Below are 57,671 nucleotides of genomic sequence, written 5' to 3'. Positions count from 1 at the left end.
GTTAAAGGAAACCAGTTTAAAAGTTTTAATTTCGATAAAGTTGTTATCAATTTAATGAGAACTATGATAAACGATCAGAAAAATAAAGAAACTAAAAATAGAGCTAGAAACACCGAAATTATTAAAGAAGCAATGGCAAAGTTGTTGTAGATTTATTTTTGAATATTCGCTAACGGTCTCTTTTTAATGTGCAGTAAATGACTTTATACGGTTACTATTCATTTTATATTATACTTAAAAAATAGTAGCGGTTTGGGTACTTACTCAAACCGCTATTGCTTATACAGATTATTGTAAAAACGTTTTTTAATTTTTATTTTAAATCACATAATATTCCGTAATCGTCTAAGAATTTTTTGATTTCATCACCTCTAAAAGGAAAATAATTTCCATCTTCTATTTTTTTAACAATCTCTGGACAATGTGATAGATTTCTTCCAGCGGTTCGTTTAAAGGGTTTCTGCTCATGCACAGATATAGAATAGATTTCACCTTCATATATATTATCTTTTTTTGATTGAATATAATATAGATGTTTTAAAAAAGGATTAACAGCCCTAAATAATCTAGCCTGCTCGTTTTCGTAAATCAATTCATACATCATATTATTTTTCAATAATATGTTTGGATTTTTTTTGATTACAAAAATTTTAAACGTATCAAGAACTTTATTTAATTTATCTGTTTGTTCATATAATCGTGTTGAATCTAACATTTTTCTTTTCTCAAGAAGTTCTTTCAGCTTAGTGATTGTGTTTTTATCATAAATCTCAACATATCTAAATTTTTCTACAGTCCAATCTTTAGTTGTTTCTTCTACTGGTTTTTCTTTTAAAAAAACAATTGATGAATAATCAACGGGATTAACAAAACCAAATCCTGTACCTATACTATCGTTAGAAGTTCTGTACATAAGTGGTTTAAAGTCCTTGGAATTTTGTTTTACATTTAAAACTCGATACCCAATTTGTGCTTGGGTATAAGAATTAAATAATAAAAAAAACATGATGAATGAATAATGGAATCTTTTCATTTTCTTATAATTATTTGTTTGAAAACACATACGAGAACGATAATCCTAGAGAATTTGCCGAGATTTTTTGGCCCATCTCCGATTTATAATCTAATATGGTGTAAGTAACAGCTACCCACTTGTAACCAATCTCAAATCTCGTTCCAAGTGTACCTTTAAAATCGATATCATCTACAAATCCATCTCCCTTTAATCTTACATTTTGATGAGACGTGATTCCAACACCTAATCTAAAGTCCTCCTTTATTACCCAATATGGCATTAGATGAATAGGTATTCTTGTCAAACGAATATTTGCATTGTCTGCAGCAGTTGTTGTGTATTTTATACCAATAGAGGCACGTAGCATAAAATTTTTCGTTTCTCGAAACTCAAACTGTCCTCCAAGGGTAAGAAATCCACCTTGACCAGCTCTCATCTTTTGATTATCACCATCTTCAAAAAAAACAGTTAAAATCTCGTCTCCTCCAAATTCTCCACCACCTTCAATCAGGAATTTAGCTATCAAAGGATTTTTGGTTTGTTGTGAATGAGCCTCTGAATAAATTAGCATTAGGCCCAAATTAAATAATAATAGTATTTTTTTCATTTAAGAATCATCTTTTTTATTTGATTTATATTCTAAACAAATTTAGATTATTTACTTATAGCTTTTACATAATTGTAGTAGTTAAATAAAATATTTTTTTGTTAAAATTTACACTTAAAACCATATTAATCAGTAAGTTAAATTTACATGTATTTTATTATATTTTTAATAAATTACTTATTGTTTTATAAATAAAAAATCAAAATTATTTGCGCAATAAGGTCTTTTTTTAAGAATTCGTCAGATTATATATTATGATGTTAGAAATAGTCTCTAAATTTTAAATAAAACAATTAAGATTAATAGGTTTATGACGACAAGAAATTCTTCTAGCGGAGGTACTTTTATCGTTAAATAATGAAAGAAAACTATTGAAGTGAGCTAATTTAAAGTTTCAGTTTAAAGGGTCCTGAATTTGACGTTGTAGGCTTTGTATTATTTTATATACAATCTAAAATTAATGAGTTCTTTATTCAAGATTTGTTATAATGTTTTTCAACATTTTCATGTTCACGTTTATTCAACTTTCTAATGTTTTATATAAGTAGTTAACTAAATTATTTTTTTAAGGAGAAAATCAACCGTTAAAATACCAATTAAAAAACACAAGTTAATTACTTCTTATACTCATCAAAAGTTCCATCAGAGTAAAAAACAACAATACGTTGTATTTTTTTTCCATCGGTTTCAGAATTCATATTTAATAATGATGGAGTAGAAGTAAAGTTCGTTTCTTCATTTTTAGGAAAACTTCCTGTTCCATTTAATAACCATTTAATATCTACGTTTGAAAATTCTGTAGTTACTTTTAAAATAAAATCTAAACTCGGTTTATTTCTTCCAGACAAAATATGAGAAATACTAGAACGTTGCACACCAACTTTATCTGCAAAAGTAGAGGCAGATAATTGCTCATATTCCATCACTTTTTTCAATCTATTTGTAAACTCATCACTGTTTATCATTGTAATCTTTTTATTTGTTACAAATGTAAAACAACTGTTTTAATGTACAATGTTAAAATTTATTTTCTTTAGAAAGAAACAAAAGATAATTAAACTAAAACTTTAAATAACAATTGTAAGTAACTTAAATTAAACTATTTAAATTATATTTATAAATAATATTGATATAATTTATTCTAGTTATCGTGTTTTATCAATCAGTAAAATTAATTTGTTTACAAAAGTAATATTTTTATCACAACTCAGAGTTTACATTTGTAACATGTAACCAATTTACAATTGTAACATTTTAGTTTGTTAACAAATGTGAATGCTGTATTTTTGACAAATATTATCAGCATAAAAAAAATGAAAATACTCACGCAAGAATTTTTAGAAAGCATTTTTAAGAAACAAACAGAAACTTCTCTTTTTGGAAAATGGATAACTTTTAACGACTTAAAAGATTTGTTTTCTAAATACGAAACTGTTTTTCAAGTTTCAGAAATTGGAACTTCCGAAGAAAATAGATCGATAATGCAATTAAAAATTGGTTCAGGAAAAAAGAAAATCTTGATTTGGTCTCAGATGCATGGAAATGAAAGTACAGGTACAAAAGCGGTTTTCGATTTATTTAATTGTTTTCTAAATGCTGATAAAAAGGAATTTACTAACATTTTAAAAGAATGCACATTGGTTTTTATACCAATGTTAAACCCTGATGGTTCTCAAGCATACACACGAGTGAACGCTAATAATATTGATTTAAACAGAGATGCTGTAGATAGAGTTGCCAAGGAAAGCAAACTATTAAGAAGCGTTTTAGAAAATTTTAATCCGCAATTTTGTTTCAATTTACATGATCAAAGAACAATATTTGGAGTAGAAGGGACTAAAAACCCAGCAACTATTTCTTTTTTAGCGCCTTCAGAAGAAGAAACTAGAGAAATTACTGAAGGCAGAAAGCAAACAATGAATGTAATAGTTGCTATGAATAAAATGTTACAGAACATTATTCCAAATTATGTTGGAAGATATACTGACGAATTTTACCCAACTGCAACAGGAGATAACTTTCAGAAATTGGGTTACAATACTATTTTAATAGAATCTGGCCATTATCCAAATGATTATAATAGAGAAGAATCTAGAAAATACACGTTCTATTCTTTGTTGCAAGGTATTCACCATATTGCAGAGTCAACAAATTTTAGTGATTTTGAAGAATATTTTACTATTCCTAATAATGATAAAATTTTCTACGATGTTATTCACAGATATAAAGATTCAAAAAACGCTAAAGCCTATCAATATGAAGACAAAATTATTGATAATCAGTTGGTTTCAAATTTAGTAGAAATTGAAGAAAATGACTTAAATTCCAAAATCGGACACAACGAAATCGTTTTCGATAGCAATAATTATTAGATATTTCTCACTTTTCATCTTGTTTAATTAAATTAAATTCATAAATTTGCATTGTTAAATGAATAATACGCAAAAAATGAAAAAATTTATTTTAGATGAAATCGATCATCAAATTCTAGACATTTTAATAGAGAATGCAAGAACTCCATTTACAGACATTGCAAAGCAACTTTTAGTATCTGCTGGAACAATTCACGTTCGTGTTAAAAAAATGGAAGATGAAGGTATTATTCAAGGTTCTACACTTACATTAAATTACGAAAAAATGGGTTATTCTTTTATAGCGCATGTTGGTGTATTTTTAGAAAAAACTTCTATGACACAAGCTGTTATTGAGAATTTAAGAAAAATACCAAACGTAACTGTTGCTTATGTAACTGCTGGTAAATACAATATTTTCTGTAAAGTAAGAGCAAAAGGAACTAATGATGCAAAAGACATTATCTATGCAATTGATGAAGTTCCTGGAGTAAATAGAACAGAAACAATGATTGCTTTAGAAGAAAGTATCAACGATAAAAAGAGAATGATGCACGCAATTTTTAAAGAATTGTAGTATTTATTGCCTTAATAAAATAGTTAAAAATCCTTATCATTAAAATGATAAGGATTTTTTTATGGATTATACTTCTTTATGATTATGTTTGTTAAGATTCCGAAATTAACAATATATGTCATCAAAAATTGAATTTAATGTAAATTCTATCTCAAATGAAACGTTGTTTCAATTATATAAAAGCATGTTAAAACCTCGTTTAATCGAGGAAAAAATGCTAATTCTATTAAGACAAGGAAAAATTTCTAAATGGTTTTCTGGTATTGGACAAGAAGCAATTGCAGTTGGTGTAACTTCTGTATTAGAAAAAGACGAATATATTTTGCCAATGCATAGAAATCTTGGTGTTTTTACTACTAGAGAAATTCCTTTACATAGACTGTTTTCTCAATGGCAAGGAAAAATGAACGGCTTTACAAAAGGTAGAGATAGAAGTTTTCATTTTGGTACGCAAGAATACAATATTGTTGGAATGATTTCTCATTTAGGCCCACAAATGGGAATTGCAGACGGAATTGCATTAGCCAACAAGCTCAAAAATAACAATAAAATTTGCGCAGTTTTTACTGGAGAAGGAGGGACAAGTGAAGGTGATTTTCATGAAGCTTTAAATGTGGCTTCTGTTTGGAGTTTACCTGTTTTATTTTGTGTAGAAAATAATGGCTATGGTTTATCTACACCAAGTTCAGAGCAATTTAATTGTAAAAACATTGCAGATAAAGGAGCTGGTTACGGAATGGAAAGCCATATTATAGATGGCAATAATATTCTAGAAGTATACTCTAAAGTAGATGAAATTGCAAAAAGTGTTCGTAAAAACCCAAGACCTGTTTTAATTGAGTTTAAAACCTTTAGAATGCGTGGCCATGAAGAAGCTAGTGGCACAAAATATGTTCCACAAGATTTATTAGATTATTGGGGCGCAAAAGATCCTTTAGAAAATTATCAAGCATTTTTAAAGTCAGAAGGAATACTAACTGAAGAAATAGAAGTTTCTTTAAAAGAAGAAATTATACAAGAAATAAACGAGCATTTACAACTGGCTTATGATGAAGAGAAAATTACACCGAATTTAGAAACAGAATTGAATGATGTATACAAAAACCATCAATACAAAGCAATTTTACCAGCTACAGAAAAGAAGAATATTCGTTTAATTGATGCCGTTTCAGAAGGATTAAGACAATCCATGGAAAAATATGATGATTTGGTAATCATGGGACAAGATGTTGCTGAATATGGTGGTGTTTTTAAAATAACTGATGGTTTTGTAGAAAAGTTCGGAAAAGAACGTGTTAGAAATACACCAATTTGTGAATCTGCAATTGTTTCTGCAGCGTATGGTTTATCAGTAAACGGAATGAAAGCTGTTGTAGAAATGCAATTTGCAGATTTTGTTTCATCTGGTTTTAACCCGATTGTAAACTTATTAGCAAAATCTCATTATAGATGGAATGAAAATGCAGATGTTGTGGTACGAATGCCTTGTGGAGCAGGAGTTGGCGCAGGACCTTTTCATAGCCAAACAAATGAAGCTTGGTTTACAAAAACCCCAGGTTTAAAAGTGGTGTACCCAGCATTTCCACAAGATGCAAAAGGTTTGTTGATTGAAGCGATTAATGACCCAAATCCGGTTTTATTTTTCGAACATAAAGCTCTGTACAGATCAGTGTATCAAGATGTTTCTGAAAACTATTTTACAACAGAAATAGGAAAAGCTACACTTTTAAAAGAAGGAAATGAAGTTACAATAATTAGTTACGGAGCAGGAATTCACTGGGCTTTAGAATCTTTAGAGAAAAACGCTGCTATTTCTGCCGATTTAATCGATTTAAGAACCTTACAACCTTTAGATGCAGAAACTATTTATAAATCAGTAAAAAAGACAGGAAGGGCAATTATTGTACAAGAAGATTCGTTATTTGGTGGAATTGCAAGCGATATTTCTGCATTAATAACAGAGAATTGTTTCGAGTTTTTAGACGCACCAGTAAAAAGATTGGCAAGTATAGAAACGCCAATTCCTTTTGAACCTAATCTAGAAAAACAATATTTAGCAAAAAATAAGTTAGAAAAGTCTATTTTAGAATTGATTGCTTATTAAAAAAATACTATTTTTAGTCCTTTAAAATATAAAAATGAACAACAAACAGATCATCTTCAAAAAAAGACCACAAGGAACTCCAGATTCAGATACTTGGCAATTAGAAAACAATCCTGTTCCAGCCTTAGAAGAAGGAGAAATTTTAATTGAACAACATTATATTTCTTTAGACCCAGCAATGCGTGGTTGGATGAATGACACAAAATCTTACATTCCACCAATTGCAATAGATGCTGTCATGAGATCTGGTTCTATTGGTAAAGTAATTCAAAATAATGGAAACCCTAAATTCGAGATTGGAGACTGTGTTACAAGTTGGGGTGGTGTGCAGCAGTATGCAATTACTAATGGAGATGGTTGGTATAAAGTTGACGAAAAATTAGCGCCAATGCCAATGTATTTAGGTACTTTAGGTATGCCAGGTATGACAGCCTATTTCGGAATTAAAGAAGTTGGTAAAATTAAAGAAGGAGATATTGTGTTGGTTTCTGGTGCAGCAGGAGCAGTAGGTTCTATTGTTGGACAAATTGCCAAAATAAAAGGCTGTACTGTAATTGGTATTGCTGGTGGAAAAGAAAAGTGCGATTATATTAAAAACGAATTAGGTTTCGATGATGCAATCGACTATAAATCAGAAAATATTTATTCAGCACTAAAAAAGAAATGTCCTAAAGGAGTTGATGTTTATTTTGATAATGTTGGTGGTGTAATTTTAGATGCAGCTTTAAGCAAATTAAGAATGCATGCAAGAGTCGTTATTTGTGGTGCAATATCTCAATATAACAAAAAAGCTAAAATTGATGGACCAAGCAATTATTTATCGCTTTTAGTAACACGTTCTACCATGCAAGGAATGGTTGTTATGGATTATACCAAAGATTTTGCGACAGCCGCAAAACAAATGGGTGAGTGGTTGCAACAAGGAAAACTAAAGTCTAGAGAAGACGTCTATGAAGGAATTGAAAACTTCCAAGAAACCTACAACAGATTATTTTCTGGAGACAAAAACGGAAAATTAGTTCTAAAGGTAATAGAATAGTGGAATTAGAGCATTTTTTTCAATGTCCACATTGTTGGGAAGAAATTTCTATGATTTTAGATGCGAGCGTACGTCAACAAACTTATATAGAAGATTGTGAGGTTTGCTGTAATCCTATTGAAGTAAGACCTGCTTTTGAAGATGGAGAATTGGTTTCTTTCGATTCCCAATCTATAGAGCAGTAGTTTTTTTTGAAGCTATTTCCTGCTTTCCACTATATCTTTTCCTCATACTTCAGAAAAGGATGCCGTTTCAATCAGGGCTAAACTTGTTTGTAAGCTTTAGTTATTCATAAAACTAATGATTTATATATATGAGAAATGACAAATTAACATTTAAGCCAAGTATTAAGTCAGTAACTTTTGGAATTGTTGGAATCATATTTTTTGGAGCATTTACTTTTATAATGTTGTCTAATAAATGGACAGTTAATGAGGAAACAAATGAAATAGTTGGCTCTATTATTATGTGGATTATAACTCTAATTTTTCTTTTCTTTACTTTAAGTAATTTAGTTTGGCTACTCAATACTAAAATTATTAAACTCAATTCTAGAGAGTTACAAATAATTAAACCTTTGATTTTTTTATATAAGTCAATCTACATTAAAGATATTAAAAAGGTTTATCAAAAAAAATATAAAATTAAATCATCGTTTAAAGGTCAATCTTTAAATGTTTATGATGGACTAAAAACAATTGTTGTTCTTAAAAATGAAAAAGAAATCTATATAAACTCTTTTGATACAATTGATTATAATAAATTTAATAGAGCCATAAAACAACTAATTTCATCAAAAAGCAATAATGAATTCGAACCTGAAGACATTTCTACATTAAATAAATGGAACGGCGTTGGTTGGTTGGTATTTGCAATTTTTACAGCTTTAATAATTATTTGGGCTTTTATAATAAAACCAAGAACCTAAATAAACCTTATACACATAGTAAAATTAGTAAAAATGGAGCATTTTCCATTGCTATTTAATCTAAAGGATTTTCCCAAGAAAACTCTTCAAACAAAGTAACCCAGTCTTTTGGAAAAGAAGCTTTTAAAACTAGTTTTTCAGCTGAAAAAGGATGAGTAAATTCGAGTTTTCCAGCATGTAAAAACATCTTTTCACAACCAAAATTTTCTTCGAACATGATATTGTGATTCTTATCTCCATATTTTGGATCGCCAATTAAAGGATGACTAATTTTATTAGCATGCACTCTTAATTGATGCATTCTTCCTGTTTTTGGTAACAATTCTACCAAACTATAACGTGAAGAATCATAAGGTTTTACAGGAATTTCTAACGTAACTTTTGCTAACGTTTTTAAATGCGTTTCTGCTTCTTTATGCACATTTGCATCTCTTCCTTTTACTGGTGAATCTATAATTTTAGATTCTGGAGAATGGCCACGTACAATTCCATAATAGGTTTTCTGAATCTCTTGTGCAGTAAATAATTCTTGAAATTTAGAAACGTATTCTTTTTCTTTTGCTAATAAGATAATTCCAGATGTTTTTCTATCCAATCTATGAATAGGATATACTTTTATACCTTTTTCCTCAAAAATTGATTGTAGAAGAGAAGTTTCATCTGCAACATTTCTAGAATGATGTGCATGATGTACCAACATATTATTTGGCTTACTAACGCATAAGATATATTCATCTTCAAAAACTACAGTTACACTCATTTTTGTTTTTTAGGATTCAAAAATACTGTTTAATTTGTGATAAGTTTATATATTTTTTAAAACGAATTTTGTAAATTTAGTAAGTTATTAATCAGTAAAATACCATATTATGAGAATAGCAATTTTATCTCTTTTAGTAGTTTTTATGAGTTGTGGAACTTCTAAAAGCACAGCAACAGCATCAGAAATTAATAATTTAAAGCAAATGGTAGCTAATAAAAGAATAGAAGCTTCTTTTGATTGGGCAAGACCTTTGGGAATTAATAATGTAAGAGGTTTAGAGAATTTAATACCACCAGGAAGCACTATAAATAATATAAACTTATCAGGTAATGCTAACTTTTTTAGAATTAAAGGAGATAGTATTCATATGGATTTACCTTATTATGGAACCCAGCAATTATCTACTGGCTATAATTCTGATGGGGGAGTTAAGTTTGAAGGAAAAATTAAGAAAGAAGAATCCTTTTACGATGCAAACAAAGGAGCTTATATTTTAAAATATTCTTTAGATGCTAAAAAAGAAAATTACGGAGTTACCCTAACACTGTATGCTAATAATAAAAGCATTTTAGACTTAAATAGCAGTCATAGAACTAATATAAATTATACTGGAAACTGGAAAGAATTAAAGGAAACTTCTAAATAATGTTTTAGTGTAATTAATTATGCTGTTTTCTTTTCATTTACAAAGTTTAAATATTGAATTAGTAGTAATGAAATCAATCCGCAAACAAAAAAACCAATAAATAGTGGCAGAGCAGTAGTCTCTAAAAAACCACCAATATAAGTTGCAATGGGTACTGCCATAATTGTAGAGACAAAACCATTAATAGCTGCTCCAATACCAGCAATATGTCCAATAGGTTGCATAGCTAATGCTCTTGTATTACCAAACAAAAAGCCAATTGCAAAAAATTGTATCCAAAAGAAAGCTACTAAAACATAAATACTAGGGTTACTTTCTCCGGTATACAATGCTATATAAACAATAGGAACTAATGTAAAAACAATGGTAAAAATTTTTACTAATTTAAACATGCCAAATTTTACAACTAAAGTTCCGTTTAAAAAAGTTGCAAAACCAACACCAATTGCTAAACCTGCAAAAATAAATGGAAACTCTTCTTTTAAGCTATATTGTTGTTCAAAAATTAATTGACTTGCACTTAAATACACCATAAAAGAACCTGTAATAAAACCAGAAAATAACGTAAATATGATAGCGTCTTTGTGTTTTACAAATTCTTTAATGCCATTTACAAAAAGTGTGAACTTAAATTTCTTTTTATTTTCTGGTTTTAATGTTTCTGGCTGTCTTTTCCAAAGCCAAATCATGACAAAAAAACCAAATAACAACTGACTGTAAAAGATAGATTTCCAGCCATATAAGTCTAACATTATTTTACCAATTGCTGGTGCAACAACGGGTACCAAAATAAAAATAGCCACTACAAAAGACATTACTTTTGCCATGTAATTTCCACTAAAACGATCTCTAACCATTGCTATACTTATGGTTCTTGGTGCAGAAAGACCAATACCTTGTAAAATTCTACCAACAATCATCATTTCTAAATTGGTGGCAAAAACACAAACCAAACTAGCAAGGGTAAAAATTATAAAACCTACATAAATAACAGGTTTTCTACCAAAACTATCAGATAAAGGTCCAGAGATAAGTTGTCCAAAGCCCAAGCCTAAAAAAATCATAGTTATTAACAACTGATTATTCTGTGGATCAATAACATTCATGGAAGCACTAATGTCTGTAATTGCAGGTAATAAAGCATCAATAGACAAGGCAACTAAAGACATTAAAGATGCCATTATTATTATAAATTCTAACTCCGATTTTTGTTTAATTTCCATGGGAACAAAAGTAGGTTTTTAGGGAGTATCCTTGTTGTAGTTTCTAAACTATTTACAAAAAAAAAGAGTTGCAAAATGCAACTCTTTTTATATAAGTTATATAGGTAAAATTATTCTCTACCTATTTGATCAATTACAAGATCATTTCCTTCTCCTTTCGGGTTTGGCCCCCATTTGTTCTCTCCATTCTCACTATCTGTACATAAAAGAACTAATAACCAAATAGTACCAATTAATGGTATTATAGCAATTAAATACCACCAACCACTTTTACCAATATCATGTAATCTTCTAACAGCAACTGCCAAACCAGGAATAAATGTTGCTAAACCAAATAAAACATAAATCCATCCATAAGGAATTTCTGGTGAGAAAGATAATCCTAACACAGAATCAAGAATCATCGCTACAATTGCAAAAATCATTTGAAATAAGACAAACATCCAATATTCTTTCCTTCTTGCTCTTCCTTTAAAATCTGCGTAATGTTCTTTTACTACTTTTAAATACCAATTCATTTTTTTTAATTTAGTTAGTTAATATTGATGCGAAAATAATTAAATTATCTAGAAAAGTCCTCTTGATTTTAATTCTAAATATTTATTAATTGTAGCTCCTGTTAAATCTTCTGGTTTTGTAAGAACAGATTGTATGCCGTATTTCTTTAGCTCGTTTACAATTCTTTTCTTTTCATACATAAACTTTTCTGCAATAATTGTATCATAAACATCTTCAATATTTTCTACTTTTAAGTTTGTTAAGGCATCTAATTCAGTGTTTTTAAAGAAAACTACCAGTACTAAATGATTCTTTGCCAAAGCGCGTAAATAGGGTAGTTGTCTATTTAAACCATCCATTGTTTCGAAATTTGTATAGAGTATTAATAAACTTCTGTGTGTAATTTTTCTTTTTACAACTGCATATAAAGTACTAAAATCAGATTCGGAAAAGTCGGTTTTTATATTGTGTAATGCTTCAGAAATTAAGCTCATTTGCGAATTTCTTTTCTCTGCAACTACCCAATCTTCTAATTTGGTAGAAAAAGACAACATACCTGCTTTATCTTGCTTTCTTAACACCACATTACTAATTGCCAATGTTGCATTTACAGCATAATCTAACAAGGTTAAATCGTTGAATTGCATTTGCATTGCTCTTCCTTTATCAATAATAGCATAAACTGGTTGCGATTTTTCTTCTACGTATTGATTGATCATTAATTGATTTCTCTTTGCTGTAGCTTTCCAATTTAGTGTTCGAATATCATCTCCTGAAACATATTCTTTAATCTGTTCGAATTCTAACGAATGTCCGATTCTTCTAATTTTCTTGGTTCCGTGAGAAACTGAATTATTGGTAAAAGCTTTAAAATCGAATTCTCTTAATTTTAAAAAAGAAGGATAACATTTTATTTCTTTTGCTTCGCCTAAAACATATTTTTTAGTTGCCAATTGTAGGGGAGAACTTGCATATACATTGATGTTACCAAAGTTATAAACACCTCTTTCTGTTGGTTTTAAATTGTAATGTATGGTTTTCTTTTCTTTTGATGGCAGCGTAATATCATACTTAAAATCTCTTTTTTGAAACTGATAAGGAAACTCCTCTATAATTGATAAGTGTGCATTAAATCCGTATGAATTTGATAATAATAACGTTATTTTATTGGCATCACCATTAGACAACCTTTCTGGCAATATACGTTCTACTTCAATAGCTTCTTTAGCATTGTAAAGAATAAAAATGTCTACAAATACTAAAGTAACCAAGATAAATAACAACACTTTAGAAACCTCAAAAAAGATGGGCACAAAAAAACCTACTACAAATAATAGCGCAATTATGGCTAAAATGTAGAAGAATCTGTTATTTAAGAATAAGGTGTTGTATAAATGTTTCAAGAAAAATAATTATTTGTGTAATTGTGTAACTGTTTAATTGTTTAAATGTCTGACTGCAAACTGCGACCGTAACTGTTGACTTATTTTACAGTATAATTGTTTAATTGTTTGAGTGTATGACTGTTTATCTGAAAGTGAGATTGCTTCGTGCCTCGCAATGACACACAGACTGTAAACCGCTGACTGAACACTGCCAACTAATTTTACCTAGGGATCTCCACAGCTTCAATAATTTGTTCAATAATTTGTTTGCTGGTTAAACCTTCCATTTCTCTTTCTGGTGTTACAATTACTCTGTGTTGTAAAACAGGGATTGTTGCTCTTTTAATATCTTCTGGAGTCACAAAATCTCTTCCTTCAATTGCTGCAAAGGCTTTAGAAGCGCTTAAAATGGCAATACTTGCTCTTGGTGAAGCGCCTAAATATAAAAAGGAATTAGAACGTGTGTTTACTACAATATTTGCAATGTATTTTAGCAAGTTTTGTTCGATGCTTATTTTCTTTATCAAACTTCTAAATTCGATAATTTTAGATCCTTTTATTACTTGTTCAATCTTACCTATTTTGGTAGTATCTTCTAATGCTTGTTCTCGCATTATAATTTCTAATTCTTCTTCAGCATTCGGATAATCGATATTTATTTTGAATAGAAAACGATCTAATTGTGCTTCTGGCAATCTGTAAGTTCCTTCTTGCTCAATTGGGTTTTGTGTTGCTAAAACTACAAATGGTTCTTCCATTTTATAGGTATTACCATCTATAGTAACCTGTTTTTCTTCCATAACTTCAAACATGGCAGCTTGTGTTTTTGCTGGCGCTCTGTTAATTTCATCAATAAGGATCATGTTCGAGAAAATAGGGCCTTTCTTAAACTCAAATTCCGATGTTTGTAAATTATAAACAGAGGTTCCCAAAATATCTGAAGGCATTAAATCTGGCGTAAACTGAATTCTACTAAAATCGACATCAATAGTTCTAGACAGTAATTTTGCTGTAATTGTTTTTGCGACTCCAGGAACTCCCTCAATTAAAACATGTCCGTTTGCTAAAAGCGATACAATTAACAAATCCATCATGTCTTTTTGTCCTACAATTACCTTTTGTAACTGTTGTTTTATTTTAAAAACACTTTCTTGTAATTCAGACAAATCTATTCTGTTTGTAAACTCAATATTTTCTGATGTTTGTTCGTTGTTTTCTGTTTCCATATCTATTTGTTAAAGAAATTATCTATCATTTTATGCAATACAATTAGCTCTTCTTCAGAACAATCGTCTTTCTTATTTAAAGCAATAATTGTATGTATTAAGTACTTTGTTTTTTGCAGTTCATTTCCAGATTTTGCTGCTAATTTTTCTATAAAACTGCTATTTAAACTAGCTGTATTAATTAAATATTTTGTTCTTACTTTTTCTAGGAAAAAGGCTATTTTCTTATCCACTAAATTCTTATGATCTTGCTCTTTTAAATACAAATTGGCAATGGTTTGTGTAAATGCCACGGTTGTATTTTTTAAAGGTTCTTTTATAGGAATAGGACGTTGTTTTCTTCTTGCATTAAAAAGCATAAAAAGCAATACTCCCGCTAATGAAACAAATAAAAACCAAGTAAGTGTTTTGTGTTCTAAAAAGAATTTAAAAACGGAATTATTATCGTCTTTTTTATTGGCAAACTTGCTCGATTTTATATGTGGGTCCCATAAAATACTTTTATTAGACACGTAAGAAAGTACATTTGCTGCATAGGCCTCCTTGCCATTTAGCATATTATAATTGGTAAAAACAACAGGGTTGGTGTGTAAATACAGAGCTCCTTTACCATGATAAACTTTAATAAAATTAGGTACTTGTTCGCCATCTATTTTTGTGGTTCCTAATACAATTGTGCTGTTTTCATTATACTCTAGAAAATAATGTCTGCGAATATTCCTATCAAAATTATACGTTTTATTTGCAAATTGGTTGTTTTCTAAAGTAAATTCTCCTTTTAGTTCTCTTAATTCTGCAACTGTAGATGCGTTTTTGTCTAAGTTGTTTGTAGTAAAACCAAGCTTTTCTTTTAAAGAATCGCTAAAATAATTTACTGCTATAAATGCATCATTTCCATTGTGTATAAACCTTAACAGATTGTCAATTCCATCATCTGTAAGTTTGTAGGCACTATTTTTTATACAGATATAGCTTCCATAATCTGCTCTTTCATTATAATTATGAAATAAGTAGTCGTATATATTTTCGTTTAATAAAACTACTTTTTCGGTTTCTAACAGCGTTGTTGCTTCGTTATAGATTATATAATTACCAAACGGACTTTTCTCTTTCTCTTTGTAGTTTTCATTCCAATTGGTTTCATTACAGCTCACCAACTGCAATAGAACCAATAAAAAGGCAAGTGTTTTTATGTTTATAAATCTTTTCAAATATTCGATTTTAAAAAGGATTTGTACTTGTGTTCTACCGCATGAAATTTACTTGCGTCCACAGGAAATTCTCCATACCAAACATAAGAATAGACGTATGACAGATAAGAAAACTGTTTTCTAGTCTCTGTATTTTCAATCTCGAAAAGGTATTCTGAATTGGTTTTGTCTTTATGATAATCAATCAACTTTTTAGTAGAAAGCGCTTTTAAAACGGACAAATAATAGTAACGTATTGCCAACCTATATTCTTGTTTGGCAATGGCATCTTTTAATAAAGCCTCTAAATCTACTTCGTGAATGTCTTCATCTTCAAAAACTAGTTTTTCTGAAGTAATTTTCTTGTTTTTCTTAAAGTTCCAAAAGCCAACTTCGGTTCCTAAAAAGGTTTTTAGAATGATAAAGATGATGATTCCTCCTAACAAATAAGGAAAAACATTGGTCATAAAAGCCATAAAAGCTAACAGTAAAGCACTGTCATTAGGAGAAGTCTTTTTTTCTTCTACACTTTCTGTATACGTAAACTCTTTATCTGTGTACTTTTCCTTTAAATTGTCTTTAAATGTTCTTTTAGCAACAAAATCGGTGTTTTTATTATAAACAATGGTATCGCTAGCTATTTCAATAATTTCTGTCTTTTCTTCTTGAGAAAATATGGTGAGGGTAGCAAACATCAGAAAAAAACAAAAGAATAGGTTTCTCATTATCTTAATTGATGTTTTCTTGCCACTTTAAATGGCAGAATTAAATAATAATAACTAATAGATATTAAACTAACACCAATAATTAAAAAACAGAGTATGGTAGGCATTATATTAGAATAACGCGTAATGTAGCCTTCTAAAATTGCAGCCACTAAGGTAAACGGAATGGTACTAATAAAGATATAAAAAGCTTCTCTAATGCCTATTTTAAATGACTGAATTCGTTTTAACGTTCCTGGAAATAAAATACTAGCACCAATAATATAACCCGCAGCTGCTTCTATAATCATGCTAAAGATTTCGTAGGTTCCGTGAATCCAGATTCCTTTAATACTATCAAAAAAGCTATTATGCTGATAAAAGAATGCTTGAAAAACGGCTACCATAATGGCATTGTAAATAATATAGAAAGCAGTTCCTATTCCCAAAAAAAGTCCTGATAAAAACATGTTTAAACCCACTCTTTGGTTGTTATCGTAAATTCCTATAAAGGTTCCCCAGTTACTTCCGCCTTTGTAAATTGCCATAGCATCGCCACTTTCTATGTTTTCTAAAGTAGTGTCTACATAATTGTTTCCTAAAATCTGACGCGCAAAAGCATCATCATTAAAAGTAGAGAGCAGTCCTATAAAAAAACAACAAAAGAAAACAATAAACGAGAGGTAAATGTATTTTTTGTATTTGTAGCAGAGTAGTGGTACTTGGTCAAAAAAGAAGTAGAGTAGTGGGTTCTTGTCTTTTCTTTTAGAATGATATACCTTATCAAAACTCGTCTTGGCAAGCTTATTTAGGTATACTGTAACTTTACTTTTTGGGTAATACGTTTGTGCATATACAAGGTCGTTCATGATCTTGATATGCAGATTGGCGATGTCATCTGGACTTTTTTTCTCTTTATTTGTAAATCCTTGTTCGAATTCGAGCCATTTTTCTTTATTTTGCTTTATAAAAGCGACCTCTCTCATTAAGAGCGAATTTAAACATTGTATGAAAAGACTGCAAATTAAAACTGCACAAAATGTAAACATTAATTTTGCCCTTGCAAACGTTGGGCAAAGACTGCTAGCATTTATAATAGACAACATCTTAAAATTTGCATATCTGTATTTTGTAATTAAAGTTTTCAACTTTACACTTATTCAGGCTGCCTTTGGTGATGATAATTGGACGCTAAAAGCCATCGATATTCTAATCTTTTTACCCATAACGTTCTATTCTTTGTATTCAGAGATTTTAATGAACGGACAAACCATTGGTAAGAAGTTCATGAAAATAAAAGTTATTAATGTAGATGGTTTTAAACCTTCTATTACAGATTATGTAATGCGTTGGTTTCTGCGTATTGTAGACTTTAACCTCTTTATGCTCATCTTTGTTTATGTGGCATCTTTAGGTTTAGATGGTAGAGAAGAATTGTTGTGGCTTTTATTTTTATTTGGCAAATTATTAGGGTTCCTGTTAATTGTTTTCACCAATAAAAACCAACGTTTTGGAGATATTATAGCAAATACCGTTGTTATTTATTTAAAAGACGAAGTTAAGTTCTCTGAAACCATATTAGAAAATCTTTCTAATGAATATGTACCTACGTATCCAAATGTTATCAAATTGTCTGATAACGATGCACGAATTATTAAAGAAACCTTTAAAAACGCTGCCAAATTTGATGATTATAAGACACTTATAAAACTGCGCACTAAAATATTAGAAGTTACAGGTATTATTTCTAAACACAACAGCGATAAAGATTTTATAGATACAGTGTTAAAGGATTATAACTTTTATACACAAAATATGTAATCCGATTTTAGAAATACCTTTATTTGAGTATATCACATTTTAAGGCTTTATAAATCCTATATTCATAAATATTAGCATTTTATGGGGTTTATTTTTATTTTATTTAAACAGACTTTTTCTAACAAGCATAGTATATTTAAAAAACTTAAAATAGCATTAAAATATACGTATGTTTTCAACAATTTCAACCCAAACAGTAACACAACCAGAACTTATTAGCGCCATAGATACCATTTGGGTAGCGCTCTGTGCAGCCATTATCTTTTTTATGGAAGGTGGTTTTGCCTTATTAGAAGCAGGTTTTGTAAGATCTAAAAATGCCATGAGTATTATTGCCAAAGTAATTATAGATGTGGTCTTTGGTGGACTTGCATTTTATGCTGTTGGCTTTGGTATTGCTTACGGAAATTCAAACGGATGGTTTGCTTTTGATGTTGGTATTACTACAGAAGATTTAGGGTTAGGATTAACCGTTTCTAATAAATTATTTTGGTTCATTCAATTAGGTTTTGCCATTGCATCTATTTCTATTGTATCTGGTGCCGTTGCAGAAAGAATGAAAATGTGGAGTTATGCCATCTTTGTGGTGGTGTTTTGTACCATAATGTACCCACTTGTTGCCAACTGGGTTTGGAACCCTAATGGATGGTTAGCTGTAAGAGGTTTTAACGATTTTGCAGGTTCTGCAGCCGTACATGCCATGGGAGGTTTTGCAGCGTTAGCAGCAGCCATTGTATTAGGCCCAAGAATAGGTAAGTACCAAGCCAATGGAGAAGCAAATGCGATTCCTGGTCATAATTTACCTTTAGCGGCCGTTGGTGCCTTTATTTTATGGTTTGGTTGGTTTGCCTTTAATCCAGGTTCCACTTTAGGTGCCGTTGGTAATTGGGAACTGATTGGAACCGTTGCTACCAATACCTTTTTAGCATCTGCAGCAGGAGGGATGGCTACCATGTTTTATACGTATTTTAGATACGGACAAATAGATATTACCATGACCATTAATGGTGTTTTGGCTGGTTTGGTTGCCATAACAGCAGGTTGTAATGTAGTAGATGCCAATGCTGCCATTATTATTGGTTTAATTGCAGGTGTTTTGGTAGATGTTGCCGTTTTATATATTGATAAATTAAAGATTGATGATCCTGTGGGAGCTATTGCTGTACATGGTGTTAACGGTTTATTTGGTGCTTTGGCTGTTGGTTTATTTGCCACAGAAGGAGGTTTATTCTTTGGAGGTGGAGCAGCCATGCTAGGTACACAAGCCTTGGGTGTATTTGTAATTGGCGCTTTTTCTTTTACGGTTACGTTTATTTTGATGAAAATCTTACAGAAAACAATCGGAATTAGAATCTCTAAACAGGAAGAATCTGCAGGAATAGATGCCGTTTCATTTGGTGTTGAAGCATATTCAACTTTTGAGTAATTTTTTAATTAATTTAGACAAACGAACAACATGAAAAAAATAGAAGCAATTATAAGACCCTCAAAATTAAAAGCAGTTCAATTAGGTTTAAAAGCTGCAGGAATTCCTTGTAACACAGTAATTCCTGTAAAGGGAACTGGTTTGCAAAAAACGTATACAGAACGTTATCGTGGTACAGAACAATCGATGATCATGAAAACACGAATCATGATTATTTGTGTGGTTAGTGACGCTAATTTAGAAACTTGTTTAGATGTTATTCTAGATAACGCATCTGAAGGCTTGGTTGGCGATGGTAAGATTTTTGTTTACCATGTAGAAGACGCTATAAGAATAAGAACAAGAACTAGAGGTATAGAAGCTATTAAATAAGAGGTTACCATATTAAAAAGAGTGTATATTTTATATACTCTTAAAAACTCTATTTAACATAATATAAATTATAGTACAGTTGTAATTATCTGATTTAAATTTATTTAAAGCACCTGATTAACATATTAAATTTAATTGTAATATATAAAACTATCATTCTTTCCTGTAATAAAAATGTTCCAAGTCATCGCGAGGAACGAAGCAATCCCACGCAACAGTACGGAACATAAGAGTAAACAGTCATAAGAGCGTAAAAAGATCCGTAAACAAGTTTAAATAAACAGCAGAAAACCCAACAAACAGATTGCTTCGTGCCTCGCAATGACGCGTTTTAAAAAGCTACCCAGCCATTAAAATTACAAGTCATTGCGAGGAACAAAGCAATCCCACGCAACGCATGAGCTAAATAATAGTTTCTCTTTCGAAAAGACAGATTATTCTAAATGCTTTTTTAAATGATTGAATACACTGATGGTTAATGGAATAAAAAGAAACCCACCAATTATAAATACGATAAACGCTTTTTGCAAACCAAAATACGCCGCTAAATAGCCAATTAAAGGTGGCCCTAAAAACATGCCCACTGTAGAATAAGTTCCTATGATGGAAATAACGATTCCTGTTGAATATTTTTTTGCTTTTCCTGCCAATATAAAGGTCATAGGAAACAGCCCAGAAACTCCTATACCTACCAAACAAAACCCTATTAATGCAGGCCAGAATTCAGGAATTAATATCGCTATTGAAACTCCAGTCATTATTAAAATGGAACTTAAAAAATATAATTTTTTCATTCCGAAATAATCAATTAGGCTGTCTATTGTTAATCTATACATAGACATGCAAATCATAAAAAGTAAATATCCGTAGGTAAAAACTTCTTCTTTTACCACATCTTTAAAGTAAACGCCATTCCAATCGTACATACCACCTTCACAAATGGCCGCAAGAAATACCATAAAGCCTAATAGCATAATGTATTTGTTTGGCTTTTCTAACTTAAATTTATTGCCTCCTTTGGCCTTGTCGTTTTTTATTAAATACGGGTATGCAATAAAAATAGTAAGCAATGTAAATACAGCAACTATTAAAAAATGGACTTGTATAGAAATGTTTAGTTTCAGCATTAAGGTGGTAAATAAAACACCTACTACTCCACCAATACTCCATAAACCATGAAAAGCACCAACAATCCGTTTTTCAAATTTTTCTTGTAAAGAAATAGATTGTGTGTTTATAGAAATGTTTAAGATTCTTAAACTTACCGCAAATAGAAACAAGGCAAAAATAAGTAAGGGCAAACTTGTTGCAAAACCAATTAATAAAAGCGATATGGCAAAAAACACATAGGCAAATTGTTGTGGTAATCTACTATCGTATTTTGACACCAACCAACCAGAAAGCGGAATACCAATAACTGCACTTGCTGGCAGTATCATGAGCATGTTTCCTAATTGCTCTTCACTAAAATTAAAATTGTCTTTTATAGTAGGTATTCTAGATGCCCAAGAAGAAAAACAAATACCAGACAGTAAAAAATAAGTGGAAAGTGAAATTCGTTGTAAACTTCTTTCTTGCATTCGTAATTATATTTGAAGGCAAAAATAATTCTTTTGTTGTTTTAGAAGGTCTTTTAGTTGAATTATTACAATAAAAAACTTTCTTTAAATCATGGGTGTATTGTTGGTTGTTTGCATTTAACATCAGATATCATATCGATAGCTATTATGTTAAAAGATATTACGGTAATTTAACTTTAACTTTTTAATAAAAATAAAATCAATTAATTTTTCGATGTCTTTTATATCTGTAATTCTCACATAATAATCTCCAAATTCTTCTTGCTGATTAGGTTTGTTAAAATCAAGACGTAAAGTTTCTATACCTTTGGTAATATATTCTTGATTTGCTCTAAAATAAAGGGTTATTGAGGACTTACCAAGATATACCGAAAATGGTTGTTTTACTTTAGCACCAAAAATAGGTTCTAAACTATTGTCTTTTAGATATAAACGAACAACGTTTTTATTGTTTTTCAATTTAAATTTAATATCCAACCAATTATTGTTGTCAATAATTTTCAATAATTCAAAAGCTAATGCTAGTGATGTTATTTCTTTTTCCATTAATGCTAATGTTATGTAAGTATAATTACCCAGTTATTTCTTTGCAAACTTTCTTGTAGATATTAAAGAACTATGTACCTGCAAAAAATGCTGCCAAGTTCTCACTCTGCGCCAACACCTTGTCTGCTTCCATTTTTGCGACATCTGGTGGATACCCATATCGCATTAAAATCTTCTTAACTGTTAGTCTTAATTTTGCCCTTACATCGTCACGCTTACTCCAATCTACAGTGGCATTGTTTCTAACTACCTCAACAATGGTATGGATTAAGTCTTTCATTTTATCATCGTCTAAAAAGCTAGTCGATTCATTTTGTGATAACACACTGTAAAAAGCATATTCTTCAGGAGTTAAGCCTAAATCCACACTTTTTTGGTCCTCTAATCGCATATCTTTAGCAATAGCAGACAATTCTGCTAATACTTGCGCCGAATCTATTTGATTGTTGTGATAACGCTTTACAACCGATGCTAACATATCTGAAAAGCGTTTCCCTTGTGCTATGTTCTTTGTTTTTCGAACACGCACCTCATCTGCTAACAACTTTTTAAGTAACTCAAAGGCTACGTTTTTTTGTTGCATATTTTTTACTTCTAACAAAAACTCATCAGATAAAATGCCAACTGAAGGTGCTTTTATACCTGCAGCTTCAAAAACATCTATAACACCTTCACTTGATAACGCATCGTCTACAATTTGCTTAATTGCCGATTCTACTTCATAATCGGACTTTGTAGTATTGCCTGTAAACTTATTTATTCTTGCTTTTACAGCTTGAAAAAACGCCACTTCATCTTTAATGTTATCTGCTTGCGGACTAGGAATAGACATAGCAAACAACTTAGATAATATGGTTACTTCTTTTATAAATCTATTTTTTAAGTCTTCTGTTTGCAACACAAAGTTTTGTGCTCCTAATAAAATTTGTAGTTTTCTATTTGTTTCTGCTTTAAAATATGATATATAATCGTAGCCATGTAAAATTTGTGCTACCACTTCAAACTTTTCTAACATGCCTGCAATGGCTTCTTTAATATCTACAATTGGGGTACCTTCTCCTCCACTTTGTAAATACGTAACCATAGCGTTTCGTAAATCTTGACCAATACCAATATAATCTACAATTAATCCTCCTGGTTTATCTTTATACACTCTATTTACTCGTGCAATGGCTTGCATTAAGTTGGCACCTTGCATTTTTTTATCAATATACATGGTATGTAAATTGGGTGCATCAAAACCTGTTAGCCACATGTCTCTAACAATTACCATTTGTAATGGGTCGTTTGGGTCTTTTATACGTGCTGCTAATACTTTACGTTGAGACTTTGTAGTGTGATGCGGTTGCAAAATCGCTTCATCATCACTGGTACTTGTCATAATCACTTTTATTGCGCCTTTGTCTAAATCTTCATGATGCCAATCTGGACGTAAAGCAATAATCTCATTATAGAGTTTTGCACAAATTTTACGACTCATGCTTACAATCATCGCCTTGCCTTCAAAGACTTCTTGTCTTGCTTCAAAGTGTGTGACTAAATCGGCTGCGATATCTTTTAATCTATCGTCTTTACCAACTATTTTTTCTATGGCTGCACTCTTGGTTTTGGCTTTTTCTATTTGTTCTTCGGTAGCACCTTCTATTTCATCTATTTGTGCATCTATAGATTTGGTAACTTCTTCGTTGAGTTTAATTTTTACTAAACGCGACTCGTAACTAATGGGTACTGTTGCGCCATCATCTACTGCTTGTTTTATATCATATACATCTATGTATTCCCCAAAAACGGCTGGTGTAGATTTATCTTCTTTTTCAATAGGTGTTCCTGTAAAACCAATATAAGAAGCTTTTGGCAACGCATCGCGTAAATACTTAGCGTTACCATATCTAATTTCCGAACCCTCTTCTACTTCTACCACACGTGCTTTAAAACCATATTGACTTCTGTGTGCTTCGTCTGCAACCACAACAATATTGGTTCTTTCTGATAATGTATCAAATACATTGCCTTCTTCTGGTGAAAACTTTTGAATGGTTGTAAAAATAACACCACCTCCAGACACATTTAATAACTCTTTTATATGATTTCTATTTTGCGCTTGTACAGGCGTTTGACGTAACAACTCTTTACAATTGCCAAACGTACCAAACAATTGGTCGTCTAAATCGTTTCTATCTGTTAAAACCACAATAGTAGGATTCTCCATTTGTGGATGCGTTACTATTTGTCCTGAGTAAAATACCATAGATAATGATTTACCAGAACCTTGCGTATGCCAAACCACACCAACTTTACGGTCGCCTTCTTTAGCGTCTGTTGCTCTTATGGTTTGTGTTACTGCTTTTTGTACTGCGTAATATTGATGATAAGTTGCCACCTTTTTAATTTTTACCTGAAAAATTAATCCTGTTTTATCATCCTTTTTTTCTTCTTGCTCAAAAACCGTACAGTAGCGAATTAACTCTACCAAGGTTTTTTTATTAAGCATGTATTCGGTTAATATTTGTAGTTCTGTTCTTGGGTCGTTAATTATTGCTTTTGGTGCTTTCCATCTTAAAAAACGAGAAAAAGGCGCAGAAACACTAGAAGTTCCTGCTTCTATACCATCGCTAATTACACAAATACTATTGTAATAAAAGATGCTTGGTACTGCTGTTTTATAATTTTGTATTTGTTGATACGCTTTTCTAACCGTTGCATTCTCGTCTGTGGCATTTTTAAGTTCTACAAATACTAATGGCAAACCGTTAACATAAATAACAACATCAAAACGCTTCTCATTATTGTTTTCTTTTACTACTAATTGATTCACTACCCAAAACTGGTTGTTTTGTGGCTGCCCCACATCTAGCAGTTTTACATTAATCCCTTTTGTTCTGCCTTCTTTGTTATACTCTACTGTTACACCATTGGTTAGCAAGGTATGGAAACGCTCGTTGTTTTCCATTAAGTCTTGCGTACCAAGGTTTACAATTTTTTGATAGGCTTCTACACGTGCCGATTCTGGTACGTCTGGATTTAAATGACGTAACGCATTTTTTAGTTGTTGCTCTAACAACACAGATTCAAAACCTTCACGTTGTGGGAACTCACTATAAGGTGCAATGTCTGGACCGTAATAATAGGTGTAGCCTTGACCAATTAATTGGTCAATGAATGCTTGTTCTATGGTGTTTTCTGAGAGTTTAGTCATTTTAAGACAGATTCTAATTAGGGTTCAGGGTTTAATGTATCAGCATTCCATTTTAATGGATTGTTGACAATATAATTGGATATATTTTGATGAGATTTTTCATTTCGGATAATGTGTTCCCAATAATTACGTTGCCATAATTTGCCATCAAAACGTTGCCAATTGTTATTTTTTACGTTGCGTATGTATTGGTTGGTTGTCATGGTTTTAAACCATTGCACCACCACATGTAGGGGCGAACCTATGTGTTCGCCCATAATAGGAACGTGTTCGCCCATATTAGAATTAGGGCAGACACGTAGGTCTGCCCCTACGCCAATATTATGAATAATGGCATGGAAATGATTGGGCATTACCACGTGGGTACCGCATTTTATATCATCAAATTTGTTTTCTAATTCGTAATACCATTGTTCTATCATTTTTCCTGCATCGTTTAAATGCAAAACCCCATTGGTTATTTTGCCAAAAAAACAATGTCTATTTTGTGTGCAAATGGTAATAAAATACAATCCTTTTTGGGCATAATCGTACCCTTTTAATCTTATAGAGTTACGTTTATATTTCTTTGGATTATTACTATACATTCTATTTTATTTACTTCTTAAACCCATTAACTCGTATCTCACCACGCATTAACTTTGGTAATAAAGCATCTCTGGTTTTTGTTAAGGTTTGGATTTGTTTTGAGTTACTTAAAATTTTATCAAAAATAGGTTTGATTAATTTATCAAAATCTGTTAAAGCTTTATTTGAAGGAATAACAGTTTCATAGAATCTTAATATATCAGTTTTTAAATTCACAAATACACTTCCACTTCCTTGTTGCACAAGTGTTGGTCTAATATGAAGAAAAAGTAAATAAAGATATTCATTAGAAACTATAGAACTTGGAAAATGCATCCAACCATCATGTACACATGTATCAACAGCTAAAAATTTTGGCATTCCTGGTGTTGCACTATTGGATAATACTAAATCTCCTGCTTTTTTTAAGGTTGTTTTTTTTAATCCTTCAATTTTAATATGTTCCTTTATCTCAAAAATAAAAGGAGAATCTGTAGCTGTAGCATCAGATATTTTCAACCATCTATATCCAGAATCTGAAATATAATCTTTAATTGGTCTTGGAGAACCACCACGCTTTATTTCTGTTAAATTTCCAATTGTACCAATTTTCCAACCCTCAGGCAGTTCATCACCAATTTGATATTTACCAAACCACTCTTTAAAAATAGTTTGTGCGGTTTGCTCTAAAGTTTGGTTTTGTGCGCGTAGGTTTTCTATTTTATCATCAAAAGCGGTTAAAACCTTGGCTATGGCTTTTTGTTCTTCAAGTGGTGGAATATTTAATTCAAAACCTAATAGGACATTAATTTGCATGTTAGGCTGAGTAGAAGTTCCATAAGCTATGGACTGAACATATCTATCAAATAATTTCGATTCAATTATTTTATACAAAAACTTATAATCACATTTTTCATTTACACGAAGTCTTATTAGTCCATTATTAAATACTGATTTTAAATTTTCAGAAACTAAATAATTAACTCCAATAGTATTTCCTGTTCTAGCTATTAGAATATCTCCTGTTAAAAGTTGAAATCGTTTATAATTTTTTTCTTCTACTTTAGTATTTCCCCAATTCTCATATTTCTTTTTTTGAGAGGCATCTTGAATTCGAAAACATTTTATGCCTGTTTCTTGTTCAACAATTGGAGCTCGTTTAATAGCATCTAATCCTGTATTAGCAGAAATAACAATTTCAGCCAAAGTAGTTTCAATCCAACCATCAGGTAATTTATCATCTATACTACTCATAACTTAAACCCAATATTAGCCAGTTGTGTTTTAATTTCTTGGTTTAAGGCTTCCTCTTCTTGCATTTGTTGTTGCAAGGTGGTGGTTAGGTCTGCCATTTTGGTTTCAAATGGGATGCCATCGTCTTCCTCGTCTGGTATGCCCACATAACGTCCTGGTGTTAGTACGTGGTTGTGTTTGCGTATGTCTTCTAGGGTTGCAGATTTGCAGTAGCCTTTTATGTCGTTATAGGCAGTTTCATTTTGAGATTGCTTCGTTCCTCGCAATGACGGATCGTTTGCAATGACGGTTTTCCAGTTGTGGTAGGTTTGTGTTATTTTTTGGATATCGCCTAATCCATTGTCGTGGTAGTTTCCTTTTTTGGTGTCGTTGTCACTATCTGAAAAATCTCTGTGTACTCGGTCTTTTAGATAGCCCATTTCTGAGGCATCAATAAATAAGACTTCGTTAGTATTTGTTCTTCCTCTACGTAAAAACCAAATACAAGCAGGAATACCTGTGTTGTAAAATAGTTGTTTTGGTAAGGCTACAATACACTCTACCAAGCCAGCTTCTACTAGGTTTTTACGTATGTCTCCTTCGCCAGAAGTGTTAGAACTTAAAGAGCCATTGGCTAAAACGGTTGCCATAACCCCTCTTGGTGATAAATGGTAGAGCATGTGTTGCATCCACCCAAAATTGGCATTTCCATTTGGTGGTGTGCCATATTGCCAACGTGCATCGTCTTGTAAGATGTCTATTCCCCATTCTTTTTGGTTAAATGGTGGATTGGCTATTACAAAATCTGCTTTTAAATCGGGGTGTGCATCTTTTAAAAACGAGCCCTCTGTATTCCAAGCTACAAACTTGCTATTAATGTTACGTATGGCAAGGTTCATTCTAGAGAGTTTCCAAGTGGTTTGGTTACTTTCTTGTCCGTAAACCGTAATATCTTTTATGTTACCAGAGTGTGCGGTTACAAATTTCTCAGACATGATAAACATACCACCAGAACCCGAAGCAGGATCGTAAATACGCCCTTTGTAAGGTTCTATCATTTCTACCATTAGCTTTACAATGGCTTTTGGTGTGTAGAATTGTCCTCCTTTTTTACCTTCTGCATTAGCAAATTCTCCTAAAAAGTACTCGTACACACGACCAAACAAGTCTTTTGAGTTTTCATTTTCGGCTTGTAACTCGGTATTCGATATTAAATCGATGAGTTCGCCTAAAGCGGTTTTGTCTAGATTTGCTTTACCATACACTTGAGGTAAAACATTTTTTAATTCTTTATTTTCTTTTTCTACCGCTTCCATGGCTTCGTCTATAGTTTGACCAATAATAGGCAACTTTGATTGTGCATGTATGTGAGACCAACGTGCTAATTTGGGTACAAAAAAGGTGTTTTCTGCAATATATTCGTCTCTATCTTCTGCATCTGAATATTCATCTTTTACTAATTTTTGATATAATTCATCAAAAGATTCGGATATGTATTTTAAAAAGATAAGCCCAAGTACTACGTGTTTGTACTCTGCTGCGTCTATATTTTTACGCAATTTATCTGCTGCTTTGAACAAGTCTTGCTCAAAGGTGTTTTTAGTTTTTGCCATAAAGGTTGGTTACAATTTTTTTTAAGAATTAAATGTAAGTATCTTTTAGAGAATATTAAAGAAAATTTACAAACAAATGTATTTGTAGGATACGTTGTACTCTTTTTAATTTGTTTTGGTCCCATTGACCATCATCACCCTTCCCACCACTCTCCTTCGGGATTCCTCCCAAAAAAGTCCATTTTTTAAAAAAAGCCCCTACCCGCACCCGAACAAACCCCGAACCAAACCCGAACAAAACCCTATAAAAATTGGATTTGTGGGTCAGCATGTGTCAGGGTGTGTCAGAAGAGGTCAGCATGTGTCACAAGAGGTCAGTATGTGTCAGAACAGGTCAGCATGTGTCAGAACCGTTCACTTTGTGTCAATACGTGTCAATACGTGTCAGTACGTGTCAACTGTTTGGTTTTATGGTTTTTAGCTCCTATGTTTGGGGTCTATTAATCATAAAAAATAAAATTATGGCAACATTTGAAAAAGGTATTCTTGGCGGATTTTCTGGCAAGGTAGGAAACGTAGTAGGCTCTCGATGGAGAGGGAAAAACGTAATGCGTAGTTTACCACAGCGTGGTAATTATACGGCTACAGAAAAACAGGAAGAACAACGACAAAAATTTAAGGTCGTTATTGGGTTTTTAAGTCCTATTGTAGACGTGTTAAGCAACTATTTTGGGTCTCCACAAGGCGATAAATCACGTTCTAACTTGGCAACTTCTTACCATTTGAAAAACGCAGTGGTTAGTACCCCACAAGGCATGGTAATGGATTATGCCAAAGTATTAATTAGCAAAGGCGATTTAAGAGGTATTGATGGTGGTACGGTGGCAGCAGCTGCTGGACAAGTACTAAACTTTAGTTGGCAAGACAATAGCGGCCAAGGAAAAGCCACAGCAACAGACAAATTAATGGTGGTGGTCTATGCACCCGACTTAAACTTGTTTTACACCAATATGGCAGCAGCCACTAGAGATGCCACCACGGCAAGTGTAACACTGCCTAATTTTATGGCAAGTTTTGAGGTGGAAGTTTGGGCTTCTTTTAGCAAACCAGGAACCAATTTTGCAGCGATAAGTACCTACATGGGTGCTGCCACCGTACTGTAAAAGAAGGTGGTTTAAAAACGTAAAACTAAAATAAGTTTGTTTTGAACGTGTTGGCAGATAACAATACAAATGTTAGCTGTGATCACGTTTTTTTTAGTGCTTATTTGTCTCGATGTTTGTTAAAAATAACAGTAAACGGTAAGTTGTTAGATTCCGACTTACTAATATTGCTAAGTGCCTTATGCATAAACACCTTGTTTAATAAGTGTCTAGGATAGATAGGAATTCGACCTAATTTAAAATTGGGGATGTTGTGTTTTTTGCGTAATCGGTATAAGGTACTGCGGCTCACGTTTAAATGTTTCATGACTTCTTCTGTTGTAAGCCATTCTTCTTTTTTTAATAACTGGGCATCAAAATCTAAATGCGTGTTTTGTAATGCTGGTTGATTCTTTTTTTCATTTTTCATAATCGCTTTTTCTTAACAACATACTCGGTTGACATAGAGTATATTAACCCTAAATATAATTATTTTTTATAAAGTATTGTTTTTCAGATGTAAAAAAGTAGTGCAATTCAGGTATAAATACGGGGTTATATTATTTAGATACTTAAGGAAGAAAAGAGGGTTTTAATAGCGTTTAGAAAAACGACTAGCAGATTGCTTTTACTTCATTCCTAGCAACAGGCTAAAGCCTCGCAATGACAAGTGCAGAGTAAGTGATTGCAGGGGAAAGTTCAATAAAAAAACTCCAAACCGACCTACTATAATTTTAGTAGTAATTCAAAAGAAACGAAACGGCAAGTGTCCAAAGAGCTTTAGCGGTCTGGACACGATAGTGTAGATTCTTGTAGAATTCAATAAAATTATAGCAAGTCTAGATTTTTGTTTCTTTTCATCAATGGAAAAGAAAATAAGAAAAAAAAGAGTAAGAACACTTGAGTAAGAGCGCATGAGTGTGTAAACAAGTTTAAATAAAATGTAGAAAAACCAACAAACAGATTGCTTTTGCTTCGTTTCTCGCAACAGGCTAAAGCCTCGCAATGACGAGTGTTAATTTGATTTGTCGTTATTACGAGCGCATGAATGTCATTACGAGGTAAAGTTCAATAAAAAACTCCAAACCGACCTACTATAATTTTAGTAGCAATTCAAAAGAAACGAAACGGCAAGTGTCCAAAGAGCTTTAGCGGTCTGGACACGATAGTGTAGGTTCTTGTAGAATTCAATAAAATTATAGCAAGTCTAGATTTTTGTTTCTTTTCATCAATGGAAAAGAAAATAAGAAAAAGAAAAAAAGAGTAAAAACACATGAGTAAGAGCACAAAAACAAGTTTTAATAAAACATAGAAAACCCAACAAACAGCTTGCTTTTGCTTCGTTTCTCACAACAGGCTAAAGCCTCGCAATGACGAGTGTTAATTTGATTTGTCGTTATGACGAGCGCATGAATGTCATTACGAGGTAAAGTTCAATAAAAAAACTCCAAACCGACCTACTATAATTTTAGTAGCAATTCAAAAGAAACGAAACGGCAAGTGTCCAAAGAGCTTTAGCGGTCTGGACACGATAGTGTGGGTTCATGTAGAATTCAATAAAATTATAGCAAGTCTAGATTTTTGTTTCTTTTCATCAATGGAAAAGAAAATAAGAAAAAAAAAAGAGTAAGAACAGTTGAGTAAAAGCGCAAAAACAAGTTTTAATAAAACATAGAAAACTCAACAAACAGATTGCTTCATGCCTCGCAACGACGAGTGTTAATTTGATTTGTCGTTATTACGAGCGCATGAATGTCATTACGAGGTAAAGTTCAATAAAAAACTCCAAACCGACCTACTATAATTTTAGTAGCAATTCAAAAGAAACGAAACGGCAAGTGTCCAAAGAGCTTTAGCGGTCTGGACACGATAGTGTAGATTCTTGTAGAATTCAATAAAATTATAGCAAGTCTAGATTTTTGGTTAGCTCACGCGTTTATATTTTAAAGTGTTCATGAATCTCTAAAAAGTCGATTTCTTTTCATCAATGGAAAAGAAAATAAGAAAAAAAAAGAGTAAGAACAGTTGAGTAAAAGCGCAAAAACAAGTTTTAATAAAACATAGAAAACTCAACAAGCAGATTGCTTTTTACCTCGCAATGATTCCTACCTTCTCCTACCCCCAGAATACGTCATGGCTTCTCCCTTACCAAATCCGTAGCTAATACCCAATGTAATAAAGCGTCCACGTTGTCCAAAACTATAAGTTTCAAAAGTAGCTTGGGTTACAAATTGCTCTGAAATTCTTGAAGCAAACAAATCTCTAACCCCTAAATTTACAATGGCTTTTCCTTTAAATATTTTTTTACGCACCCCAAGATCTAGAAAAGCATAACCGGTAGTGGTTCCTTGTACAGTTTTAAAACCAGATTGGTAATTTCCTGTTAGTTCTACATCAATATCTGCAGGAAGTCCTATTTTAGAACCCAATCTAGACGACCATTGGTTTCCAGAAAAATCAAAAACTTGTGTTTCAAAAGTACCCACTCTATCAAAATAATTCAAGTTGAAATCTCCTGTAATTGTCAGCCAGTTACTAGCTCTGTATTTTCCATTAGTTTCAAAACCAATTGCCGAATTGGTACCAATATTTTGTGGTGTAGTTATGGTTACATTATTTACATACGTAAAAACACGCTCTACCATATCTGTTGTAAATTTATGATACAGACTAGAACTTAAAGTAGCTTTGCCTATTTTATAAATGCTTGTCAGCTCGTAAGAATCCGTAAATTCTGGTTGTAAATTGGGGTTACCAACACGTATGTTAAAGTTGTTTCTAATATTAAAAAACGGATTCAAATCCCATAATCTTGGTCTAAAAATACGTTTAGAATAGCCGGCTTGCAAAGAAAAGTTCTCTCCTACTTTGTAGGATGTGTGCAAGGTTGGAAAGAAGTTGGTAAAATTCTGTTCGTTAGATTCATTGGTGTTTGTTAAAAGCGTTTTTAAATTGGTTTGCTCTACCCTTACCCCTACTTTTATGCCCCATTTTTCTTTTTCAAAAGCCCCAGTTGCATAGGCACCAAAAACCTTTTGATTGTATTCGAAATTGTTGGTTAAATCGTTATTTACTTCATAGCCGTTATTGGTTAACTCGCTCACTTCATAATCATTTCCTACATCATTAATTACATATTGTGCACCCGTTTCTAAGGTATAGGTATCAGAAATTGGGTTTGTATAATCTACTTTGTACGTGTAGTCTGCTTGTATAAAATCTGTGGCTGTTTTTTGATCGCTATCGCTATCAGCACCAGCAATGGTGGTGTTTGTAAAATGAGATGACAAGTCTTTTCCGAAAAAACGTCCTAAAACGCTTAACAATAAAGTATGATCTTCATGGTCTTTAAATTGCTTCTTATAATTCAGTTCGTAGCTATACTTAGGGTTGGTAGCGTCTGTAATTTCATTTCTTTCCCAACTAGAAATTAGGCTATTGTTAGCATCAAAATAGTTGAAATTGGTTTTAGAAGGTTGCTTTTCAATTTCATAGGCAAAATTACCCGATAACGTTAGTACGTTTAAATCGTTAATATGGTAATCTGTACCTAATGTTATGTTGTAAAAGGTTTCATTTCTATATTCTGTACCCTCACTAAAAATAACCTCGTTATTGGTTAAGTTTCTATTAATAGCTTCAGCATCTTTTGGTAACGATCTATATCCAGCTCCTAATTGTGCAAATAAATTGAAGTTTTCTGTTCTTCTGTTTAGGCTTAACCCTATACTATGATTGTCTGGAGTACCCGTATTTACAGAAACGGAACCATTCCACCCTTTTTTTTCTTCTTTCTTTAAAATAATGTTTAAAATACCAGCAGTTCCCGAAGCTTCGTATTTTGCAGACGGATTTGTAATAATCTCAATACTCTCTATCATATCTGCAGTAATGGTACCAAGCGCATTGCTAGATTCATCTGCCAAAACCGATGGCTTGCCATTGATTAATATTTGTACACCAGAACTCCCTCTAAGACTTATTTCGCCTTCCATACTTACATTTACAGAAGGCACATTATTTAGCACTTCTAAAGCACTTGCTCCTGTACTACTAATATCTGCACCCACATTAAAAACGCGTTTGTCTAATTTAAAAGTGGTTTTAGAAATTTCTCCAGTAACAACCACCTCATCTAAAGACTGACTGTCTGTAATAAGAATAATTTTTCCTAAATCTATCTTTCCGTTTATCGTCTTAAACTCCTTTATGGTTTTAGTTTCAAAGCCCATAAAACTTATCTCTATATAAAAATTGGTTTTAGAAGTAGCCATGCTAAACTTTCCAGATTCATCTGAAGTTGTACCTGCAATAATTTTATGAGAACTTGTATCGTTTATTACCACAGTTGCATAAGGAATCGGTTGTGAAGTTGTATCTTCAATTAAGGTACCAGTAATCTTAATAAGATTGTCTTGGGCAATTGTATAACTGCTAATAAATAATAAAATATAAAGCGATAGTGTATTTTTAAGGCGTAATTTCATTTGATAATATAGGATAAAATCGATGTCTGTTTTTCTTTTTTAAGAGGAAGCAATATACTACAAAATCAGAATACAATAGAAGATCTTAATGAAAGGTTTAATAAGTATTCTATGCATGTTCCTACGCTCCTATTTACTTTTTAAACAATACACCTTTTAAACTTTTCTGATGAGGTTTATAGAACCTGCTTTTTGTTATAAAAAGAGAAAAAACAGGGTTTTGTATGGTTCATGTATAGACGCATTATGCCATAATACAGCTTAAAACATTTAAGTTTGTAGAAATTAAAAAGAAACCTTCTATAAAAATTTTTATAGACTTTAAACAAAAGATATATGCATAAAAATAATAAAATTAGAAATAGTATACTGTTGTTTTTATGTACGTTTTTTATAGGTAATAGCGCTCATTTTATAGCACAAACCATAAGAATAAATGAAGTAGTTTCTTCTAATACTGTGCATGCAGATGAAGATGGAGATTATTCTGATTGGTTTGAAATTCATAATTATGGCAACCAAGAGGTTTCAATGAATGCTTGGTCTTTAACAGATGATGCAAACGACCTTACACAATGGACTTTACCAGACATTACATTAGCACCAAATGAGTATTTATTTTTATGGGCTTCATCTAAAAATCGTACTGAAATTAAGTTTCCTAGAACACTTATAAATCAAGGAGATACATTTAACTACCTAATTCCTACATCTGAACCTGACTCTAATTGGAAAAACTCAAATTTTGATGATGCAAATTGGTCTTCTGGTATTTCTGGATTTGGCTATAATGATGGAGATGATGCTACAATAATACCCAATGGTACCCAGGCTATCTATTTAAGGAAAAAGTTTGTCATTCATAATTTAGCTACGGTTTCTTCAATAATTTTAGATATAGATTATGACGATGCTTTTGTGGCCTATATAAATGGACATGAAGTTGCTAGGGCAAATATCAATGGTACACCACCTGCCTATAATTCTACTACAATTACAGACCATGAAGCACAAATGTATACAGGAGGAATTCCTGAAAGGTTTGTGATATCCGATTTTAATTCCTTTTTAACTGAAGGCGAAAATATTTTAAGTATCCAAGCACACAATATCAGTGCTAGTTCATCAGATTTTACAATAATCCCTTTCTTATCTGCCGTTTTTACAAGTCCCAATAATTTGGGAATTGAACCACCAACAATTTTAAATTTAACAAAGAGTCATTTTCATACAAACTTTAAAATATCATCAAGTTCAGAAACCCTAATACTAGCAAATGCTGCTGGTACTATTGTGAATCAAATAACAGCAGAGAACCTTCCTACAAATACATCCATTGGTATTTCTAAAACTTCAGGAGATATTGTAAGTTATATAGAAACAACACCAGGTTTAGAGAATTCTAGTCAAGAATTTTTAGGCAGTGTACAAAATGAAGTCACTTTTTCTCATGATAGTGGCGTTATAAATTCAGCTATTTCTTTAGTTTTATCTGGTACAACTTCCCAGCAAGTTATAAGATATACCATTAATGGAGATACACCCACAGAAAGTTCTGCAATGTATACCACTCCTATTCAAATAAATGCAACTACCACCGTTAAGGCACGCATCTTTTCAACAAATTATATACCATCTGCTGTATATACAAAGTCTTATGTTTATAACGGAACTGCTTTAACGTTTACAGACAGTAATTTACCCATTGTTATTATAGTTACAGACAATGGTGCAGAAATACCAGATGAACCAAAAATATTTGGTACCATGAAAATTATAAAAAGACCCGATGGCACTAGAAATTTTGTTAGTGATGCAGATAATGAAGAATATTTAGATTATTCTGGTACAATTGGCATAGAAATAAGAGGTTCTTCTTCACAAGCATTGCCAAAAAAACCTTACGGATTTACTACTTTAACAGAAGATCGTTCAGATAATGATAATGTAAAACTGCTAGGAATGCCAAAAGAAAACGATTGGATTTTAAATTCTTTTGCTTTTGATGATAGTATGATGCGTGATTATCTTAGTTATGAAATGGCAAGGCAAATGGGACAATATGCTGTAAACTTAAAATATTGTGAAGTCATTATTAATGGTGATTACAAAGGTTTGTATGCACTTTCAGAAAAAATAAAAATTGATGGTGATCGAGTAGATATTGTAAAGTTAGCAAATACAGATAATGCAAGCCCAGAAGTTACTGGAGGATATTTAATACAGACAGATAGACCTTCTGCAGAAGACCCAGAAGTTTGGTATAATAATGGTGCAGGGTATATTATTGAAAGACCAAAACCAGAAGATATCACTCAAAATCAATCTTCTTATATAGAAGCCGTTTTTAGAAATCTAGACCAAACTGCAAATAACTCGAATATAACAAGTGGTTACCCATCTGTTATTGATGTTACCACATTTGTAGATTATATGCTAATGGCAGAAATTGCCTCTAATGCAGATGCCTATGCGTTAAGTACTTATTATCATAAAGACAGAGGTGGTAAATTAAGAGCAGGCCCAATTTGGGATTACAATTTAACCTATGGTAATGATTTGCTAGGCTTTTTTACAGGTGCTTATTACGACCGAAGTTTAACCAATGTTTGGCAATTTCAATATAGCAATGTCGGTGCAAATTTTTGGAGAGATCTTTTCAACAATCCAGATTTTAAATGTTATTTGTCTAAACGATTTAATGATGTTACACAAACAGGAGAACCTTTAAATTATGACACTGTTTCTAATTTCATAGACAATACAGTTGCCTTAATTTCTGAAGCTGTGGTTCGTGAAAACGAAAGGTGGCAAACTATTGATAATTTTTCTGGAGAAATAACAAATATGAAATCTTGGTTACAAGAAAGAATTACTTGGATGAAAAATAACCTTGGTGCTTTTAATAATTGTACTAACGTACAAACACCTTCTTTGGTAATTACTAAAATTAGCTACAACCCTAAAGAAACAAGTGCTTTTCCAGAAAGTGATGATTTAGAGTTTATAGAAATTACAAACACAGGAAATACGAGCGTAAATCTTACTGGTATCTATTTAAGAGAATTGGGGGTTTCTTATCAATTTCCTATAAATGATGTTGTGGCTGCTGGAGCATCTATATTTTTAGCTGCAAATGAAACAACTTTTAAAGAAAAATATGGTGTAACTCCTTTTGGCACTTTTATTAGAGATTTATCTAATAAAAGTCATCATTTAATCTTATCAGATGCTTTTGGAAATACAATTGATCAAGTAAAATATGAAGATAAGGCACCTTGGCCAGAATCTGCAGATGGTGATGGTTTTTATTTAGAATTGATGGATGTAAATTCTGATAATTCTATAGCTAGCAATTGGACAGCAACTTCAGATGCAACTTTAAGTACAAATAGAATTAATAATGACATTAGTTTTAACATCTATCCAAACCCAACAAGAGAAAAACTGACGATTCAGTCGCAACAAATAATTCGAGAAATTACAGTTTTAAACCTACTTGGACAAAAAGTAAAAAAGTTTCAAGTCAATTTTAAGTTAGGTGAAATTAATATTAGTGATCTTAAGAAAGGAATGTATTTTTTAAATGTAAAGCTAATAGATGGTAACAATTCTTCCCTAAAAATTATAAAAAAATAAGTGTATAATTCATATCTATCTTTTTAAAATATTAAAGTTGCACAAATATTTTTGCCTTTCTTTTATTGCCGTTTATAAATAGCATAAAAAGTTTCATTTAAGGCACAAAGCAACATCACACAAGAGTTAGAATACCAAAGTGAGAAAATGTTTAGAATGTAAATGTGTTTTAATAAAATGCAGTAAACCCTATAAATAGATTGCTTAAGAACTCGCAATGACAAATAAATGGAAAATTGTGGGGAGAGCAGGATTCGAACCTGCGAAGACGTAGTCAACGGAGTTACAGTCCGTCCTCGTTGGCCGCTTGAGTATCTCCCCTTTCATTTACAATGTTAATGAACATAAAATAACAACGATTTTTAAGTAAAAAACTAGCTGTTATCTTAAAAAGGTTGCAAATATAAAAAGTTTTATAACATGTAATTGAAATATTATATTCTTTTTTTAGCTTTATTTTTATGGTAAAATCTGTAATACAGTTTTAAAGTAGAATAGCAATGTCAACTACTTAAAAATCAAATACTTTAAATTTCTCTTATTCATTATTCTTACTTTTTATACATTTTTTTGTAAATTCATTTTATGGAAACAAACAAATATACTGCTGGAGTTTTACAATACATTCCTTTCTTTTATGTGATTTGGTCAGATGATTTATTGTCATACTCAGAAGTTTCTGTTGTTAAAAAAGCAATAGAAGAAGATAAAACCCTAGAGAAAGAAGATTACACATACCTTTTAAAATACTTAGATAAAAAAACACCTCCACCTTATGCAGTATTAAAGCATTGGAAAAAAGTAATTTCCAATTCAGGCATTAAGTTAGTAGAAAGTGACATTTATCCTTTGGCTACTTTTAGTCAGAAAATGATTTGTCATCATTATGCAGCCTGTCCTTTTAATTCGCATTTAAAAGACATTGAAATCAATTTAGGAATACAGCCAAACCATTACAAACACTTATTTGAAATTGAAATTGTTAAAGAAGCGACTTCTAATTTTTACAATCCTGCTGAAATAGATACTATTTTAAAAGGAGACCAAGCCACTGTTATTGATGCCTTTAGAGCTTTTTTAAAAGACCCAAATTTTAAATGGGACATTAAAAGAGATAAAGAAGCATTCAGACTTCATGTGCTAAAACAAGTTCAGCTTTTGGCAAAAGAAGGTTATGGAGCCATGTCTTATGATACACCTTATGGAGGTACCAATAACATGGTAGGTTATGCAGCTATTTTTGAAAACATGATGTATGTAGATGGCAGTATGGCAATTAAATTTGGAGTCCAATTCGGACTTTTTGGAGGAAGTATTCAGAAATTAGGTACTAAAAAACATCATGACGCTTATTTATTAGAAACTGGTAAAACCAACATTTTAGGTTGCTTTGCCATGACAGAAACTGGTCATGGTTCTAATGTTAGAGGCGTTAAAACAACAGCCACCTACCATAAAGAAACAGACAGTATAATTATACACACACCAGGAGAAAACGACAATAAAGAATATATAGGAAATGCCTTGCATTCAACAATGGCTTCTGTTTTTGCACAGTTAATTGTTGATGGAAAAAACCATGGAGTGCATGCTATTTTAGTAAAAATACGTGATGAAAAGCACAATTTAATGCCAGGAGTTACTATTAAAGACAATGGATACAAATTAGGGTTGAATGGTGTAGATAATGGTAAAATCTGGTTTCATCAAGTTCGAGTTCCTAGAGAGAATTTATTAAATAAATATGGAGATATTTCATCAGACGGAACTTATCATTCAGAAATAGAAAACCCAAACAAACGTTTTTTTACGATGTTAGGTACTTTAGTGGGTGGTAGAATTTGTGTGGCAAGAGCTGGACTTGGAGGTGCAAAAAAATCATTGGCAATAGCTGTAAAACATGCACTTAAAAGAAGACAGTTTAACGACAGCATCAAAATACAAGAAGACTTATTAATGGATTATCCTAGTCACCAATTGCGTTTAACACCCGCAATTGCCAGCTGTTATGTGTATGATGTTGCGCTAACGCACATTATGAAAGAATATAGTGACCCTAAAATTATAGACAAGCGAAAAATAGAAACCCAAGTTGCAGGATTAAAATCGATGATTACCTGGTTTGCAAACGACACCATACAAGAATGTAGAGAAGCTTGTGGTGGAAAAGGATATTTGTTAGAAAACCAAATTGCAGATTTAAAAGGAGATGTAGATATTTTTACCACATTTGAAGGAGATAATCATGTGTTATTACAATTGGCAGCAAAAGGAGTCTTATCTGATTTTAAATCGGAATTTAACAGTGCTGGTTTTACAGCAGTTCTAAAATTATTAGGTGAAAGAATTGGAGATAAATTCAGTATAGTTAATGCTACCTATACAAATAATGTAGATAAAGATCATTTGTTCAGCTCTAAATTTCATAAGCACGCGTTCGATTATCGAACAAGAAGATTGACGTATACAGTTGCCATGCGAATTCGAGATTATGTAAAAAAAGGAGTTCCCTCTTACCAAGCATTTTTAAAAGTACAAACGCATTTATTAGCTTTAGGAAAAGCATATAGTGTGGAATTGGCTTATAATACTTATGTAGATTTTACAAACTCGATTGAAGATAAAAAAAACAGGTTGTTATTTAAAAAACTAGGAACTCTGTATGCATTGCATGAATTGAGAAAAGATGCTTCATGGTATTTAGAACAAGGGTATATTACTGGAACAAAATCGAAAGCTATGCGCCAGCGTGTAGAAAGGTTGTCTACGGAGTTAAGACCTCATATTGGAGTTTTAGTAGATGGTTTTGGAATTCCTGCACATTGTATGGAAGCTCCTATTGCAAATTAATATAAACTCATTTCATAAAACACGTTGAGAATTATTCTAATGCAGATTTAAGATTCTTTAAAACAATCATAAATATCATAATTCTCTATATTTGCACATGCTTAAACATTACATAATACTACTTACTTTTCTAATCTCCTTTTCTGCTTTCTTGGCGCAAGAAAAAAAACCAAAAATAGCATTGGTATTAAGTGGTGGTGGTGCAAAAGGAGTTGCACATATTCCATTATTACAAAAAATGGATTCCCTTGGTATTGTACCCGATTTAATTGTGGGGAATAGTATGGGAAGTATTGTTGGCGGTTTGTATGCCATGGGGTATTCTGGAAATGAAATAGCCGATTTGGCTAAAAATATAGATTGGAATAACTTAATAGGCGGAAGCCTTTCTTTAGATAATGTAAGTAACGAAGAAAAAAGTGAGTTCAATCAATATTTAATAAGCGCTTCAATTGTAAAAGGAAAAGTAAAGGTTAGTCCGTTTATTTTAAGCGACCAAAACTTAAGAAACTTTTTAACCTCTATTACCAACCCTGTATATAATATTTCAGATTTTGATAAACTTCCGATTCCTTTTCGTGCCATTGCAACAGATATTGTTGCCGGAAAAGAAGTAATTTTAGATAGTGGTTCTTTGGCTTTAGCCATGCGTTCTAGCATGTCTATACCAGGTATATTTTCTGCTGTACCATATAAAAACACCCTGTTGATTGATGGTGGTGTGCTTAATAATTTTCCTGTAGATGTTGCCAAAAGAATGGGGGCAGATTTTATTATTGGAAGTGATGTTGGTAATGGAATGTTGCCTAAAGAAAAATTAGATAATTTGCAATCTTTATTATTTCAATCGGGAATGATTGCCAGCAATATTAAAAACCCAGCAAATAGAAAATTGTGTGATATTTTATTGAGTCACGGAGCCAATATTACTCATGGCACTGGTGATTTTGGGCAAACAGCAAATATTTACGAACAAGGTAAAATTGCCTTAGCAAAACAGCTTTCTCATTTAGTTGAAATTTCTAAAGAATTAAAAAAATTCGAACAACGAACAAGAAACTTACCTAAAGAAAAAGATGTTATTACTATAGATACTATTGTTTACAAGGGTATTTCTAAAGATCATTTAAACCTTATAAAAGCCCGTACGAATCTTAAAAAAGGGGGAAAATATACCAAAATAGACATTGCCAAAGGTATTAATACAGCCATGGGAACAGCCTTATTTCAGCAAATTGCTTATGGTCTTAATGATAAAGATGGTAAAACGACGCTGTTTTTAAATACATCAGAAATTTCTACACACCAAATTAAAGGAGCTGTGCATTATAATAATGAATTGGGTGCAGGATTGATTTTAAATTATACCGGAAGAAATTTATTAGGGAAATCTTCTCGCTCATTGATTACCATAGATTTGGCAAAGAACCCTAAAATAAGATTGCAACACCAAAATATCTTTGGTAAAAATAAAAATTGGTGGATGCGCTCTGAATTGTATGCAAACAATTACAGTCAAGGTATATATACTGCTGGTTTTAGAACAGAAAATTATAAATATAGATTTCAGCAAGTAAAAAGTGAGCTAAACCGAAATTTAAGTTCTTTAAAAACCTATGTAGGCGCAGGAATTGAATATGAAAATACAACTTTAAAACCAGAAGTACCTATTGAGGTATCATCTGAAGAAGGTGCAGATATTAATAGATATCAATATCAGAATTATTTAGCCACTTTAAGGTTTCATTACAATACCATTAACAAGCAATATTTTGCTACCAAAGGAACTTCTGTAGCTGTAAATTATAAACGTTCTTTTCATAATACATTAAATATTGATGTTTTTTCGTTTGATAGTCCAGAGGATATTAAGTTAGATGGCTCTCTTGCCAACTATCATAAACTCTCTATTGCAGCCTCTAATAGATTTGCCATTTCACCAAAATCTACTCTAATTACAGGAATTACAAGCGGTTTTATTTTTGAAGATTCCGTAAAAGAAAATGAGCTTTCTTTTACCGATTATAAGGTTGGTCCTTCTTATTTTTTAGGTGGAAATGCCTCCATTGCAAGAGGTGGTAGTTTTATAGTGCCTGGTTTAAAAGATGGCGAAGTTTTAGCGAGTCAGTTTATAAAAGCTGATATTTCTTTACAATATGCAGTACAAAAGAAATTGTTTATAACACCGCATCTAGATTTAGTAGTTTTTGGAGATAATTCTTTTTCTAACTATCTGAAAAATTTTACCAAAACCAGTTCTAATTGGAACGATATAGAACAAACAGGCCTTATTATTTCTAGCGGACTTACGGCATCTTACAACTCTATTTTAGGGCCAATTAGTATAGACGCATCTTTTGTAAATGACATTAATCAAATGCGTTTTTTCGTTGGTGTAGGTTATAGTTTTGTGGGGTTTTAAATTATAGTTTAAAAGTAGTTACAGAAAAAATAAGTACATCAATTTAATTGTATCTTTGCGGTTGATTTTAAGTAAAACAATCCTTTTTTTTATTCTTAACATGCCTTTTAAAAAATTACATTCTCACATAAAAGAAGTACTAGAACAGCAAGAAATAACAACACCTACTCCATTTCAGAAAGCGAGTATTCCTACCATTAAAAGTGGTGCTAATGTTTTTTGTACAGCTGAAGAAAATAGTGGTAAAACAACTACTTTAATACTTACAACATTAAATAAATTGAAATGTGAAGAAGTTGGCACAGCACCAAGAGCCATTGTTTTAGTAGCCGATAATGACAAAGCGTTAGAATTATACGATCTTTTTATAACCTACACTAGACGTAGTTCTTTAAGAGTATATGTTGCCAATGAAAGAGAACATATTGATTTATTAAAGTCAGAAATTTTTGAAGGTGTAGATGTATTAATTTCCACGCCAAAAACGATGCACAAATTGATGTTATTAGAAGGTGTAAACACAACACAAGTCAAAATTTTGAGTATTGATGATGCAGAATTTTTGACTCAAAAAACGAATTCTGCAGATGTAATTTCTATAACGCAAAGCATTCATAAATGTCAGTTTGTAATGTATTGCGAGAAAATGAATCCGAATTTAAAACGTTTCGAAGACTATTTTATGCTTCATGCTAGAAAAGTTTCGGTTTAAATAGAAAAAAAATACGTTTTACATTGCTTACAGATAACAAATTATGATTCCTAAATTACATTATATTGCTGAAGGAAATTCTTCAGAAGAAATTATAGAAAACATACAAAAAGCTTGTAGTTCTGGTATTGAGCTTGTGAGATTGTCTTTAGAAAATGTATTTAAAAGTAAATCTTTAGCATTAGCAAAAAAAGCGAGAGAAATTACTTCTTATTTTCAAACAAGATTAATTATAGAAGATAATTATAAAATAGCGAAAGATGTAAAAGCAGATGGCGTTCATTTTACCAAATTAAATGCTGACTTTACAAAGGCGAGAATTCATTTATATAATTGGCAAATTATTGGCGCAACTGCAAATACTTTACAAGAAAGTGAAATTTTAGTTGATAATAATATTGATTATATCACTTTAAGTCCTTTTAGAAATTCAAAATTAGATCAAGATATTAAAACATTAGGTTTAAATGGATTTTCCTTAATTACTGAAGCTTTAAAAACGGAAACTCCTATTCTTGGTGAAGGAGAAATTACTGTTGAAGATATTCCTTCAATTTTAAAAACGGGAATTTCTGGCGTTGCAATTTCTGAAGCAATTTCTGCAAACTTCGATAGTATTAAAGAATTTCATCAGTTGTTAAAGGCTTCTTCTATTGATGAGAAACGTCATACTTTTTAGACTTCTTATAATTTAAAACTTCATAAAAAACTATCTTCTCGCGAATTATGTGGATGTATTTAGGCTTATTAGCCGCACTTTTTCTAGGATTACACAATTTATGTAAAAAACACGCTGTACAAGGAAACGAAGTTTTCCCTGTACTTTTAGGAACCTTGCTTTCTGGTTTTTTATTATTTATTCCTTTTTTTATTGGTTCTGTTTACAATCCAACATATTTTAAAGAAATTGGTTTTTATATAACTGATCTTCCTTGGCAAACACATGGTTTTATTTTTATAAAATCGATGATAATGGCTGCTTCTTGGATTTTAGCATATGCAGCTTTAAAACACTTACCACTAACAATTGTTACTCCAATTCGTTCTGCGGGTCCGTTTTTCACGTTTATTGGAGCTATTTTAATTTACAACGAACAACCAAACTCTTTTCAATGGATTGGTTTCTTCCTTATTATTTTTTCAGTTCTACTCTACTCTAGAATCGGGAAAAAAGAAGGAATTATTTTCAAGAAAAACAAATGGATATTCGCCATTATTGGAGCTACTTTTTTAGGAGCTTCCAGTGGTTTGTATGATAAATTTTTAATTCAGAATTTAACTTTGAATCCGCAAACATTACAATTCTGGTTTTGTTTTTATACTATTTTGATTTTACTGGTTATTCTTTCAATAACTTGGTTTCCTTATGCTGAAAAACGAAAAGCATTCAAATTTCGGTGGACAATTATTGCTGTTGGTATTTTATTACAAACTGCAGATTACTTCTATTTTAAAGCCTTACAAGATCCTGATGCGTTGATTATGCTATTGTCTGCAATTAAAAGAAGTCAGATTTTAATAGCAGTTGTTGTTGGTGGTTTAATTTTTAAAGAGAAGAACAAACGTAAAAAGTTGGTTCCTTTATTTGGAATTATGCTAGGTGTATTTTTGATTTTGTATTCATAATTGTCATTGCGAGTCAAGAAGCAATCTGATAATTAAATTTCTCATTTTATTAAAATTGACTTACTTCCCTCCTTAATTATTTTCTACAAAGTTTAAACTTATAACACTTAAGCTTCCTTATCTTTGGTTATCAATATCAAGACTACAATTAATTGGAACAAATAAAAGCCTATTTAAAACAAATTGCAGAAATCTCTAATGAGGATTGGGACTTTTTTAATTCCAAATTAGAAAGACGAATAATTCCTAAAAAAAATGTTTTTCTAAAACTACACGAATTAGAAAATCATATTTCCTTTATAGAAACTGGTGTTGTTCGTCTGTATATTCCTAAAGAAGATCCAGACAAAGAAATAACTTTTGGGTTTAGTTTTAAGAATCAATTTATTAGTGCTTATGATTCTTTTCTAACGCAACAACCTTCTGTTTATGAACTTCAAGCATTAACAGAAACTACACTTTTAAGTATTAATTATAACGATTTGCAAGAGGTTTACAACAAAACACAAATAGGAAATTTAATAGGAAGATTAACTGCAGAACGCCTTTTTCTACTAAAATCTAAAAGAGAACAATATTTACTAAATCTTACTGCAGAAGAACGTTATTTAAAGCTTTTTAAAGAACGACCAGAATTAATAAAGGTAATTCCATTAAAATACATTAGTTCTTACATTGGAGTTACAGCGCAAGCTTTAAGCAGAATCAGAAAACGATTATTATAATTTTTTACATTTCTTTTATTGATTTAGGTTCATTGTTTCAATGGAAATAGCAACCTAACTTTGCACAAAAAAATAGATGACAATAATCATTTTTGTTTTAGTGCTTTGGTATGGAGGTTTGTTTTTTCAATCTTTCTTTTTACACAGATATGCTGCTCACCAAGTTTTTACAATGTCTAAAACTATGGAGCGAACTACATTTATATTAACATGGATTTTTCAAGGAGCAAGTTATTTAAGTGCTTATGGGTATGGAATTATGCACAGAATGCATCATGCCTATACAGACACAGAAAAAGACCCTCACTCGCCTTCTCATGATGACAATTTATTTGCTATGATGTGGAAAACAAAAACCATTTATCAAGATATTAATGAACAAAAAATAGCTGTAGATGCACGTTTTACTAAAAATGTTCCTCAATGGAAAAGTTTTGATGCTTTTGCAAGTTCTCGTTTTTCAAGAATTCTTTGGATTACTTTTTACATCTTATTCTTTGTGGCTTTTGCAACTTCTTGGTGGCAATGGTTATTATTACCAATCACTTTTTTAATGGCGCCAATTCATGGTGTAATTATCAATTGGTTTGGTCATATTTATGGTTATGTTAACTTCAAAATGAAAAATACAAGTAAAAACCTTTTCCATTTCGATTTTTTAATGATGGGTGAAGGTTATCATAACAATCATCATAAATATGCAAGTAGTCCAAATTTTGGGGTAAAATGGCATGAAATTGATATGACTTATGTAATCATGAAATTGTTAAATTTCTTTGGGATTATTAAGTTAAAAGCAATTTCAAAGTAGGTGTAACTTCTCATCTAATTTTTATTTTAAAACTTATTCCTAAATTAAAAAATAGGTTTTCTTTCTCCAGATATTTCAAGTAGCTAAAAATTTGTTAAAAAAAGAATGAACATTCATTTTTAACTTACCTTTGTACTAGAAATAAGATTAAAATGGCAAAACTTCAAAAAAGTATCGATAAAAAAAATGCATTAGTATATGCAACTATAGAGTTGGTAAATAATAATGGGTTTCATGCTACACCAATGAGTAAGATTGCTAAAATGGCTAATGTTTCGCCTGCAACAATCTATTTATATTTTGAAAATAAACAAGATTTAGTAAATCAGACTTATATAGAAGTTAAAGCCGCATACACAAAATTTGTGTTTGATACCTATGATGAAAACATGCCAATTGAAGAAGGCTTTAAAATGATATGGAAACGCATTGCAGATTATAAATTTAATGATTGTAAGAACGCCATGTTTTTGGCACAATGTGATAATACCCCAATGATTGACGAAGTAAGCAGACAAGAAGGCATTAAACATTTACAGCCATTATTAGATCTTTGGGAACGTGGAAAAAAAGAAGGAATTATTAAACCTATTTCTAACTACATCCTTTATGCATACGCTATTAACCCATTATCATTTTTAATGATATCACAAAAACGTGGAGCAATACAAATAGAAAATAAAGAATTAGAAGAAGCATATATAGCTGCTTGGAATAGTATTAAAGTGAATAAATAAAAATAAAACAATATGGAATTATTAGATAAATTAAATTGGAGATACGCTGCAAAAGCCATGAATGGTAAAAAAGTAGCAGAAGATAAAATTGAACGCATATTAGAAGCTGCACGTTTGGCGCCAACTTCAAGTGGTTTACAACCTTTTGAAATTTTTGTTATAAAGAATCAAGAAATTAAAGAAAAAATTAAACCAGTAGCTTGGAATCAATCTGTAATTACAGACTGTTCTCACCTTTTAGTGTTTGCTGCTTGGGATAATTATACAGAAGATCGAATTAATTATATGTTCGATTTAACAAATGAAATTCGTGGTTTTAAAAACGAAGGTTGGGAAAACTATCGTCAAATGTTATTAAACGCTTATCCACAGAAAGATGCAGAAGAAAACTTTAATCATGCTGCAAAACAAGCATATATCGCTTTTTCTCACGCAATTATTGCGGCAGCTTACGAAGGTGTAGATGCAACTCCATTAGAAGGTTTTGATCCAGTTGCTGTTGATGAAATTTTAGGATTACGTGAAAAAGGATTAAGAAGTGCTGTTCTTTTACCAATAGGTTATAGAAAAGAAGACGAAGATTGGTTGGTTAATTTAGTAAAAGTTAGAAAACCTATGGAAGATCTAGTAACTGAAATACAATAAGTAAAAAAATTACAATAAATTAAAAAAAAATAAACATGAAAATATTATTCGTTTTAACATCACATGATACATTAGGAGATACTGGAAAAAAAACAGGATTTTGGATTGAAGAATTCGCAGCTCCTTATTATACATTATTAGATAAAGGTGTAGAAATTACTTTAGCGACTCCAAAAGGTGGAAAAGCACCAGTTGACCCAAGTAGCGATACTGAAGACACTGCTACAGAAGACACAAAACGTTTTAAAAGTGATACAAAAGCACAAGAATTAATTAACAATACCAACAAAATTGCAGATATGAATCCTGCAGATTTTGATGCTGTTTTTTATCCTGGTGGTCATGGTCCTTTATGGGATTTAGCAAATGACGAACATTCAATTACCTTAATTGAAACTTTTAATAAATTAGAAAAACCAATTTCTTTTGTTTGTCATGCTCCTGCTGCTTTAAAATCAGTAAAAGGAAAAGATGGAGAACCAATTGTAAAAGGAAAAAAAGTAACTGGTTTTACAAATTCTGAAGAAAAAGGTGTTGATTTGGTAGATGTTGTTCCATTTTTAGTGGAAGATATGCTAAAAGCAAATGGAGGAAATTATTCTAAAGGTGATGATTGGACTGAACATGTTGTAACTGACGAACTTTTAATTACTGGTCAAAATCCTGCTTCTTCTAAATTAGTTGCAGAAACATTATTAAATGTCTTAAATAAATAAGATTTTTATTTATAAATTTGAAAAGCCTGTAAGAAATTACAGGCTTTTTTTATAATAATATTTTGTAAAGTTTAAACAGTATACATTCTAACTTTCTTCTTTTTTAAACGAGAATTGTTCAATTTTTCAACCAAACCTTCAGCTAAAGTCAAAGGAACTGCCACAAAAGCACAATCTTGCTTTAAATCGATGTCTCCTAATTGATCTCTTGTTAATTTCCCTTGTTTAATGAATAAACCTGCAATATCTCCTTTAGAAATTTTATCTTTTCTTCCACCAGAAATAAAGACAGTTTCCCAATAAGGCGCTTTTCTTTCTGCTTGTTTCGAAATATCTACAACATCAGCATCTTTTATAAATTCTGGTAAAAGTTGATCTTTCCACTTAATAACATACGCAGTTCCTTCTGCAGAAACTCTTGCTGTACGTCCGTTTCTGTGTGTAAACTCCTCTAAAGCTTGTGGTAATTCATAATGAATAATGTAATTCATTTCTGGAACATCAATTCCTCTTGCAGCCAAATCTGTCGCAATTAAAATTTGGTTGGTTCCATTACTGAATTTTATCAAAGAACGTTCTCTGTCTTTTTGTTCCATTCCACCACTAAAACAACCATGTCTAATGTTTTTACTTTCTAAAAAAGTACTCACATTATTTATGCTATCTTTTAAATTACAAAAGATAATTCCTTGCTGATTTCCTAAATGATTCAACAAGTGTAACAGTGTATTTAGTTTATTTTTAGCAGGAGAAATAACGGTTTTAATTTCTAATTTAGAAACCTTTTTTCCTTTTAAATAATTAATAGTTCTTGGTTCTTCCAAACCAACAAAATCTGGAATCGTAACTCCTTGTGTAGCAGAAGTTAAAATACGTTTACTTAAAGCAGGTAAATCTCTAATAATTTGTCTCATTTCATACTCAAAACCGACTTCTAAAGACTTATCAAACTCATCTAAAACCAACGTTTTAATACTATCTCTTGAAAAACGTTCGTTCGCAAAATGATCGGAAATTCTACCTGGAGTTCCAATTAAAATGGCAGGTACATGTTTCAGTTCTATTTTATCTTTAGACATTGGTCTTCCACCATAAACAGCATTTACTTTGTAACCAGAACCCATTCCACGAACAACTTGTTCAATTTGGATGGCTAATTCTCTTGAAGGCACTAAAATAAGCACTTGAATATCCGGGTTTTCAGGATCTAAATTTTTGATAACTGGTAATAAAAAAGCCAATGTTTTTCCTGTTCCTGTTGGGGAAAGCAAAATGGTATTATCTGTCTTTTGAATAACAGCAGTCGCCTCTATTTGCATAGGATTCAACTCTTTAATATTCAATTTATCTAAAATATCTTGTTGGTCTTTTTTATTATTTGCCATTTTATGTTTTTTATGGTCCTAAAATTACTTCAGAAATTAGTAAGAATTCATCAATTTCTATAGCTCTTGTAAGTTTTGCAAATCTAACGCTATTTATTCACTAATTGAAGAAACTAATTAAGCAACATACTAAAGACTTTAAAAAGAAAGTAAAACTAATTTCAATGAAAAATACAACTGCAAACTGCCAACTGAAGACTGAAACTCTAACTTTCTCTTCGTAAAACTTCCAAAGGAGAACTCTTTAAAACCGATTGAATATTACTCAAACCAATTAATAAAACCAACAATGTAATTCCTGGTAAAAACACCACAAAAGGAATTATAGATGGAAAAAAGGGCTCTTTAAAGACGAAAATAGCTAAAGCAAAACTACTTATCAATGCTAAAAGGATTCCTACTAAACTTCCCAATAAACCTAAAAAAACATATTCGAAAGCTGTAATTTGTAGTATTTGTTTATTTTTTGCGCCCAATGTTCGCAATAACACACTTTCTTTAATTCGTTGGTATTTACTGGTTCTCACAGAACCAATTAAAACAATAATCCCTGTAAGAATACTAAAAAATGCCATAAAATTGATAATCCAAGAAACTTTATCTAAAATATCTTCTACGACTGTAAATATTTGTCTTAAATCGATTACAGTAACATTTGGGAATTTAGCCACTAAATCTCGTTGAAATAAAGCAGATGTTTTTTCATCTGGCACTTTTGTTGAAAAAACACTAAACTGTGGTGCATCTTCTAAAACTCCAGCAGGAAAAAGAATCATAAAATTTGGCTCAATTTGAGACCAATCTACTTTACGAATGCTACCAATAGTCGTTTTCATTAAAACACCTTGAATATTAAAGACAACTTCATCTCCAACTGAAACATTTGCGTCTTTAGACAATCTTTTATCAATAGAAATCTTTACTTCATCTCCTTCATTTATAGTTGGAATCCACTCACCTTCTATAATTTCTTCGGAAGTTGTTAAAAAATCTCGATAAGTTGTTCTAAACTCACGATTTAAAATCCAACGTCGTATTTTTCGAGTACTATCTTTACGAATATCATTTACCAACCTTCCTTTAATACTATGTATTCGCATCGTAACTAACGGAATATTCGATAAAACAGGCAAATCTTTACTAGTTATATTTTCTGTTAATTGTGTTCGCTGACTACTTTGAACATCTAAAATGATATTATTAGCATCTTTAGAACTCTGTTCTATAGTTGTTTTTGATAGTAAAATATCTTTGGTAAAATATAAAGTGCTTATTAAAAAAGTTCCCAAACCAATGGCAACTACCAAAACCACGGTTTGGTTGTTAGGTCTAAATAAATTCAATAAACTTTGGCGCGCTGTAAAATTCCAATTCTTTGGAAAAAATCGTTTGATTAATTTTATAAATCCCAAGGCTACACTTGCTAATAATAGAAATGTAATTAACGTCGCAATTACAAATGCAAAAGCATATAATGCACTCTTTATCAAACAAAAAGAGAATAAAAAAAGGAATAATAAAATAATTCCAAATACAATAAAACGTATTTTTTTGGGTTCTTGTGATGCTTTTTCATCAACTCTTAAAACATCTAAAGGAGAAACATACCAAGTTCGAAGTAAAGGCAATAATGCAAATAAAATCGACATAAATAATCCTAATAAAATACCGATTAAAATGGGTTGAAAAGAAATACTAATTTCTAAAGTAAATGGTAAAAACTCATTCAGTAAATAAGGGAATAAAAGTTGCAATAAAACACCAATTAACGATCCTATAAAACCTCCAATAATTCCAATTCCTGCAATTTGAAACAAAAAAATCAAGAAACTTTGCAATCTTGATGCGCCCATACATTTTAAAACTGCAATGGCTTTTAATTTTTCTTTGATATAAATATGTACAGAACTTGCAATACCAATGCAACCTAATAATAAGGCAATAAAAGCGGCTAAATTCAAGAATTTACCAACAGTATCATAACGTCTTCCTAAACGTTCTGTGGTACTTGTGTGTGTATCTAAATCTGCATTTTCTGAATCTAATACTTTACCTATTTTGTTTTCTAATCGTGTTAAATTCAATGTATCAGAAACTTTGTAGAAATATTGATATTCTTTTCTACTTCCAAATTGTAATAATTTTGTAGCGTCAATAAAACGATAAGGAATAATTACTGTGGGGGCAATAGAACTCGAAATGGCAGAACTTCCTGGAATGGATTTTAAGGCGCCAGCAATCGGAATTTTTACTTCACCAACTTTTATAGAATCGCCAACTTGTGCATTAAATTGAAGTAATAAAGTAGCATCAACTAAAGCTCCTCCATCTTTTTGATATTCTGATGAAGCATTTTCTGGAGCGGTTTTTATTTCTCCATAAAAAGGAAAATCACCTTCCAAACCACGAACTTTTACCAATTTTGTGTTTCCACTTTTTAGAAATACAATCATCGACACAAAATTGACTTCAGATGCATTTGGTTTTAAAGAATCTATAATTGCTTTTGCACGTTCTGTAGGTTCTTGTCTGGAATCGATAATAAAATCTGCACCCATTAACGTTTTAGACTGACTTTTAATATTGTCCTTTAAATTGGTGCTAAATAATTGAATGGAAACTACAGCCGAAATTCCTAAAATAATAGACGCCATAAATAATAACAAGCGTACTTTACTGGCTTTGGCATCTCTCCAAGCCATTTTTAAAAGCCAAGAAATTTGTAAATTTTTGTTGGTTAAATCGTTTTTCACAATGTAGCTGTCAATTCGTTCGATATTATTTTCCCTCCTTTTAATCGTAATATTTGTTGTGTACGATTTGCCAATTCTAAATCGTGAGAAATAATTACCAAAGTTGTTCCGTTTTCTTTGTTCAAATCAAACAGTAATTTAATTACTTTTTCTCCAGTTTCTTCGTCTAAATTCCCTGTGGGTTCATCAGCAAATAAAATAGATGGCGAGTTCGAAAAAGCCCTTGCCAAAGCAACTCTTTGTTGTTCTCCACCAGAAAGTTGAGACGGATAATGATTCACACGATCTCCCAAACCAACTTTTTCTAACAAGATTCTACTTTTTGCAGTAGCATCTTTTGCACCTTGTAATTCCAAGGGAACACTCACATTTTCTAATGCCGTAAGTGTTGGTAATAATTGAAAATTTTGAAAAATAAAACCGACTTCCTTATTTCTTAATTGCGCACGTTCGTCTTCATTTAAACTACTTAAATTTTGCCCACATAATTCTACATTTCCTGCATTTGGCTGATCTAAACCTGCACAAATACCCAATAAAGTAGTTTTTCCACTTCCAGAAGGCCCAACAATCGAGAAAGTTTGCCCTGCTTCTACTTCAAAAGAAATATCTCGTAAAACCGTTAATTCTTTGTTACCACTGGTATATGTTTTTTCTAAACCAGTTATCTTTAATATCTTTGACATCTAAATAATTATAATTTATGAAGCGACTAATGTTCAAGGTTAAAAATAAGGAAATTCAAGCATCTAAACCAATATTTAGTTCTTCTAAACTCATAAAGTTATGTTATTTTATAATTGCATTCTTGCTGATTTCTTGTGGAAATGAGAAAGAAAAAAAGTCAACCGAAAATAATACTTCAACAAAAGAAGTAACAAACACTAAAACTGAAGAAAAATCAGCCACAAACAAAACGATTCTTTGTTTTGGAGATAGTATTACTGCTGGTTATGGTTTGAACGATACAAATGATGCTTTTCCAGCAATTTTACAGCAAAAAATAGATTCTATAGGACTGAATTATACTGTTTTAAACTCTGGCGTAAGTGGAGAAACAACTGCTGGTGGAAAAAGTAGAATTGATTGGGTAATAAAAAATAAACCTGAAATATTTCTTTTAGAATTAGGAGCAAATGATGGATTAAGAGGCGTACAATTAACTGAAACAAAATCTAATTTACAAGCTATTATTGATGTTGTGAAGAAAAAAAGCCCGAAAACCAAAATCATTTTAGCAGGCATGCAGTTACCACCAAATATGGGCTTGGACTACACAACCGAATTCAAACAATTATTTATTGATGTTGCCAAAGAAAACAAAATCGCTTTTATTCCTTTTATTTTAAAAGATGTTGGTGGCATTGCTTCTTTAAATCAGAATGATGGAATTCACCCAAATGTAAAAGGACATAAAATTATGGCAAATACAGTTTGGGAGGTTTTAGCTTCTATAATTAAGTAGTTATTTCACAGAGATTCACAGAGTTTTTTCACAGAGAAAAAACCACGAATTTCACAGATTACACAGATGTTTACTGATAATATTTTTAATAAAATAGATAACCAAATTATTTTTTTCTTTTGGAAAATTAAGAAAAAGAGAGTGTTTCACAAATATTTACGGACATATTGCTCCATAAAATAAGAACATAAGAGTGTTTTCCCCTTTGGGGAATTAAAGGGGCTTTTACCAATCAATAGGGAAATAGTCTTTCAAAAACTTTCCTGACCAATGTTTTCCAGTATTAATTCCATCAATTAACGGATCCATTACTCTTGCTGCTCCATCAACAATATCTAAAGGAGGTTGAAAATCATGCACTTCTTCTTTCTTTTTAGACAATTCAGCAGGATCTTCATCTGTAACCCAACCTGTATCTACAGCATTCATGTAAATTCCCTTCTTTGCAAAAGTTGCTGAAGAAGTATGCGTTAACATATTTAAAGCCGCTTTTGCCATATTTGTATGTGGATGTCTGTCTACTTTTTTAAATCTATGAAACTTCCCTTCCATCGCAGAAACGTTAATAATATGTTTCTTTCCTGTGTTTTCTTTCATCATTAAATTAGACAAACGATTACACAAAACAAAAGGTGCAACTGCGTTTACTAACTGAACTTCTACCATTTCTGTGGTTTCGATTTCGCCCAAACGCAAACGCCAACTATTGGTTTTTCTTAAATCTACTTGTTGTAAATCTGCATCTAATTTTCCTTCAGGAAAAACTTCTGCTGTTTGTAAAGAATTGTCGAAACTATAAGGAATTTGAGACAATTCAGCTGAATTTCTTAAGCCTATTCCTGGTTCTGGTCCATGCCAAGTTACTGGCAACACATTATTTTTAGCTGTTTTTGTTGATGAAATACTTAAATCTGATATTTCTTTCAAACATTCAGCATGATTTTCTAATAAAGTCTGTGCTAATATTGGAAGTTGATCAATTGGTTTCTTTTCATTTTCCATCATATGAGCGTAAAAACCTGATGGTCTTCTTACAGTTTGTGCTGCATTGTTGATGAGAATATCTAATCTATCGTATTTCTGTTCTATATAATTACAGAAAATTTCCACACTTGGAATGTGTCTTAAATCCAAACCATGAATGTGTAAACGATCTTTCCAATCTTTATAATCTTCTTCTTTTGCAAAACGAATGGCAGAATCTGCAGGAAAACGAGTCGTAGCAATTACAGTTGCTCCAGAACGTAAAGCCATTAAAGTAATATGATAGCCAATTTTTAAACGAGAACCTGTAATTACAGCAACCTGTCCTGTTAAATCTGTCGTTTGAAAACGTTTGGCATAATTCAAATCGCCACAATCTGTACACATGGTATCATAAAAATGATGCAATTTTGTAAAAACTGCTTTACAAACGTAGCAATTTCTTGGAGATTCTAATTCTGGTGTGTCTTCTGGAATTGCAGCTGCACCTAATAATTTTGGTGCCACAAACAAGGCTGCTTCTCTTGCAGAACGAATTCCGGTTGATTTTCTTGCATGTTTATCGCTTTCAATTTGCTTTCGTTTTGCCGCTTTTTTAGCATCTTTTCTTCTTCGCTGAAATTCATCTCTATTTGGACGAGATAATTCGCCAGCAACTTTAAAAAGTGCGACTCTTTGTGCTTCTGGAATCTCAAAAAGCTGATTTGTATCCGCCAATAAATCTTGTATTGTTTTTATACAAGCATCTATTTCTGGATTATTTTTTTGTTCGCTCATATAATTTAAGCTATAATTTTATATTTAAAAATGTTCTCGATACAATTCCACAAAAAAGTGGAATCACTCGAACTAACATTCGGTAAACTACTTTCCTCACTATTATACTTATCTATAAAAACAATAAGTATCACAAGAGTGTTCCTTCCCTTTGGGAAGGCTAGGATGGGCTTTTATCTCTTCTTCTTCTTTTTAACTTCTTCTGTTTTTGGAGTATTTGAAGTAGTTTGTGCCAAATAATTTGCCAAAATCTTATCTACCAATTCTTCTTTTGTTAAATGATGAAATATGGTTTTTATTTGAGATTTAAAATCTTCAGAAACTGTTTTATTGGGTTTTGTTTTAAATATTTTTTTTGCCCACAACAAGCCATTATTTTCTTCTATAGATTGTGCATCTGCTTTTTCATATCTCGAAAATGAAATTCCTAATTCCTTTTCAAAATCTGCGATATCCACAACTTCTTCTTGCTGTAAAATAGTTAAAGAAAGTCCCTTTGCTCCTGCTCTTGCTGTTCTTCCACTTCTGTGCACATACGCATCATAAGTGTCTGGCAAATGATAATTCACCACATAAGAAATCTCTTTTACATCAATTCCTCTAGCTGCCAAATCTGTTGCCACTAAAATATCTATGTGTCCTTCTCTAAATTGCCCCATAATTCTGTCTCGAATTCCTTGAGTTAAACTTCCATGAATTGCGCCAGATGAAAATTTATTGATTGCCAAATTTTTTGCTAATTTATTAACTGCAGCTTTTGTTTTACAAAAAATAATTCCTCTTTGGCCTTCTTTAGAATTTAAGAAATGTAATAAAACTTCTAATTTTTCAATGGGTTCTACAACTACATATTGATGGTCAATTCCTTGATGACCAACAGTTTTCATATCAGCTTCAATGGTAACAACTTCTTTAGACATATAGTTATTTACCAATTGTCTAATAGCACCAGGCATTGTTGCTGTAAATAAGAAAGTTCTTCTTTTCTTCGGAATTTCAGCAATAATGGCATCCAAACCTTCTTTTAAAGCACTTACCATTTCATCTGCTTCATCTAAAATAAAGTAAGAAATATTTTTTATGTTGATGGCTTCACGTTTTACCAAATCCGCCAAACGTCCTGGAGTTGCCACTACAATATGTGTTTTCTTTTTTAAGCGATCTATTTGTGGTTTGATAGGGATTCCTCCACAAACAACAGCAATAGAAATATCTGGACTGTGTTTTGCAAAAGATTCTAAATTA

At 31.6% G+C, this 57,671-nt stretch carries 48 protein-coding genes and 1 tRNA gene (2 of these 49 running past the window's edge); 24 read left to right on the top strand and 25 right to left on the bottom strand.

Going from position 1 to position 57,671, the window contains the following annotated elements; translation table 11 throughout:
• Window positions 1-150, top strand: the end of a protein-coding gene (locus H9W90_RS04580) for a M1 family metallopeptidase (protein WP_187483286.1). Its footprint begins 2,292 nt before the window's first position; the window shows 150 of its 2,442 coding nt (coding positions 2,293-2,442); its start codon lies off the left edge, out of view; the stop codon is at window positions 148-150.
• A gap of 163 nt (window positions 151-313) precedes the next feature.
• Here H9W90_RS04580 and H9W90_RS04575 read toward each other — a convergent pair whose 3' ends face one another.
• The 3 genes from H9W90_RS04575 to H9W90_RS04565 form a co-directional block, all read right to left on the bottom strand.
• The gene (locus H9W90_RS04575; RefSeq protein ID WP_187483285.1) at window positions 314-1,033 is read right to left on the bottom strand and encodes a hypothetical protein; all 720 of its coding nucleotides are present in this window, start codon (window positions 1,031-1,033) and stop codon (window positions 314-316) included.
• Window positions 1,034-1,043: 10 nt separating this feature from the next.
• Window positions 1,044-1,586, bottom strand: a complete 543-nt coding sequence (locus H9W90_RS04570; protein WP_187483284.1) for a hypothetical protein — start codon at window positions 1,584-1,586, stop codon at window positions 1,044-1,046.
• Between the two features lie 650 nt (window positions 1,587-2,236).
• Window positions 2,237-2,587 (bottom strand): helix-turn-helix domain-containing protein, encoded by a 351-nt coding sequence (locus H9W90_RS04565; RefSeq protein WP_187483283.1) that lies wholly within the window; start codon window positions 2,585-2,587, stop codon window positions 2,237-2,239.
• 348 nt (window positions 2,588-2,935) lie between these two features.
• Here H9W90_RS04565 and H9W90_RS04560 point away from each other — a divergent pair, with 348 nt between their 5' ends.
• The 6 genes from H9W90_RS04560 (at window position 2,936) to H9W90_RS04535 (ending at window position 8,621) form a co-directional block, all read left to right on the top strand.
• Complete coding sequence (locus tag H9W90_RS04560; protein WP_187483282.1) at window positions 2,936-3,994, top strand: M14 family metallopeptidase; 1,059 nt, start codon at window positions 2,936-2,938, stop codon at window positions 3,992-3,994.
• Window positions 3,995-4,070: 76 nt separating this feature from the next.
• Entirely contained in the window at window positions 4,071-4,550 is a 480-nt protein-coding gene (locus tag H9W90_RS04555) for an Lrp/AsnC family transcriptional regulator (RefSeq protein WP_187483281.1), read from the top strand.
• Between the two features lie 115 nt (window positions 4,551-4,665).
• Complete coding sequence (locus H9W90_RS04550) at window positions 4,666-6,654, top strand: alpha-ketoacid dehydrogenase subunit alpha/beta (protein WP_187483280.1); 1,989 nt, start codon at window positions 4,666-4,668, stop codon at window positions 6,652-6,654.
• 34 nt (window positions 6,655-6,688) lie between these two features.
• Window positions 6,689-7,693 (top strand): NADP-dependent oxidoreductase, encoded by a 1,005-nt coding sequence (locus H9W90_RS04545; protein ID WP_187483279.1) that lies wholly within the window; start codon window positions 6,689-6,691, stop codon window positions 7,691-7,693.
• Complete coding sequence (locus tag H9W90_RS04540; protein ID WP_254712525.1) at window positions 7,693-7,878, top strand: CPXCG motif-containing cysteine-rich protein; 186 nt, start codon at window positions 7,693-7,695, stop codon at window positions 7,876-7,878. The genes H9W90_RS04545 and H9W90_RS04540 overlap by 1 nt, the downstream gene beginning before the upstream one ends.
• 128 nt (window positions 7,879-8,006) lie before the next feature.
• The gene (locus H9W90_RS04535) at window positions 8,007-8,621 is read left to right on the top strand and encodes a hypothetical protein (RefSeq protein ID WP_187483278.1); all 615 of its coding nucleotides are present in this window, start codon (window positions 8,007-8,009) and stop codon (window positions 8,619-8,621) included.
• 55 nt (window positions 8,622-8,676) lie between these two features.
• On the opposite strand, the gene H9W90_RS04530 is transcribed toward H9W90_RS04535, so the two are convergent.
• A complete protein-coding gene (locus H9W90_RS04530; RefSeq protein WP_187483277.1) occupies window positions 8,677-9,381 on the bottom strand; it encodes a pseudouridine synthase in 705 nt (234 codons plus the stop codon).
• Between the two features lie 109 nt (window positions 9,382-9,490).
• Here H9W90_RS04530 and H9W90_RS04525 point away from each other — a divergent pair, with 109 nt between their 5' ends.
• Window positions 9,491-10,030, top strand: coding sequence for a DUF4251 domain-containing protein (locus H9W90_RS04525; protein ID WP_187483276.1), 540 nt, complete (start codon window positions 9,491-9,493; stop codon window positions 10,028-10,030).
• A 17-nt stretch (window positions 10,031-10,047) separates the two neighbouring features.
• Here the strand turns inward: H9W90_RS04525 and H9W90_RS04520 are convergent, their stop codons facing one another.
• The 7 genes from H9W90_RS04520 to H9W90_RS04490 form a co-directional block, all read right to left on the bottom strand.
• The gene (locus H9W90_RS04520) at window positions 10,048-11,253 is read right to left on the bottom strand and encodes a multidrug effflux MFS transporter (protein WP_187483275.1); all 1,206 of its coding nucleotides are present in this window, start codon (window positions 11,251-11,253) and stop codon (window positions 10,048-10,050) included.
• Window positions 11,254-11,363: 110 nt separating this feature from the next.
• Window positions 11,364-11,771: a DUF805 domain-containing protein gene (locus tag H9W90_RS04515; protein WP_187483274.1), complete on the bottom strand. Its 408-nt coding sequence runs from the start codon at window positions 11,769-11,771 to the stop codon at window positions 11,364-11,366.
• 48 nt (window positions 11,772-11,819) lie between these two features.
• Window positions 11,820-13,154 carry a DUF58 domain-containing protein gene (locus H9W90_RS04510; RefSeq protein ID WP_187483273.1) on the bottom strand — a complete coding sequence of 445 codons (1,335 nt, stop codon included), beginning with the start codon at window positions 13,152-13,154 and terminating at the stop codon, window positions 11,820-11,822.
• A 203-nt stretch (window positions 13,155-13,357) separates the two neighbouring features.
• Window positions 13,358-14,362 carry an AAA family ATPase gene (locus H9W90_RS04505; RefSeq protein ID WP_187483272.1) on the bottom strand — a complete coding sequence of 335 codons (1,005 nt, stop codon included), beginning with the start codon at window positions 14,360-14,362 and terminating at the stop codon, window positions 13,358-13,360.
• 2 nt (window positions 14,363-14,364) lie between these two features.
• Complete coding sequence (locus H9W90_RS04500; protein ID WP_187483271.1) at window positions 14,365-15,573, bottom strand: DUF4350 domain-containing protein; 1,209 nt, start codon at window positions 15,571-15,573, stop codon at window positions 14,365-14,367.
• Window positions 15,570-16,247, bottom strand: a complete 678-nt coding sequence (locus H9W90_RS04495) for a DUF4129 domain-containing protein (protein WP_187483270.1) — start codon at window positions 16,245-16,247, stop codon at window positions 15,570-15,572. Before H9W90_RS04495 ends, H9W90_RS04500 begins: the two co-directional genes overlap by 4 nt.
• A 29-nt stretch (window positions 16,248-16,276) precedes the next feature.
• Window positions 16,277-17,242: a stage II sporulation protein M gene (locus H9W90_RS04490; protein ID WP_187483269.1), complete on the bottom strand. Its 966-nt coding sequence runs from the start codon at window positions 17,240-17,242 to the stop codon at window positions 16,277-16,279.
• A gap of 22 nt (window positions 17,243-17,264) precedes the next feature.
• Between H9W90_RS04490 and H9W90_RS04485 the strand changes: the two genes are divergently transcribed.
• The 3 genes from H9W90_RS04485 to H9W90_RS04475 all read left to right on the top strand — a co-directional run bounded on the left by H9W90_RS04485 (window position 17,265) and on the right by H9W90_RS04475 (window position 19,875).
• Window positions 17,265-18,077, top strand: a complete 813-nt coding sequence (locus H9W90_RS04485) for an RDD family protein (protein ID WP_187483268.1) — start codon at window positions 17,265-17,267, stop codon at window positions 18,075-18,077.
• A 169-nt stretch (window positions 18,078-18,246) separates the two neighbouring features.
• The gene (locus H9W90_RS04480; RefSeq protein WP_187483267.1) at window positions 18,247-19,503 is read left to right on the top strand and encodes an ammonium transporter; all 1,257 of its coding nucleotides are present in this window, start codon (window positions 18,247-18,249) and stop codon (window positions 19,501-19,503) included.
• Window positions 19,504-19,533: 30 nt separating this feature from the next.
• On the top strand, window positions 19,534-19,875 hold the full coding sequence (locus H9W90_RS04475; protein WP_187483266.1) for a P-II family nitrogen regulator: 342 nt from the start codon (window positions 19,534-19,536) through the stop codon (window positions 19,873-19,875).
• Window positions 19,876-20,309: 434 nt separating this feature from the next.
• On the opposite strand, the gene H9W90_RS04470 is transcribed toward H9W90_RS04475, so the two are convergent.
• The 6 genes from H9W90_RS04470 to H9W90_RS04445 form a co-directional block, all read right to left on the bottom strand.
• Window positions 20,310-21,455, bottom strand: coding sequence for an MFS transporter (locus H9W90_RS04470; protein WP_187483265.1), 1,146 nt, complete (start codon window positions 21,453-21,455; stop codon window positions 20,310-20,312).
• Between the two features lie 150 nt (window positions 21,456-21,605).
• Window positions 21,606-22,001 carry a hypothetical protein gene (locus H9W90_RS04465; RefSeq protein WP_187483264.1) on the bottom strand — a complete coding sequence of 132 codons (396 nt, stop codon included), beginning with the start codon at window positions 21,999-22,001 and terminating at the stop codon, window positions 21,606-21,608.
• A gap of 70 nt (window positions 22,002-22,071) precedes the next feature.
• Window positions 22,072-25,197 carry a type I restriction endonuclease subunit R gene (locus tag H9W90_RS04460; protein WP_187483263.1) on the bottom strand — a complete coding sequence of 1,042 codons (3,126 nt, stop codon included), beginning with the start codon at window positions 25,195-25,197 and terminating at the stop codon, window positions 22,072-22,074.
• 17 nt (window positions 25,198-25,214) lie between these two features.
• Window positions 25,215-25,784 carry a transposase gene (locus H9W90_RS04455; RefSeq protein ID WP_187483262.1) on the bottom strand — a complete coding sequence of 190 codons (570 nt, stop codon included), beginning with the start codon at window positions 25,782-25,784 and terminating at the stop codon, window positions 25,215-25,217.
• Window positions 25,785-25,794: 10 nt separating this feature from the next.
• Window positions 25,795-27,018 (bottom strand): restriction endonuclease subunit S, encoded by a 1,224-nt coding sequence (locus H9W90_RS04450; RefSeq protein WP_187483261.1) that lies wholly within the window; start codon window positions 27,016-27,018, stop codon window positions 25,795-25,797.
• Window positions 27,015-28,610: a type I restriction-modification system subunit M gene (locus H9W90_RS04445; protein ID WP_187483260.1), complete on the bottom strand. Its 1,596-nt coding sequence runs from the start codon at window positions 28,608-28,610 to the stop codon at window positions 27,015-27,017. Before H9W90_RS04445 ends, H9W90_RS04450 begins: the two co-directional genes overlap by 4 nt.
• 461 nt (window positions 28,611-29,071) lie before the next feature.
• Between H9W90_RS04445 and H9W90_RS04440 the strand changes: the two genes are divergently transcribed.
• Window positions 29,072-29,713, top strand: coding sequence for a DUF6266 family protein (locus H9W90_RS04440; protein ID WP_187483259.1), 642 nt, complete (start codon window positions 29,072-29,074; stop codon window positions 29,711-29,713).
• Between the two features lie 100 nt (window positions 29,714-29,813).
• On the opposite strand, the gene H9W90_RS04435 is transcribed toward H9W90_RS04440, so the two are convergent.
• Entirely contained in the window at window positions 29,814-30,122 is a 309-nt protein-coding gene (locus H9W90_RS04435; protein ID WP_187483258.1) for a helix-turn-helix domain-containing protein, read from the bottom strand.
• Between the two features lie 1,675 nt (window positions 30,123-31,797).
• Window positions 31,798-34,179, bottom strand: a complete 2,382-nt coding sequence (locus tag H9W90_RS04430) for an outer membrane beta-barrel family protein (RefSeq protein WP_187483257.1) — start codon at window positions 34,177-34,179, stop codon at window positions 31,798-31,800.
• A 336-nt stretch (window positions 34,180-34,515) separates the two neighbouring features.
• On the opposite strand from H9W90_RS04430, the gene H9W90_RS04425 reads away from it, so the two are divergent.
• On the top strand, window positions 34,516-37,818 hold the full coding sequence (locus H9W90_RS04425) for a CotH family protein (RefSeq protein ID WP_187483256.1): 3,303 nt from the start codon (window positions 34,516-34,518) through the stop codon (window positions 37,816-37,818).
• Window positions 37,819-38,057: 239 nt separating this feature from the next.
• Here H9W90_RS04425 and H9W90_RS04420 read toward each other — a convergent pair.
• Window positions 38,058-38,139: transfer RNA gene (locus tag H9W90_RS04420), tRNA-Tyr, on the bottom strand.
• 264 nt (window positions 38,140-38,403) lie between these two features.
• Here H9W90_RS04420 and H9W90_RS04415 point away from each other — a divergent pair.
• From H9W90_RS04415 to H9W90_RS04370, 10 genes are all read left to right on the top strand, one after another.
• Entirely contained in the window at window positions 38,404-40,668 is a 2,265-nt protein-coding gene (locus tag H9W90_RS04415; RefSeq protein ID WP_187483255.1) for an acyl-CoA dehydrogenase family protein, read from the top strand.
• A gap of 97 nt (window positions 40,669-40,765) precedes the next feature.
• A complete protein-coding gene (locus H9W90_RS04410; RefSeq protein ID WP_187483254.1) occupies window positions 40,766-43,090 on the top strand; it encodes a patatin-like phospholipase family protein in 2,325 nt (774 codons plus the stop codon).
• Window positions 43,091-43,190: 100 nt separating this feature from the next.
• The gene (locus H9W90_RS04405) at window positions 43,191-43,802 is read left to right on the top strand and encodes a DEAD/DEAH box helicase (protein WP_187483253.1); all 612 of its coding nucleotides are present in this window, start codon (window positions 43,191-43,193) and stop codon (window positions 43,800-43,802) included.
• Window positions 43,803-43,845: 43 nt separating this feature from the next.
• Window positions 43,846-44,481, top strand: coding sequence for a thiamine phosphate synthase (locus H9W90_RS04400; RefSeq protein WP_187483252.1), 636 nt, complete (start codon window positions 43,846-43,848; stop codon window positions 44,479-44,481).
• Window positions 44,482-44,528: 47 nt separating this feature from the next.
• Window positions 44,529-45,428, top strand: coding sequence for an EamA family transporter (locus tag H9W90_RS04395; RefSeq protein ID WP_187483251.1), 900 nt, complete (start codon window positions 44,529-44,531; stop codon window positions 45,426-45,428).
• Between the two features lie 152 nt (window positions 45,429-45,580).
• Window positions 45,581-46,153 carry a Crp/Fnr family transcriptional regulator gene (locus H9W90_RS04390; protein WP_187483250.1) on the top strand — a complete coding sequence of 191 codons (573 nt, stop codon included), beginning with the start codon at window positions 45,581-45,583 and terminating at the stop codon, window positions 46,151-46,153.
• A gap of 76 nt (window positions 46,154-46,229) precedes the next feature.
• The gene (locus tag H9W90_RS04385) at window positions 46,230-46,964 is read left to right on the top strand and encodes an acyl-CoA desaturase (protein WP_187483249.1); all 735 of its coding nucleotides are present in this window, start codon (window positions 46,230-46,232) and stop codon (window positions 46,962-46,964) included.
• 152 nt (window positions 46,965-47,116) lie between these two features.
• Window positions 47,117-47,701 (top strand): TetR/AcrR family transcriptional regulator, encoded by a 585-nt coding sequence (locus H9W90_RS04380; protein ID WP_187483248.1) that lies wholly within the window; start codon window positions 47,117-47,119, stop codon window positions 47,699-47,701.
• 12 nt (window positions 47,702-47,713) lie between these two features.
• On the top strand, window positions 47,714-48,346 hold the full coding sequence (locus tag H9W90_RS04375; RefSeq protein ID WP_187483247.1) for an NAD(P)H-dependent oxidoreductase: 633 nt from the start codon (window positions 47,714-47,716) through the stop codon (window positions 48,344-48,346).
• Window positions 48,347-48,381: 35 nt separating this feature from the next.
• Window positions 48,382-49,062 carry a type 1 glutamine amidotransferase domain-containing protein gene (locus H9W90_RS04370; protein WP_187483246.1) on the top strand — a complete coding sequence of 227 codons (681 nt, stop codon included), beginning with the start codon at window positions 48,382-48,384 and terminating at the stop codon, window positions 49,060-49,062.
• A gap of 71 nt (window positions 49,063-49,133) precedes the next feature.
• Here the strand turns inward: H9W90_RS04370 and H9W90_RS04365 are convergent, their stop codons facing one another.
• The 3 genes from H9W90_RS04365 to H9W90_RS04355 all read right to left on the bottom strand — a co-directional run bounded on the left by H9W90_RS04365 (window position 49,134) and on the right by H9W90_RS04355 (window position 53,886).
• A complete protein-coding gene (locus tag H9W90_RS04365; protein ID WP_088353481.1) occupies window positions 49,134-50,447 on the bottom strand; it encodes a DEAD/DEAH box helicase in 1,314 nt (437 codons plus the stop codon).
• Between the two features lie 206 nt (window positions 50,448-50,653).
• Window positions 50,654-53,149 (bottom strand): ABC transporter permease, encoded by a 2,496-nt coding sequence (locus H9W90_RS04360; protein ID WP_187483924.1) that lies wholly within the window; start codon window positions 53,147-53,149, stop codon window positions 50,654-50,656.
• Between the two features lie 47 nt (window positions 53,150-53,196).
• A complete protein-coding gene (locus tag H9W90_RS04355) occupies window positions 53,197-53,886 on the bottom strand; it encodes an ABC transporter ATP-binding protein (protein ID WP_187483245.1) in 690 nt (229 codons plus the stop codon).
• Window positions 53,887-53,915: 29 nt separating this feature from the next.
• On the opposite strand from H9W90_RS04355, the gene H9W90_RS04350 reads away from it, so the two are divergent.
• Window positions 53,916-54,665, top strand: coding sequence for an arylesterase (locus H9W90_RS04350; protein ID WP_187483923.1), 750 nt, complete (start codon window positions 53,916-53,918; stop codon window positions 54,663-54,665).
• 225 nt (window positions 54,666-54,890) lie between these two features.
• On the opposite strand, the gene H9W90_RS04345 is transcribed toward H9W90_RS04350, so the two are convergent.
• Both H9W90_RS04345 and H9W90_RS04340 read right to left on the bottom strand, forming a co-directional pair.
• Complete coding sequence (locus H9W90_RS04345; RefSeq protein WP_187483244.1) at window positions 54,891-56,426, bottom strand: SDR family NAD(P)-dependent oxidoreductase; 1,536 nt, start codon at window positions 56,424-56,426, stop codon at window positions 54,891-54,893.
• Window positions 56,427-56,599: 173 nt separating this feature from the next.
• Window positions 56,600-57,671: the 3' portion of a DEAD/DEAH box helicase gene (locus H9W90_RS04340; RefSeq protein WP_187483243.1), read on the bottom strand. 269 nt of this gene lie beyond the right edge of the window; 1,072 of the gene's 1,341 nt are visible here — the last part of the coding sequence; its start codon lies beyond the right edge, outside the window; it ends in the stop codon at window positions 56,600-56,602.

This window comes from Polaribacter pectinis (assembly GCF_014352875.1).
GTDB classification, from domain to species: Bacteria; Bacteroidota; Bacteroidia; order Flavobacteriales; family Flavobacteriaceae; genus Polaribacter; species Polaribacter pectinis.
Note: the sequence above shows the minus strand (reverse complement) of the source record. Positions and strands in the feature narration are given on the sequence as shown.

Excerpts from the sequence above, each read along its gene's own strand:
- H9W90_RS04575 (WP_187483285.1), bottom strand. The coding sequence starts at position 1,033 with ATGAAAAGATTCCATTATTCATTCATCATGTTTTTTTTATTATTTAAT.
- H9W90_RS04570 (WP_187483284.1), bottom strand. The coding sequence starts at position 1,586 with ATGCTAATTTATTCAGAGGCTCATTCACAACAAACCAAAAATCCTTTG.
- H9W90_RS04565 (WP_187483283.1), bottom strand. The coding sequence starts at position 2,587 with ATGATAAACAGTGATGAGTTTACAAATAGATTGAAAAAAGTGATGGAA.
- H9W90_RS04560 (WP_187483282.1), top strand. The coding sequence starts at position 2,936 with ATGAAAATACTCACGCAAGAATTTTTAGAAAGCATTTTTAAGAAACAA.
- H9W90_RS04555 (WP_187483281.1), top strand. The coding sequence starts at position 4,071 with ATGAAAAAATTTATTTTAGATGAAATCGATCATCAAATTCTAGACATT.
- H9W90_RS04550 (WP_187483280.1), top strand. The coding sequence starts at position 4,666 with ATGTCATCAAAAATTGAATTTAATGTAAATTCTATCTCAAATGAAACG.
- H9W90_RS04545 (WP_187483279.1), top strand. The coding sequence starts at position 6,689 with ATGAACAACAAACAGATCATCTTCAAAAAAAGACCACAAGGAACTCCA.
- H9W90_RS04535 (WP_187483278.1), top strand. The coding sequence starts at position 8,007 with ATGAGAAATGACAAATTAACATTTAAGCCAAGTATTAAGTCAGTAACT.
- H9W90_RS04530 (WP_187483277.1), bottom strand. The coding sequence starts at position 9,381 with ATGAGTGTAACTGTAGTTTTTGAAGATGAATATATCTTATGCGTTAGT.
- H9W90_RS04525 (WP_187483276.1), top strand. The coding sequence starts at position 9,491 with ATGAGAATAGCAATTTTATCTCTTTTAGTAGTTTTTATGAGTTGTGGA.
- H9W90_RS04520 (WP_187483275.1), bottom strand. The coding sequence starts at position 11,253 with ATGGAAATTAAACAAAAATCGGAGTTAGAATTTATAATAATAATGGCA.
- H9W90_RS04515 (WP_187483274.1), bottom strand. The coding sequence starts at position 11,771 with ATGAATTGGTATTTAAAAGTAGTAAAAGAACATTACGCAGATTTTAAA.
- H9W90_RS04505 (WP_187483272.1), bottom strand. The coding sequence starts at position 14,362 with ATGGAAACAGAAAACAACGAACAAACATCAGAAAATATTGAGTTTACA.
- H9W90_RS04495 (WP_187483270.1), bottom strand. The coding sequence starts at position 16,247 with ATGTTTGCTACCCTCACCATATTTTCTCAAGAAGAAAAGACAGAAATT.
- H9W90_RS04490 (WP_187483269.1), bottom strand. The coding sequence starts at position 17,242 with ATGAGAGAGGTCGCTTTTATAAAGCAAAATAAAGAAAAATGGCTCGAA.
- H9W90_RS04485 (WP_187483268.1), top strand. The coding sequence starts at position 17,265 with ATGAAAAGACTGCAAATTAAAACTGCACAAAATGTAAACATTAATTTT.
- H9W90_RS04480 (WP_187483267.1), top strand. The coding sequence starts at position 18,247 with ATGTTTTCAACAATTTCAACCCAAACAGTAACACAACCAGAACTTATT.
- H9W90_RS04475 (WP_187483266.1), top strand. The coding sequence starts at position 19,534 with ATGAAAAAAATAGAAGCAATTATAAGACCCTCAAAATTAAAAGCAGTT.
- H9W90_RS04470 (WP_187483265.1), bottom strand. The coding sequence starts at position 21,455 with ATGCAAGAAAGAAGTTTACAACGAATTTCACTTTCCACTTATTTTTTA.
- H9W90_RS04465 (WP_187483264.1), bottom strand. The coding sequence starts at position 22,001 with ATGGAAAAAGAAATAACATCACTAGCATTAGCTTTTGAATTATTGAAA.
- H9W90_RS04460 (WP_187483263.1), bottom strand. The coding sequence starts at position 25,197 with ATGACTAAACTCTCAGAAAACACCATAGAACAAGCATTCATTGACCAA.
- H9W90_RS04455 (WP_187483262.1), bottom strand. The coding sequence starts at position 25,784 with ATGTATAGTAATAATCCAAAGAAATATAAACGTAACTCTATAAGATTA.
- H9W90_RS04450 (WP_187483261.1), bottom strand. The coding sequence starts at position 27,018 with ATGAGTAGTATAGATGATAAATTACCTGATGGTTGGATTGAAACTACT.
- H9W90_RS04445 (WP_187483260.1), bottom strand. The coding sequence starts at position 28,610 with ATGGCAAAAACTAAAAACACCTTTGAGCAAGACTTGTTCAAAGCAGCA.
- H9W90_RS04440 (WP_187483259.1), top strand. The coding sequence starts at position 29,072 with ATGGCAACATTTGAAAAAGGTATTCTTGGCGGATTTTCTGGCAAGGTA.
- H9W90_RS04435 (WP_187483258.1), bottom strand. The coding sequence starts at position 30,122 with ATGAAAAATGAAAAAAAGAATCAACCAGCATTACAAAACACGCATTTA.
- H9W90_RS04430 (WP_187483257.1), bottom strand. The coding sequence starts at position 34,179 with ATGAAATTACGCCTTAAAAATACACTATCGCTTTATATTTTATTATTT.
- H9W90_RS04425 (WP_187483256.1), top strand. The coding sequence starts at position 34,516 with ATGCATAAAAATAATAAAATTAGAAATAGTATACTGTTGTTTTTATGT.
- H9W90_RS04415 (WP_187483255.1), top strand. The coding sequence starts at position 38,404 with ATGGAAACAAACAAATATACTGCTGGAGTTTTACAATACATTCCTTTC.
- H9W90_RS04410 (WP_187483254.1), top strand. The coding sequence starts at position 40,766 with ATGCTTAAACATTACATAATACTACTTACTTTTCTAATCTCCTTTTCT.
- H9W90_RS04405 (WP_187483253.1), top strand. The coding sequence starts at position 43,191 with ATGCCTTTTAAAAAATTACATTCTCACATAAAAGAAGTACTAGAACAG.
- H9W90_RS04400 (WP_187483252.1), top strand. The coding sequence starts at position 43,846 with ATGATTCCTAAATTACATTATATTGCTGAAGGAAATTCTTCAGAAGAA.
- H9W90_RS04395 (WP_187483251.1), top strand. The coding sequence starts at position 44,529 with ATGTGGATGTATTTAGGCTTATTAGCCGCACTTTTTCTAGGATTACAC.
- H9W90_RS04385 (WP_187483249.1), top strand. The coding sequence starts at position 46,230 with ATGACAATAATCATTTTTGTTTTAGTGCTTTGGTATGGAGGTTTGTTT.
- H9W90_RS04380 (WP_187483248.1), top strand. The coding sequence starts at position 47,117 with ATGGCAAAACTTCAAAAAAGTATCGATAAAAAAAATGCATTAGTATAT.
- H9W90_RS04375 (WP_187483247.1), top strand. The coding sequence starts at position 47,714 with ATGGAATTATTAGATAAATTAAATTGGAGATACGCTGCAAAAGCCATG.
- H9W90_RS04370 (WP_187483246.1), top strand. The coding sequence starts at position 48,382 with ATGAAAATATTATTCGTTTTAACATCACATGATACATTAGGAGATACT.
- H9W90_RS04365 (WP_088353481.1), bottom strand. The coding sequence starts at position 50,447 with ATGGCAAATAATAAAAAAGACCAACAAGATATTTTAGATAAATTGAAT.
- H9W90_RS04360 (WP_187483924.1), bottom strand. The coding sequence starts at position 53,149 with ATGGCTTGGAGAGATGCCAAAGCCAGTAAAGTACGCTTGTTATTATTT.
- H9W90_RS04355 (WP_187483245.1), bottom strand. The coding sequence starts at position 53,886 with ATGTCAAAGATATTAAAGATAACTGGTTTAGAAAAAACATATACCAGT.
- H9W90_RS04350 (WP_187483923.1), top strand. The coding sequence starts at position 53,916 with ATGTTCAAGGTTAAAAATAAGGAAATTCAAGCATCTAAACCAATATTT.
- H9W90_RS04345 (WP_187483244.1), bottom strand. The coding sequence starts at position 56,426 with ATGAGCGAACAAAAAAATAATCCAGAAATAGATGCTTGTATAAAAACA.